The organism is Streptomyces sp. NPDC025638 (assembly GCF_055558775.1).
Genome location: NZ_JBVHLX010000018.1, coordinates 1 through 52,453, shown reverse-complemented (window position 1 = coordinate 52,453; position 52,453 = coordinate 1). Strand labels below are relative to the sequence as shown.

Below are 52,453 nucleotides of genomic sequence, written 5' to 3'. Positions count from 1 at the left end.
CCGGGCGTGCCCGGGTGCGCATGGGCGGCGTCCACGACCAGGGCGAGGCCGGCGCCCTCCCACAGGCCGATCAGCCGGGCGGGGTCCCCGTCGCAGGTGGCGAGCACGGTGCCGGGCGGCAGGGGTCGTTGCCCGGTGCGCTCGCGCAGCCGGGCGAGCACGGCCCAGCCCACGCCGTCGTCGCGCCGGAACTCGTTCCCGACGCCGATGACGGCGATCCGTGTGGGCGGGCTCATGTCTCTCACGGTGCACCGACGCCATCCACCCCACACAGGGGCCGAACGACCCCACCGGCGGGGCCGGTTCTCCCCACCGTGACTACGACGGCACGACGGCGACCGGGCACCGGCAGTGTTCCAGCAGCTCACGGACGGCGGAACCCGAGCCGGAACGCCGTCCGGCCACCACCACGCCGATTGCTCGTACGACCTGGCGACGATTTTGATCGCCATTGGCCACCTCGGCGGCGACACGCGTCCCTGGCTAACTGACCCGCATGCAGGCGTTCGGGTCTGCGCGGCCCTGGCGCCCGACCTTGCCGGCGACGACACAGCGGACCAGGTGCTGATGGAACTGGCGCGGTCGCCGCAAGCGTTCGGTAAGTCCTTTGGCGACATGGCTCCACCCCTGCAGCTCCAGTCTCAGGACCTGCTCAGAGGGCGAGGCGTGAACTGATGTCCAGTTCGCGATTGGGGGTTGAGTGAGGTTGGCCGGTCGGGTGTCCGCGACGGGGGCTACGGTCGCGGCAGGGTGAACAGCCCTTGCTCGGTCTCGGCCAGGATTCCCCGCTCGGCGAGCCGCTTGAGCTTCAGGCGGACGTTGTTGATGTTGCTGGGCGCGATCTCCACGTCCATCGCCTCACACACCGCCCGCGCCCGCCCCGGGGCATCGGTCGCGGCGAAGACCGCCATGATCTGCTGGTAGGCGGGATGGTCGGGCAATTTCGCGGCCGGCGACGCGGGTGGTGGTGGATCGGACAGCTCCAGTAGCGTCTTGCGGATGGTCCGGATCTCCTCGGCGGGGTTGGGTGGTGGAGCGCCTCCACTCGTGGATGAATGACTACGGCAAGCTCCGGCGTTGCACCGAGAGGAGCGGCGAGGTCGTGGACTTCTACCTCTACCTCGCCGCCACACTTGTCACGCCACGTATGCTGATCCGCCGAGCTGCAAGCCGCTATCGCTGGGACGGCCGTCCCGCCACACGCCGCCTCAAGTGATCCATCTGCCGGCCGGTCTTACTTCTCGGCTGTGCCGGGTTTCCCGCTGATGGACTCCTGATAGATGTCCGCGTAGGTGCGCGAGTCTTTGACCAGGTCGTCACAGAAGGCAGCGACGTCGTTGCCGATGAGTTCGAGGACTCCCTTGCCCTCCGCGACGCCCTCCTCGAAGAAGTCGACCATCTCTGAGAGCAGGGTCCCGTCAGGCAAGTCGACTGGTCCGATCTTGAAGAAGTACTTCTGAATCTCCTTGTAGACGATCCGGTAATCCGGCGGGAGCGCCTTGACCCGCGCCATGTGCGCTCGCCATTGCTTCTTGCCCTCGATGATGTCTTGGATGCCCACGTCAGCCCCCTAGCTGGCCCAGTTTCCTTGCGACGTTCCGGTTCAACTGCTCGCGCCACCGGTCGCGATAGCTCCGAGCCCTTTCCCCACCGGCCAGCGCTTCGCAGAAGCCCTCGACGTCGTCGCCCAGCACCTCGTGAACGCTCTGCCCATCCGTCGCCGTTTCTTCGAGCAGCCCCAGAGCGCCGTCGAGGATCGGCATCAGATTGCGGCCCGTCAAGCCCGAGTAGGGGGAGAGGTGAACCTTGATCTGCTCCCACGCCGCCCGGTAGTCGGCCGGCAATGCCTCGGCCCGGGCCTCGAACGCCTTCCATTCCCTGGTGAGGTCGCTTCCGGTGACGGTCTCCCAGAAATTCATTTCCCACCCTCCCTGAGCTTGTCGATTCGCGATGAGAGGTAGTCCCATTTCGCCCAGAACCGCCCGAGTTCTTCGCGACCCGCGTCATTGAGCGCATAGAACTTGCGCGGCGGACCCACCCCGGATGGTCGTTTCGTCACCTGAACGAGCCGATTCTTCTCCAGCCGCAGCAAGATGGTGTAGACGGTCCCCTCGATGACGTCGGCGAAGCCGAGTTCATTCAGCCGACGCGTGATGGCGTACCCGTAGGTCTCCTCACTGTCGATGATCTCCAGCACGCAGCCCTCAAGCGTGCCCTTCAACATCTCCGTCAGGTCGTCCATCACGGGCCCTCTTCGACTCCTGCCGGTACTACGTAGTACCGAGTACCACTATACGGTATCACTGAGTAGCACGGCGTGTGGCGTGCGCGGGGCCAACGAAGGGATTCAAGTCATCGGCGCCGCGTTTGGTGCGGGGCACGCGCGGGGAGTGGACGTCCCGTAGCCATCTCAGCGCAGTACGGATCACGCTCCGCATGCTCATCCGGCACGCGACCAGGCTTTACCGCTGGGACGCCCGGCCCGCCGCCCGCCCCCTCAAGTGATCCATTTGCCGGTTGGTCTTAGGCTGGAGCACCGAGCAGCTGCGCCACGTCATCACCGGCCGACCGCTGCAGAACCCGGTGCGCACCTCCATTGGTGCGATCACGCTGCCCGGCTCCGCGCCGCCCAGGCCTACCCGCCGCCTGCCGCCACCGCCCCCCACGACGCGGCCCCACGGGACGAGCCGTTTGCGGGGCCGACCACGCAGCGGTCATCGACAGCGCCCGCCACTCGCTCCGTGACCCAGGCCCTCACCTATCGGGCCCTCGTCGAGTGCGTCGGCTGCGGCGTTCCCGGAACCGTCCCCGGCGAAGACCTCTGCCCGACATGCCTCGGCTGGCCGCTGTGCCGCACCTGCCCCGGCCCGACTCGCAAGCGAGCCCACCCCGACGGCGACGGCCGCTGCACGACGTGCGCCAACCAACCGGAAGGAAGCAGCCCGTGACCGACCCCGGCCGCACCCCACCGCCACCCGGATTCGCGCAGCACCACCACCCCTTCACCTCCGACCCGGGCCGGTGGGAGGCGGAACACGCACGCGCCTTGCGAACCGGCCATGTCCGCGACCACACGTGCACAGCCGAGTGCGAACCCGTGCTCATCTACGAGCGCACCCGGTGGGGCTGGCTCGCCTGGACCGTCCCGGGCGACGGTTCCCGGCCGAACTCCCCCACCAGATCGGAGTTCTCACCCCGTCGGCCACGCGCACGCAGCGTCTTGTCCTGCGCTGGCTGACCAGGCGCCCCGCCCGACGCATCGGCCTGGCCCCAGGCATCCCCGGCTCGCTGCGCTTGTTCACCGTCGCGGTCGCGTTCTTGAGCCTGGCCGCCGGTCTGTTTGCCATGGCCGATGGCATCCCCGTCGGCGTCGCGCTGCCAGCGGTCGTGCTCGCGCCGCTGCTCGTGGAACACGTGCCGGGCACGTTGGACGACCAAGCCGCGAACACGTCCGCAGCGTCGAAGACGCCAGCGCCTGCCGCTACCTCCAGCGCTTCGCCGCCCTGCACATCTGCCTCGTCCAGGCCGGTCGACAGCGACCGCTACGAGCTGCGCCGGTCGGCCGAGATCGGTCAGCCACTGCTCTGGGACGCCGCCGGCCTGCTCCAGACGCACGACACCCGCTCGACCTCTTGTGAACTCATGGCCCGCGAACGGCTGATGCTCCAGCTCGCCGCCCAGGTCGTACAGATCCTCAAGCACGCATCCGCCCAGGCCAGACCGGCCGACGCGGACCAGGCACGCAAGCCGGGGCGGCCGCCTTACGCCAGGCCGACGACAAGGCCGGCACCTCAGCACACGTCCGGCACGTCACCACTGGAGGGAACACTCGTCATGCCCGAGCGCAACGCCGCTGCCCGCACCTCAGACGTCTACCTGCTCTTCGCGCACGAGCCCTACTACCCAGGCCCTGGAACCCGGGAGATCAACACCACCCTGGTGGCCGCCGACACTCTGCTGCACCCGCGGGTACGCCAGTCCGACGGCACCCGGATCCACGACCTCCTCACCCGTGGTCGGCACGCGGGCGAGATCATCCCCCTGGCCACCCTCACCCACGAACTGAACGGGGGCGCCGACTGGCCGACGCTCGGAGACTGGGAGCGCGTCACCGTCGACCTGGTTCACCTCGTGCAGACACAAAGGTGCGACGCCCTCAGCCTCGGACTTCCCGAAGTCGCCCGGGCCCTGATCTGCACCGGCCCCGAAAGCCAGGTACGTGCCTTCGACGCTGCAGCAGGAGAGTTCACTGTCTACGGACCGGACGACCGCACCAAGGCCCTGACCGAGGTCGGCATGTTCCTCACCGGCCTCGCGGCCGACAAACCCTTCTGGCCGGGCGACGGACTCCTGGCGCCGCTGCGCCAGAGTGCCTGACCGCGACGTGGGAGCACGACGCTGATCAAGCGGCCCCGACAGTTCAGACAAACACCTGGACCAGCGACAACGGGTCGATCTTGGTCCGGTTCGGCGACTCGGGGCCCGGCTGTCCCCGCTGCGGTTCGACCATGTCAACTTCCTTGGTCGGTGCGCCCTCTTCCGCCCGCAGGAAGCCGGACGCCGGCCGCTGCGCGAACCAGCGGCCAGCGAGAACGACGGAGGCGAACTGTAGCGGGCGCTTGCGACGCCGGGGCTGCGACGCTCCGCGAGGAGGATGTTGCGCCACCCCAGGTGGCGGCCGAGGCGTTCCGCGGATACGGACCACGCGGAAGCCGACCCAGCCGCAGCGGGGCCGGCCATCGGGGGTGAGGCAGAGGTCTACGGACCGTGTGCGGGCGGGTCAGTTGGCGAGGAAGGACAGACGGGGGTCGGTCAGGTTCGGATCGATCTCGATGATCTCCGCGGTGACGACGTCGTGCGCGACGAACGGGTCCTCGGCGACACGGGCCTGGAGCTCGTCGGGGGTGGGACCGGTCGAGAGGATGGCGCCGCCCTGCCCGGGACGGATGCTTCCGACCAGGAGGAAGGCGCCGTCGTCCATGCCGCGGCGGATCCAGTCCTGATGTCCGTCCATGTGCTTGGACGCCTGTGCCTTGTTGGTGGAGAAGCGAAGCAGGACGACGTACACGTCGATCTCCTTGTCCGATGCCGATGAAGTGAACGGTGCGGCGCGAAGGGGGCGCCTGATCAGGGGGCGGCGAACTGCCCGGTCAGCCAGGTGTTGAGCCGGTCGACCTCGCGGTGCACGAGGGCGCGGTCGTGGAAGGCGTTCGACAGTGTCGCGACACCCTGGCTGAAGGTGAGGACATGCAGGGCGAGGTCGTCGGCGTCCGCCGCTCGCCCGAGTTCTTCGAACTGCTCGCGCAGCCAGGTGCGGAACACCTCGAACACGCCGACCGCGTGCGCGCGGGAGGGATGACCGAGCTTGGCCAACTCGTTGGTGAGCGTCCCGACCGGGCACCCGTAGTTCTCGATGTCGCCCTGGTTGGTGATGACGATCTCGACGAACCGCCGCACCCGCTCCAGCGGGCCGGTCGCACCCTCGCCCCACTGGGCCAGCATCTGCCGCGTGCTGGCCAGACGGGCCTGGATCACCGCTTCGAGGATCTCGTCCTTGGTCTTGAAGTGGTAGTAGAAGTTCCCGCGGGAGATCCCGACCGCCTCGGCGATCGCGGCGAACGAGGTCCGCTCGAACCCCTGCTCGTAGAACAGCCGGTTCGCGGCGTCCACGATCTGCTCCCGCGTCCCCATCAGCACTCACCTCACGGCGCCCGCCCACGCCTAGGACGAGTGTCCTAGGCGGAATGCCAGAACTCTAGGACATCTGCCCTAGAGAGGCAAAGCCGACAGCGGTAGGGCGTCACGGCCAGCAGCACCGGATTGCACCCGCCTCCCCTGTGACGGACTCGCCTTCGACCTGCCGGAGGACCTCGAGGCCGTCTGCGCCGGCCTCGGCATCGACCTCCACCGCTCCAAGGCCGGCCACGCAAGCAGGCAGCCGGTGACCGGACCGAGCCGCCGCGCCTTCGCCCCGTGAGCCGCACTGCCCGGACCGCGGAGGGGCCTGGGCACCCAGTGCGCCTCGGCCGTGACCGATGGCCGGATCTGACAGAACCCGGTCATTGCAGACACGGCCCGGCTGGCGGAAGGATCGCGGCATGCCCGAACCGCGCACCGTCGTCATCGCCGCCTTCCCCGGGGTCGAGTTGCTAGAGGTTACCGGCCCGGCGGAGGTCTTCTCGGTCGCCTCCCGCCTGGTGGCCGGCGACGCACCCACCTACCGGGTCGAGATCGCCGCCGCGCAGGCCGGCCCGCTGCCCACCGCCGCTGGGATCAGCCTGGTTGCCGAGCGGTCGCTGGCCGAGGTGAGTCGGGGCGTCGATACCCTCCTCGTGGCCGGCGCCATGGAGAACGCCGACGGCCGGTACTCGGCCGTCATCGACTCTGACGTCGTCGCATGGCTGGCCACGGCGGCTCCGGCCGCACGGCGCGTCGGCGGCGTGTGCGCCGGCGTCCACCTGCTCGCCGAGGCCGGACTCCTCACCGGCCTGCCCGCCACCACCCACTGGCTCACCGCCGACCAACTGGCCGCACACCACCCGGACATCGTGGTCGATCCTGAGCCGATCTTCATCCGCGCCGGCCGGACGTGGACCTGCGCGGGCGTGACCGCAGCCCTGGACCTCGCCCTCGCCATGGTGGCCGAGGACCATGGCCCGTCGATCGCTCTCGACGCCGCCCGCGCCATGGTCATGTACGTCAAGCGCCCCGGCGGGCAGACGCAGTTCAGCGTGCCGCTCTCTCTCCAGGCGAGCGCCGACGACCGCATCGACGAACTCCGCCGCTGGATCGACGACCACCTCGCCGAGCGGATCTCGGTCGAGGCCATGGCCGCCCGTTTGAACCTGAGTGTGCGCCACTTCGCCCGGGTCTTCCGCGACTGCACCGGCCGCACCCCGGCCGACTATCTGGAGGCGGTCCGGGTGGAGGCGGCCCGCCGCCTCCTCGAGGAGTCCGCACACAGCCTGCCCGACGTAGCGGCCGCCAGCGGACTGGGATCGGTCGAGACCCTGCACCGGGCCTTCCGCCGCCGGCTGGGCGCCACCCCGGCCGAGTACCGCCGCCGGTTCCGGCCCCACGCAACCGCCCGCTGAACCGTTGACCGCAGCCGCGGTCGCCGTCCGTACACCCCAATCCGTAAAGGAGCACCTCCGTTGTCCCGTACCAAGGTCGTCCCGATCCCCGTCCTGGGCCGCCGAGCGGTCAACGCCTACCTGCTGCTCGGCCGCCACCCGGTCGTCGTCGACGCCGGAACCCCGGGCAGCGGCCGACGCATCACCGAACAGATCGCCGCACACAGCGTCGACCCGAAGGACGTCCGCCTCGTCGTCGTCACACACGGCCACATCGACCACTTCGGCTCCGCCGCCGAACTGCGCCACCTCACCGGCGCGCCGATCGCCGCGCACGCCGCCGACCTCGGCCCCTACCGCACCGGCCGGGTCCGCGAACCGTACCTGCCCACCGGCCCGATGGGACGGCTCATGGCCCGCAACGCGAAACTCCACGAACAGGCCGAACCCTTCGAACCCGACCTCGTCGTTCGGGGCGCGACCGGCCTCGCGGACTTCGGCGTCGACGCCCGCATCATCCCCACCCCTGGCCACACCGCAGGCTCCGTCTCCGTCCTTACCGACGACGGCGACCTGGTGGCCGGCGACCTCATCGCCAACGCCTTCATGGGCCTGATCAAGGGCCGTCCCGCCAACCCGCCCTTCCACGACGACCCGCTCGCCAACCTCGCCAGCCTCCGCGCGATGCTCGGCCTCAAGCCCACCCGGCTCCACGTCGGCCACGGCACACCCCTCGACCCGGCCCGAGTGGACCGCTGGGCGACGGCGGAACAGCGCAGACTCGCCCGCCGAGCAGCCCGGGGGAAGCTACGGGTCAGAGCCCAGGAGCCGCACGGGGAAACGGCCAGAGCCGACGAGCGAGCCTAGCCTCGAGCCCAAGGCCGTGCTGTACACGGCTGTCTCACCGTCGTGGGGGCGCTGTCCGCGGGTATCGGTGGGCAGTCGGACGGTTTGCCCGCCGATCGCCAGGGCGACGACAGGGGCAACGAGCCCGGCCCGGGTAGCGGGCCGACCTGCCCTGTACCCGCGCCCGCCGCCCTTCACGAACGAGGACTTCACCCTCATCGCCGAGACCGTCGGCGAGGAACACCTCCACGTCATCTTCTGGAACAACGCCGTCGCCTTCTACCGGCTGCATGCGGTCCCGGGGAAGCCGACACCGCCGCACAGGACAACTGACTGGGCCGGGCAGACCGGCCTGGAACGGGGAAGAACAGCGGCGAAACCGCCTGCGCCCAGCGTCCGGGGGCGAAAAGAGGCTCCGGGCCTGATGTGCCGGAACAAAGCTTGGACGGTCCATGGCAGGAAGTCGCACGTTGATGGTACTGATGGGCGTTCAGCGCGCGGCTTCGGTCCGCCACCGGGGCAGCTTCGAGGCGCGCTCCGGATGGGCGGCGCCGACGTAGCGCATGGCGGTCTGCTCGGTGATGCCGAAGAGGCGCATCAGTCTGAGCGGATCGGCGCTTTCGGACGCCTCGTTGAGGATCCCGGTCCTGTCGCAGACCGTCCAATGCCAGGCCCTTGGGGAGGGCCGCGTGTAGCGTGCCGATGCTGATGGCCGGATGGTCGGGGGCGACCGCGGGTTTCTGGCTGACCAGCAGGTGGGGATTGGCGGAGGCGGCCCACCGCTGGTGGCGGTAGGTCATCCAGTCGTCCAGGAGGGCGGGGTTTACCTGGGTGAGGCGGGTGTGGCCGGCGTGCTGGTGGTAGGTGGGGCGGGGTGGGCGCTCGTGGGTGCGGGCGAGCATGTAGCCGATCTGGTCGCCGGCGAATCGGCCGGTTGCGGTGAGGTCGTCGTGGACCGTGAGGCGGAGGAGGCCGGAGGCGAGCATCCATCCGCTGATGGTGGTGGTGATGGTGCCGCCGGCGCGTACCTGGTGGAGCCAGGCCGGGGGGATGTGGCGGACGGCGCAGGTGGCGATGACCGCGTCGTATTCGGCGCCGTCCTTGTGTCCGGCCAGGCCGTCTCCGGTGATCAGGGTGGGGTGGTGGCCGGCGGCGTGGATGTGGTTGGCTGCCGCGGCGGCCAAGCCCGGGTCGTACTCCACAGAGAAGATGCGTTCGTCTCCGAGACGGTCACAGAGGATGGCGGTGGAGTAGCCGGTGCCGGTGCCGATCTCCAGCGCTTTGTCACCGTCGCGGATGCCTGCGAGGTCGAGCATGCGGACGATCAGGGACGGCAGTGTGCTGGACGAGGTGGGGTGGCCGGTGATGGAGCCGGAGGCGTCGGCCGCGTTGACGCCGTCGATCTGTGTGACCCTGGTGGTGTCCTGGTAGACGAGGCGCAGCCACTCGCCGGGGTCGGTCTGGTCGCGGTGGACGGGTTCCCAGTGGGTGCCGGTGAGGCGGAACAGGGCCTTGCCGAGGAAGAGTTCGAGCGGCACGCCCAGGAGGGCTTGGTGCCAGGCGGGGTCATCCGCAGCAATGGTGTCGGCGAGTTGGCGGCGCAGGTCGGTGGGGTCGGTCTCTTGGGGGTGCTGGAGACGGTCGGCGAGGGCGTTGGTGATGGGGGCGGTGATGTGATCGGGGAACCAGGCCCATTGCCCGTTGGGGTTGCATTCGTACCGGTGCCAGTGGCCATCCGTGCCGAGTCCGAAGTCGAAGGCGCCGAAGACCAGGCCGAAGGCGTTGAGGTAGGCGTGGACCCCTTGGGTGATTTCGGGCGGACCGGGGATGGGGGTGTAGGTGAGTGCGCCAGCTGCCGCACCCGGCGCAGCATGTCACGCGGGAGCTGGTGCAGCAGCGCGGCCAGGAACGCCCGATCGCTCGGGGTGAACCGCGCCCTGTCCTGACCGAGTTGGATGTCCTTGCCGTGGCCGCTCATCGGCTAGCAGGCGCAGCAGGGCGAACACGTTCGCCATCCCCGGGTAGGCCAGTCGAAGCAGCACGACGGATCATCCTGCCGCGGCGATCACCAGCCGCCCAGAGCACCCATCCGAGCACCCGCGCTCGAGACCTCCGTACACCAGCCCCCACCAGGGCGGACGAGTTCTTCGGTAGGGGCAGTGCTGGTCAAACGATTTGACCAGCACCACCCGTGTGATGGCTCCTACGAAGGTTGGCTGGGGGTACGCCTCTTCTGGATCTTCCATCGCCTGTGCCACTCGGCATCGCGACGGGCTCGATCCTCGGCGCGTTCCTTCGCCCTGTGCGTTCCGTGTCTGTGCGGCTTATGGGCCACGAGCCCGAGTGCCATGGAACCGGCGAACAGTGGACCGAATGCTGCGTAGGTGCCCGCGTTGGACATCCAGGCCGCCAGGAGTGCGAGAGTTCCTGAGGTCAGGTACAGCAACACCGTCAGTGCCGTCAGTATCCAGTCACAGACCACCGCCTTGGCTTCTCTACGCAAGTCTTGTTGACGTGCCGGTGGCACAGGGTCCGAGGGCATATCGTCCGTCACGTGGTCTTTCTCCTTCACCAGGTGCAGGGAGATCACAGGGAAGGGGCTTCGTGCGAGCTTCCGTGGCAGGTGGAGCGCGCGAGGCCCTTTCGTACTGTCGGGAAGGTGAGACGGTTCCGGTTTGCCGCGCCCTCCTCTGCCCGAAGGCGAGGTTTGGCTGTGGTGTGCGGTCGGCTGGGCAGAGGTCGCCGTTGACGATGCCGTAGCCGAGTGAACCGTTAAACCATGGCGGATTTGAGGTGATTTGAGCACCTCGTGTCCGGTGGGAAAGACCGTACCTGCCGTGCTGAGCCACGAGGCGAGAGATTGGCTACGAACCGGATATCTCATCCACGATCTGCCATGAAATGCCATTGTCTGCGCAGGACTTCTGCGGCAGTCATTGACGAGCCGAGCGCGTCGGGCGGTGATGGCGGGCAGAGGACCAGCGCCAAAGGACCCCCGGATCGACGGCAGCGTCGTAACGCCGCAAAGGACCTGGCCGTCGTCGCCGAGGTGGCTGCGGACGTGCTGGAGGCCCCGTCGCCGCCGTCGGGGCTGCTGAAGGCGACGCGGGAGCGGTGGGAGGCCTACTGGTCGTCGCCGGTGGCGAAGCTGGCCGCCCCGGTGAGTGATCTGCCCGCGGTGGAGCGGCTGTTCCGGTTGTACTACCTGGAGCGAAGCGACCGCACCGTGCGCGAGTAGGGGCACATGGTGCGCGGCTCGATGGGCCAGATGGTGCTGCACCCGCTGCTGCGGCACACGCAGGCAACCCAGGCGGAGATCCGGCAGCTGGAGGACCGGTTCGGGCTCTTTCCGCGTGTCGACGGTCACGTAATTCCCCACCCTCGGGTGGTTTGAGAGTCATGTAATGGTCCATCCCGATTTCGCCGAATTCCCCATAGGGATGACGAAGTTGGGCTTGAGGGTCCTGGCCATCACGAACACGCACATGTCCCTCGACCTGCACCACGAGAGGTCGATGGACGCACCTGATGGCAAGGAGATCGTTCACCGTGGTCGACATCATCGAGATCTACGTCCACTGGTACGCGGGCCGCTCCGAGAGCGAGATGGCCACATCGCTCGGCGTGGACCGCAAGACGGTCAGGAAGTACCTGGCCCCGGCGGAACTGTCCGGGATCACCCCGGGCGGCCCGCCCATGAGCGAGGACGACTGGGCCAAGCTGATCAAGAGCTGGTTCCCGGAGCTCGCCGACCGGCGCCTGCGGCAGATCACCTGGGACCAGTTCGACGAACACCGCGATTACATCAGCAGCCTGCTCGGAACGGTCACCGTCACCACGATCCACCAGCGGCTCCGCGACGAACGCGGGGTGCGGGCATCCCGGTCCTCACTCCACCGCCGGATCGAGGCCACCCTGCCCGGCGAGACGAAAAGATCGCAGGTCACCGTCCTGCGGGACGAAGTCGATCCCGGCTCGGAAGCCCAGATCGACTACGGCTTCCTGGGCCCAGTGGACCAACCCGCGCACCGGCAAACGACAAGCCAGGACCTGGCCCATTACGTGAACACACGGCCGGGGAATAACGCGAACGTCCACACCCCGAGATGCGAGAAGGAGTGACGTCAACGTGCCAGGGACTGGCCGGGGTGGACCATCCAGCAACCCGATACCGCCCGCGCCCGCGATGACGACGACGCCGCGGCTATGCTCGCCCTGCACGACCGCGCCCGCCACACCGACGGCTGCGCCGTCTACCCCGTCCGCCGTGGGCGGGAGCCTTCCTCCGGGCCGTGGACTGCTTCGCCCGCCTCGTACCCGGCGAAGACCAGGAACTGCTCCCCGTGCTGGGCGACCTTGCGCGTGGCGGAGACGGCCAGGCTGCGCCCGCGGCCCGCCGCCACGGCCTGGCCGGCCGTGTGGCGTGGGACTGGCGCGAGCGGCAGGAGGCCAGGAGGTACGACACGATGCCAGCCCAATGCGCCAGGACCTTGCGGCGCTGAACGCCCTGGCGCGTCCGATCGGCCATGTGCCCGATCGAAAGCACCGGGACGGGGTGCTTGCTGTAGTTCAGGTGGTAGTGGTCGGCGGCGGCTTCGGCGAGCTCGTCCACCAGCGGGCTGCCCTCGGGTTCCGCCAGGAGTGCGAGCTGGAGGGACTCTCTGACCGACGGGAGCCCAGCATCGGTGGTCATCTGCCCGGCTCCTTCCTGCCGGCCGGATGCGGTGACGCCGGCGTCGTGGCGACCGTACCCGCACTATGCTCCGGCGAGTTGGAGGAGTTCCAAAACGCCCTGGGCGCGCGTGTAGGGCTGGAGGCGGGGGAGGAGGTCGTCGACGAGACCGACGCAGCGGGGTGCTCCGATGCGGCGGGCCAGGAGCAGGGACTGGGTGGCGGCGGCCGCGGCGGGCTCGGGTTCCTCCAGGTTGAGGTAGCTGGCTGCTCGGTAGGCGAGGAACACGCCGCGGGTTTTGTCGCGGGCCGTGGGCAGAAGGCGTTCGCCTTCGGTGATGAGCTGGTGGGCTCGAGCGGTGTCGTCGAGGTCGAGGAGGGCTTGGCCGGAGTCCACGGCGAGATCGGCTTCGGATACCCAGGTGCACCAGGCGGGTCGGTCGGCGCTGGCGTCGCCCAGGTGTTTTTCTGCTGCGGTGAGGGCGCGTAGCACGGCTCGTCGTTCGCTGTGGTCGCCGCGTGCGGCGAGGGTGCGGGCGAGGCGTAGTTGGAGCAGGCAGCGGGCGGCGAGGTTGTGTCCCGCCCAAGGCCACCAACGTGATCGACCTGATGGAGGCCCTGCAGCGCAGCGTCGAACAGGTCCGCAAGGGCGGCAAGCGGCCCTCCGGCCAGGCAAAGGCCAAGCGGCGCCCGGCCGCCGAGCGGAAGGACGGCAGGAAGAAGGACGGCAGGAAGAAGAAGGAGAAGGTCGGCAAGGGTGCGACGGCGGAGCTGGAGCATCTGAGCAAGGGCGAGCTGTATGAGCAGGCGACCAAGCTCGACATCTCCGGCCGGTCCAAGATGAACCGCGACCAGCTCATCCGGGCCCTCGCCAAGGCCGCCTCCTGACGTAGGACACAGATCAGCATCTGATGTGACGGAGCACGCCGGCTCGCCAGCGAGCGCGTCAGTTGGCCCCGCTCAACGAGACATTCAAGGACGAGCCCAGCACCATGTGCGCGTCACTCAGACATCGACCTCGAACTGGTAGCGTCCGTGCTCGGGTTCGGCCCTCGCTGGGTGAGTGCTTCTGGCCGTTCGGGCGGTTCCATGGCTTGGTTTCGTGCCTGATCGGCGGGCCGCACGTTGGTCGGGCAGGAGGTTGGGCGATGGGGCACTGGGTGTATGCGTTCTTGGGTGGTCCCGACACGGCGGACGATCAGGAGATCGCGGTGGAGGATGAGCCGGGTGAGGTGGTGTTGCGTGGACGGCCGGGAGATCCGGGCGTCGTGGACGGGTTCGTGTGCGAGAGCGTTGACGACGTGATGTTGGTGGTCCGCTTCCGGTGGGTGGCCAGCGGGGACCCGGCCTCGGTGGCGTCGGCGGTCATGGCGGCGGCTGGCTTTTCCCGGTCGCCCGACGGCGTGTGCGGTCAGTGATCGGGCTGCCCATGTGCCTGGTGGGTTGACGCTTTCGTGTCGGGCGGCAGGGCCGTGTCGTTGTGCTGGTGGCACGAGGCGTCCTGCGTGTCAGCGGCCTTGGCCCCTCACCCTGCCCGGCGGCGGGCCGGGGCCGCGCCTTGTCTCTGGTGAATCGGCCTGCAAGGGCGATCCCGGAACGTCATGGTCACGAGCCCGGGGCCGCCTGGCCCTCGCTCTGGTGCCGGGCTGTCGGCTGGCTTCGGCCATGGCGATCGGCGTGATCACAGTGGACTGGGCGTTCTGTCACGGCTTGAGCCGACCCCGGCGACCACCCGGCCAGATGGACGGTACGGTCACCGTCCCCGTCCTCGTGGACAGGCTGTTCTCGTTGCGGGGAATCGGAGGGCGTGGCTCCGGCGCGGAGAGCGGTGACGGCTGCGGCCACCTGCTGCTGGACTGCGTCGGGGAGCGGCTGTCCCTGGACCGTGGTCACCAGGTTCTCTGCGATGTGAACGAGTTTGGTGTTGGTGTTCTGGGAGACGGCGACCAGCACACTGAAGGCGTCCTGGGCGGTGAGGCTGAACGTGGCCATCAGGACGCCTGTGGCCTGGTCGATAAGAGGGCGTGTCTGCATTGCCCGGCGCAGTTGAACGACCTCGGTACGCAGGTCCTCGTGGTCCAGGGCATCCTCCCAGCATGCTGCGGCCGTTTCGGGGGTGCCGGCCGACGGGCGTGGGGAGCAGCGCTGCAGCGTGAACAGGGGCCATGTGCCGGACGCGCTGAGCAGACGCTGCATCGGGGCGCTGGCGGCGCGGATGGTCAGTGTCTTGCCGGCCTTGAGGGCGTGGCGCCGGGCGGTGAGGAAACAGTTCAGGCCCGAGCAGTCGCAGAAGGCTATGCCGCTCAGGTCGAGGTCCACACCGCGCGTGCTCTGCCCGAGGGCGTGCCGCAGCGCGGTTTGTACTTCCCTTTCCGCGCTGAGGTCAAGATCGCCGCGGATCGTCACGAGGACGCGCCCGCCATGGGCCGAGGCATGGATCAGGAGATCTGGTGGTGTTGCTCGTACTGCTGTGGGGTGGTCGACCGGTGCTGAGCTCACGATCTTGACCTCCCTGGCTCGTTGCCGGGGAAGCATCAGCTCCCGCGTGGTGTCGTTGGCGTTCGCTTCCGGATCCAGGCTGTGCCAGCCCGCCGTGACCTGTCAAGAGATACCGGAATCTTATTTCATCCTTTTGGACACGTGAATGGTTGGGCCTACCCTGGCTGTATGGGAGAAGTACCCGAGCCACACGCGGGGTGGACATTCCTGACCAACCACGCCCGGGTGCTCGCCATGATCGCGAGCAACCACCGGCCCCGTGTCCGCGACATCGCCGCGCACTGCCGGCTCACCGAACGCGCGGTCCAGAAGATCATTGCTGACCTGGAGGCGGACGGTTACCTCACGCACGAGCGTGAAGGCCGTTCCAACGCCTATCACATCCGGCCGGGAACCATTCTGCGCCACCCGGCCGAGGCGGACCTGACCGTGGCGGATCTGCTTTCCCTGCTGGTCCAGCACGACGCTGAACACGCAGACGAGGCCGGGAGAACCGGATGACCGCCTGATCCGGCGCGCCGCAGCCACCACGGGAACACAGCCCGGCACCGCCGGTTCGGCGTGCGGATCAGTTTTCCGCGACGACGCGGACGGTGTTCAGGCGCTGGTCGGCTGCGTCCGGCAGGAACATGCCGGCTCTGACGCCGGTGGTGGGAGGTATTCCAGTACGGGCCCGGTCAGGCGTTCGCTGGGCAGGACGACGGGGCTGCCGGGCGGATACGGGGTGATCATTTCGGCGGCGATCCTGCCCGCGGCCTCGGCAGCGGGGATGTTGTGTGGCGTGCGAAGTAGGCGTCGCGTGGCAGCCGGACCTGGTCCAGCCGAAGGTCGGCCGGACAGGGGACGGCGACCTGAGGGGCACCTTGCAGTTCGGCGGCGTGGTCGCCCATATCGTGCAGGACGGTGAGAAGACGTGTGGTGGTCTGCTTCATCGGCGTGGGTGAGCTGGGCGCCAATGCGCCGGTGGTCGGCCAGGTGGACGTTGATGTGATGGTGCTCGCGCAGCCAGTCGGCGGCCCGGTAGCCGGTGGTGCCCAGGTTGCTGATGTCCATGACGACCGGCAGGGGTCGAAGCCGGCGGCGAGGTCGGGGCCGCAGAAGTCTGCCGCGTCGTTGACGTGGAAGCCGTCGATCGACTCGATGGCGATGCGCGTGCGTGCGGCCAGTTCCAGGGCCCGGCCGATGAGGGCGTGGCCGTGCTGGACCATCTGCCGACGCCAGGCGTCGATGCCGGCGTAGAGCAGGACGTTCGGGCTGGTCGTGCTGAGCAGGTCGGCCCGCGAGGCGAGTTCGGCGGGATCGATGAGGTCACCCTGGAGGTGGAACACCGAGCCCTGCCCCAGGCCGCTGCCCATCTTGTGGATGCTCGTCACACAGATGTCGGCGCCTGCGTCCATGGCCCATGAGGGCAGGTCGTCGTGGAAGGGGAGGTGCGCTCCCCATGCCTCGTCCACGATGAGCGGCTTTCCCCGGCGGTGACAGACCTCCACGATGCCCGTGAGGTCGGCCGCGGATCCGTACGGGGTCGGGCTGGTGACGAGAGCCCCGTCGGCATTGAGATGCTGCGTGAACGCCTTCTCGTAGGTGGCTGCGGACGGGGGATGGGCGATGTGCCGCATGGCGTCCCATTGGGGCTCCACCCACACCGGGTCATCGCCGGACAGGATGAGCCCGGCGATGACCGATTCGTGGGCGTCGCGCCCGACGGGAGCCTGTTGCCGGGGCAGGTCACCGCCAGCATGGCGGCCTTGACCGACAGGGAACTGCCGCACGTCGCGAAGAATGTGTGATCGGCATGCACCCCATCGGCAATGAGGTGCTCGGCCCGCTCCAGTACGCGGCCCCGGGTCAGCCGGTCGTCCAGACCGCCGTTGGCCAGGACGTCGCCGAAGAAGACGGTATCCCCGAGCACGGGGGTCCGCGCGGCGTGCCTGCTTGTGCCCGGGTGGCCTGAATCCCAGCTCGTCGGCGTCGTGATAGCGGGCGAGTGCGTCCAGGACGGGTGCCTCATCGTGGTTCAGACCCATGGGTTTGCGGTTCCCGAAACCGTGGCGGGCATGCTGGATGGGCCGTCCGGACGGGTATACGGCGCCTCGCGTGCGTTGGGGGCTTCACCGGGGAACTCGTAGTCCCGGACGAACGCCGAGATGAGCGGGGTGCCTACCGATATCCAACCCCGATCTCCTTGTTCAGGAAAGGAAGCAACACCATGCCGGCCGGATCGAGCTCCAAGCGGGAGCGGCAGTACGAGCACATCAAGAAGAGCGCCGAGGACCGTGGCGAGTCGACCAAGCGGGCCAAGGAGATCGCCGCGCGCACGGTCAACAAGGAACGGGCCAGGTCGGGTGAGTCGAGGACCGCCAGCAAGACCTCCACGCGTGACCCGAAGTCGGCGTCCCAGCGCGGCGGGCAGCGCTCGCACAGTGGCGCGGAAGGGCCCACCAGGGACCAGCTGTACGAGGAGGCCAAGAAGCGCAACATCCACGGCCGCTCCAACATGACCAAGCGACAGTTGCAGAACGCGCTCGGCCGCTGACAACCCGGCCGCCGGATTGAGCCCCACGGCCCCGAGGCCGGGCGGCGGTTTCCCTCAGCAGGGCCAGGACGTGCGGCCTGACCCTGCCGCTGCGGCAGCCGGGCTGTGCCGGACGCGGATGCAGATCATGTCGACGCCCAAGGGGATGGGTCTGATCGGGTGAGGTGCCAGGGCGCGGCTGCGCGTGGTGCGTGCGGGGTGGAATCAGTCTCTGCTGGGCGGGAGCGGCCCGCCCTGACACGACGGGAAAGAGGCGGATGCACGATGGGACATGGCGGGAACGTGCTCGAGGAGTTGATGACCGACCATCGAGAGGTCGAGGAGATCTTCGCCCGGATCGAAGAGATGACCGGTGGAGGGCAGGAACTGCGTGATCTCGTGGACGAGGTCACCATCGAGCTGGTGCGTCACTCGGTTGCCGAGGAGCAGTACCTGTACCCGGCGGTGCGCGAGTACGTCGAGGGCGGTGACCGGCTGGCGGACAAGGAGCTCGCGGATCACCGCCGGGTCGAGGAGATCCTCAAACAGCTGGAGCGGACCGACGCCGGCGACCCCCAGATGAGCCCGCTGCTGCAGCAGCTCATGGAGGAGGTGTCCGCCCACGTCCAGGACGAGGAGAACAACCTCTTCCCGATGCTGCGCCAGGCCTGCTCGTCCGGGATGCTGGGCGATCTCGGGGACAAGGTCCGCCGGGCCAAGGCCATGGCCCCGACCCGCCCGCACCCCTCCGCTCCCGACACCCCGCCCGCGAACAAGCTCCTTGCACCGGGCGTCGGCCTGGTGGACCGGGCCCGCGACTTCGTCACCGGCCGCGGCAAGTCCTGAGCCCACGAACCGCCGGCGGATGCAAGCGGGCCAGACATGCGAGTGGGCGGCGGGGGCAGTTGTGCTCGTACTGAAGCACCGCGACTCGTTCCTGGCCGTGTCCGCTGGGCAGGCCTGAGGGCTCGTCGCTGCTTCCGCCGGCGCGGTTCATCCCGTCAATGGTGTGGGCGGTGTGACCCAAGGCGCTCTGCCACGATTTGGGCGCCGGCGTCGTACCGGGGTGGGTGTCTGCGCATGCGGTGGCCCGGGTCGGGGCTGAGGCTGGGAGCGTGACGGAACGGTTGGTGATCGTGTCCGCGCCCGATGAACGGGGCGGCCGGGAGATCTGCGCGGACGGGAAGCGCCTGGGAACGGCCTATGGTCTGCGCGATCTGGCGGTGTTCCTTCAGGGTGCCGGGTGGCCTGGGGTCGATGAGCTGGATGTGGCCGAGTCGCCCTTTATCGAATGGCATGGCGGTGGCCCCGAAGTGTGGAGGCCCGAGTAGGCCCTGGGTAGGCCTATCCGCTGGAGTGCGGCCCGGGAGGCCGCTCTTCGTGCAGGTCGTCTACGGGCCCCTGACCTTGCGCGGTTGTCCCCGCCGGGAAAGGGTCCGGGCTGCCTGGTTCCCTCCACCTGGAGCCGGCCCGTCAACGTGCCGCCTTCTTGGGCGATTTGGAGGGCGGCGCTGGACGGGGGGAAAGCCTGGGGGCGTCCCTCTACCGCTGGAGTCGGCGGCCACCGCCGTCCCCTGATGCTCGCGCTTGCACCTTTGTCCCAAAGTCCGTTGACATCCTCACCCTCGAGGAATATGACAAAGCTAATAAAGCGCATAAATCTGCGCGCTTCTGGGTCGGTGGAACTCAGTGACCGACACCAGGAACTCCTTAACTGCACGCCGCAGGAGGAGGTGAAGACATGAACGACACCGAACAGACACCCCAGGAACCCGAGGCAACTCAACCTGAAGGCGAGGAGTCTGCGGCTGAGGCGGCGGAGGCCGCGGAGGGTGCGGAGGCGGAAGCCCCTGCGACCGGGGAGAGCGCGGAATCCGAGGCGACTGAATCTGAGGGCGAGGAGTCTGCGGCCGAAGCGAGTTCCGGGGAAACGGAGGCTTCGACGGACGAGGGCGAGGAGTCGTCCGACGGCGAGTGAGGGTGGCCGCATCTTGGTGAGGCGATCATCGTCATGGACATCGGCGAACGGTGTCCTGTTCAGCTGCCGGAGGAGCATGCTCGAGCGGCGGCATTCTCCTCTGGCCGCGTTTTCGTCCGCCTTCACGCGGAGGGTAGGCGTCGGCTGTCGGGTGCGGCGAAGCGGGCGCTGGAGCCCTGGGTGGCTACCGGCAATGGCTGGGGCCTGGTCGGTGCCCCTGTGCGAGTGTGGTTGAGGGTGGGGGAGGGCGTGCCAAGCCTCACGTCCGCGCATGATCTGCCGGAGGCGTCGGCGGCCGGAGTAAAGTGAAGGTGTGGTTCCACTCGCGTGTGGAGTTGCCCGCGGGTCAGGGGCTGCGAGGAGCGAGGCATGATCCACTCAGCCGACGTCCGCGAGTGGCGCAACCGCGATGTGATCGATCCCAGGGGCCGGAAGATCGGCGCTCTGGAAGCGGTCTATGTGGACACCGTCACCGACGCACCTGCCATGGCCACCGTCCGTACCGGGCTGCCGACCAGGCACAGGCTCGTCTTCGTCCCTCTTGACGAGGCGACTCTGGGACCTGGCTATGTGAAAGTCGCCCACGCGAGGGGGCAGGTGAAGAAGGCACCGTCCATCGGTATGGACGACGTCTTGCCGGTCGAGCGGGAACACGAGATCTTCGAACACTACGAGCAGCCGTACGAGTCCGGTGCCGAACACGGGCGCCGTCTGGCGCGTGGCTGACCGGCCCTGTCGGAGGATGTGGTCACCTGTGGCGCTCTTCCTCTTCCTGGTCCTCGTGGCGGTCATCCTGGGACTCATCGGCGTGGCGGTGAACGGGCTGTTCTACCTCCTGATTATCGGCGCGGTGGTGCTGGTGGCCGATGTGGTGCTGTTCGGCAGGCGCTGGTCGCGGCGCTCGCACCGGCATCACTTCGTGCGCTGACCTGCCGCCGGCGGGCGCCTCCCGTCATCCGGACAGGAGTTGCGGGACCGGGGTCAGACCGTGGCCGCGGTGGACACGCACATGACACCCAATGTGGTGATCACCCATCCGGCCTGCCGCACGCCGCGCTGTGGTTGAGCGGTCAGCCGGCCGCCCCAGCCGCGACCTCCGTTGCGGGTCGGCGCAGGCGGATGCCGGTGACGGCAGTGTGCCGGACGCTGCTGGGTGTACATCCTTTGAGGAAACGCAGCACTGGGTGGGTTGAACTTCATTCTGGCGGTGTGCCCGGAATCTGTGTCGGTCCATGCCGGTCGAGGGTAATCCTCCAGTTCGGCGCGGATCTGCGGGGGCATGTCGCCGGTGCGTCCCCAGATGAGGATGAGGTCCGCGACGTTGCGCAGCTTGATGTTGGTGTGCTGGGAGACCTCCTTCAGCACCTGCCACCCCTGGTCCGGGGTCACTCGGCCCAGAGCGACCACCATCCCGATCGCTTGGTCCACGACGGCGTGGGAGGCGACTGCCGCCTTCAGCTGGTGGACTTCTTCCTGCAGCTCGAAGATGCGATCGGCCTCGCCCTCGTCGCTCTCGCCCATGCACATCGTGTCACTGACGGACCCCTCGTGACGGGGCATCCGTCAGGACGGCGACGGCGCCACGGCGGCGGCCGCTGCTGACGATGCTGCGGGGCGCCCTGAGCGCTGTTCAGCGGTGCGGGGAACCGTGCTGTGCCATGGCTTCGGCCAGCTGCCGGCGGGCTACATACAGGGCTGTGTCCAGCTGGCGGGTGCCGGTGAGTACACACAGTGTGTAGGTCGCGTCCTCGAGCTGACGCGCGGTCTGTGGGCCGCCGCCGGATGTCGCCTGCCGCCTGAGTGTCTCGCACCGTTCGACCAGTTCCCGCAGGAGCGGAAGATACGCCGTCAGCATGGTGCTTGCCTCCGTCGTCGTCCGTCCGGACCATCCTTGCTCACTCATACGGTCGCAGCCGTCGGTGCCTGGCGCACCTCGGGACGGGGAAGCCTTGGGGGCCGCGCGGGTGGGGCCGGGGGCGCGCCCGCGGCCTGGTGGTGGCTACTGCGCTGAGGGTGTGCTGCGGGCGTTCGCCCTGGTGAGGTCCTGCGAGGAGTGGCGCCTTGGCCGACGGAGGCGAGGCGGTCCAGCCACTCCCTCAGCAGGCACTACCCCCGCCCGGCGGGGCACCCTGCCAGCGGACATGACCAGGTCCGCCGGCAAGCCTGTGCGTGGGGGATGCGAGTTGTCAGTGGCGCAGCTTCACCTTGCTGAGCGCGGCCACGCCGAGAGCGGCCAGGGCGATCTGGAAGAGCCATTCGATCCAGTCGACGCCCTTGGTGTCGGCGACACCGATACTCGATGCGATGGCCGTACCGATGAAGGCCGCGACGATGCCGATCACGATCGTCCACAGGATGCCGATGCGCTGGCGGCCGGGGACGACAAGCCGGCCGAGGACGCCGATCACGATACCGATGACGATCGCGCTGATGATGCCTGAGATCTCCATACGGTTTGGCACCCCCTCATGAGTTGGTGACCCACGAGTGCCCGCAGGAGCCGTCAACATTCCGCCTCTTTACCTGCTCGGCCGCGGCTGGGTCCGGTTTTGCCTTCCGGGCTTGACGCGGTGTGCCGGGCCGTGGTCAGCGGTCCGACCGGGATGGTGAGCATGGCGCGGCATGGGGCCGACAGGGTTTGTGCGTCGTGGCGGTGGCGCTTAGAGGCGTCCATGCAGACGGCCATATTGATCATCCGTCTCCGGCCGCCGCCGACGCCTTCCCCTGGCGGCGGCCGGATCCCCTGGAATGCCGAAGCGGCCGCCGGGGCCGGCACGGTGCACCTCGCAGATGGTGTCGACGACCTCACCCGATTCGCCGGTCAGCTCGCCACCGGGCAGGTACCCGACCACCCTTCACCCTCCTGGGACAGATGACGACATCGGATCCCGGTCGCTCAGCGGAGGGAACCGAGTCCGCCTGGGCGTACACGCACGTACCCCAGACCATCACCGCCGACGCCGGCGAGGACGACATCCACGGCACGTGGGACGAGCGCGAACAGGAAGCCATGGCCGACCGCATGGAACGGCATGTGGAGCCCTACGCCCCCGGCTTCCGCTCGCTGATCAGGGCACGCAGAATCCTGGCACCCCCGACGCTCCAGGCCCTCGATGCCAATCTGCACGGCGGCGCGATCAACGGAGGCACTGCCAGCCTGCACCAGCAGCTGATCTTCCGCCCGGTGCCGGGTACGGGACGCCCCGAAACTCCCGTCCGGGGCCTGTATCTGGCGTCAGCTTCCGCACATCCGGGCGGAGGAGTCCATGGCGCGTGCGGAGCCAACGCGGCTCGCGCGGCGCTCCACGCCACCGCAGGCACGGCCCGCGTACTCTCCGCAGCCCAGCGGCTGCTCGTCGGCCGACGCCGGATTCAGCAGACCTGAGCTTTGTGCCGACCGTCACCGTGGGCCGACGCCTCGTTGGCTTGCGCCTGGTGCGGGGTTGGATCGCGCCTACGCTCCCACCGCGCAGCGCGACACCCTGTAGCTCATCCCCTACCTGGGATCAGGAGCGGGCGGTATTCCTCGATCAAGCCGTCCGTGCACTAGAGCGCCCCGCTTCCGGGTTGTGCTCCGTGCGCCCAGTGGTCGACGAGACGACTCGGGACTGGCGAGTCCTTCCTCGGATCAACAAAGTCGGCGTGCCGGTCCGCTGATGCAGGCCCTGAGGAAGTGGGTTCCACGGCCTCGTGGATCTGGCTACGTTCTGGGCATCGCCGGACCTTTTCGGAGATCAGCCTCGAGCCCAGGGACAACGGCCGGCGTCGCCGCGCCGGCCGCTATCGAAGCCGCCGACTCGGGGTGTGTCTCGCCGGTCAGGTTCGTCAGCCCCTGGCCTCTACTGCCGTGACGATGACGGCGACGGTCACCGGGCCGGGGGCGTCGGCTGTCACCGCCGTGGTCACGACTGCGCGGACGGCGCGGGCGACGTCGAGGCAGCGATGGGTCGCGTCGGTCGCCAGCTCGATCTGGACGTGTCTCCCCGGGGGGTCGCTGCTGTCCCTGATGCGGACGGGGTGAGCGGGGCTTTCCCTGGTGTGGGGCATGAGCGGTGATGAAACGGCGGCCAGGCGGGTCACGCCGGGTACGGCCGCTGCCGCATCGGCCAGCAGTACGGCCAGTGCTCGTACCGGACTCTCGCCCGGTGACGGCTGCAGGGGGCCTGGAGCCGCGACGTGGGATGCCCCGGTTCGGGCATCTGTGATGGGGGAGGGGTGCTGTGGCGTGGTCCCGGCTGCCGGGGCTGAGTCGTCCAGGAGGTCTGTCACGTGCAGGTCGATCGCGGCGGTCACCAGTCCTAGGCGTTCGTGCGACGCGGTGAACAGCGCCTGCCGCAGCTGCTCCGCGGAGTCTGGCAGGGGCTGCCCGGCCGGTGCCGAGAATTCGGTTTCGATGCGCAGTGGTCCCGGCGGCAGTGCGGTCCAGGGCGCCGGAACGGAAGGCTCCGCCGCTGTTTCCGGGTCGTCCAGACGCACGCGCACCGTGCCCAGCTGGGCTCCGGATACTTCGTAGGCCGCGCGGCTCAGCGCCTCGCCGACCGCGCTCTCGGTGATCCAGGCGCCGTCCTCGGGTCCGCCGAGCGGGAGGAGGCGGCCGCGGCCGATCTGCTGTCGTACGGTCGGCGCCCACCTGTCCGACGCCATCGCCTCTCACCCCTTCCGTATCCCGGTGTCCAGACACGACCGGAGCCGCCTCTCATGTGGCCGCTCACGCCATCCGCCGAGCAAGAGGGGACTACGCGTCCTGGACTTTCCTGATTGCCGACTAATCGAGCTTAACGTGGGGACTCGGATAAAGGGTTCTGAAAGGTAGAAGAGGTGACGATTATGGCTGAGATGGGACAGCAGAACCAGCGCGCGCCCCTCGGCATGAAGGTGGCGGCGGAGACCGCCAAGAAGAACGTCGCGGCGGGGCGGGGCGAGCCCGGCGGGCGGGGCCGGACCACCATCGCCGACGGCGTCGTCGAGAAGATTGCCGGGATAGCGGCCCGCGATGTGGTCGGCGTGCACGCGATGGGCAGCGGCATCTCCAGGGCCTTCGGTGCCGCGCGGGAGCGCGTGCCCGGTACCAGCAAGTCCGTCTCCCGCGGCGTCAAAGTCGAAGTCGGCGAGACGCAGACGGCGATCGATCTGGAAATCGTCATCGACTACGGCGTCTCGGTCGCGGACGTGGCGGCCGCCGTGCGGGAGAGCGTGATCTCCGCCGTCGAGTGGATGACAGGCCTGGAAGTCGTCGAAGTCAACATCGCGGTCAGCGACGTGAAGCTCCCCGACGAAGAGGACGAAGAGGAAGAGCAGCCACGGCTGCGGTAGCCGGTCTGGTGAATCACGAAGGAGCGCACGATGAGCATGGCCGTGGTGGGGTTGCTTGCCGGTATGGGGCTCGGCTTCGCCGGCTATTTCGGCGGCTTCGGAGCTTTTCTCCTGGTGGCGGCGCTCGGCGCCGTGGGGTTCGTCGCCGGAGGACTTGCGGACGGTGACTTTGAGCTCGGACACTTCGTCCGCAGCCGCGATCGCGTCGACCGGCGGCGGTGAACGGTGTCGCAGCCGCAGACCGCCCCTCCGGCGGCGGTACCCAGAGGCGCGCGCGGTGCGACCCGGGTCGCCGATCGAGTCGTCGCGAAGATCGCCTCCCAGGCGGCGCGTGAGGCACTCAGCAGGTATGGCGAGTCCGCGCCGTCCGTCTATTCCGGCCGCTCGAAGCCGCACGCGACCGTGTCGGTGCGCCCTGCGCCCGAGCGGGAGCATGTGTTTGGCCAGGCGCGGGTGCACGTCGTGCTGGAGCTGGGATATCCGTCCGATATCGGTGCCCAGTGCGGCGCGGTCCGTCGCGCAGTCAGCGAGCAGGTCAGCCGACTGGCAGGCGTGAAGGTTCAAGAAGTCGTGGTGACGGTCGAGCAGCTGCACTCGCCACACACGCGGGGCGTGATGACCGGGAGGACCAGATGAGTGAATTGGAGCCGGAGGCTGCCACCCAGCGAGTGGTGGCCGGCGACATGGAGCGGCCTCGTCCCACCCTGGCCGACAAGCTCGAACCAGGCGCACCGGCCACCGTGCAGCGTGTGCGCCGGTTCTGGTCCACGCGACGCGTGCCCGCCGCGATCGTGGCCCTGCTCGCAGCCGCGGTCACCGGGCTCCTCCTGTACGACGTGGTGGCCGTCCGGGCCGGCCGGCCGGCGATGAGCTGGCGGCGCAGTCTCGCCGACGAACTGGCGTCCCGCCCCCTCGACGACGGCTGGATGATCGGCGGCGCAGCGCTGGCGATGGCCGTTGGCCTGTGGCTGCTGGTCCTTGCGGTGACCCCGGGACTAAGGCGGCTGCTGCCGATGCAGCCGCCCGCTGATATGCGGGCTGCCGACATTCGAGCCGGGCTCAGTCGCTCCGCCGTCGCACTCGTGCTGCGCGACCGGGCCATGGAGGTGCCGGGCGTCCAGTCGGCCCGGATCGATGTGGGCCGCCACAAGATCAGAGCGAGGATCCGGTCCCACTTCCGTGATCTCGAGGAGGTCCGGGCAGACCTGGAATCGGCACTGTCAAACGGCGTACGGCAACTCGGGCTCGCCCGGCCGCCGGCCCTGTCCCTTGACGTCCGACGACCGAAGAAGAGGTGACAACACATGATCAGGACGGTCAACCGGGTGCTGCTGGCGCTGATCGGGGCCGGCCTGTTCGTGCTGGGCGCTACGGTGTTGCTCGGCGGGCTCGACCTCCAGCGACGGTGGAACTTCCAAGTGCCCACCTGGTGGCCCTTCCGGGGGCCCCACGACGTGGTGCTCGGAGTGGAGGGGCGGACCCGGTTCCGGGACCACCTGTGGTGGTGGCCCGTCGTCATCGCCGTGCTGGCCCTGCTGCTGATCCTCCTGCTGTGGTGGCTGCTGACCCAAATGCGCAGGCACCGCCTAGCGATGACCCTCGTCGACAGTGGCGACGGAGAAAGCGCCCGACTGCGGGGAGGAGCGCTGGAGTCCGTCCTGTCCGCCGAGGCTGAAGCCATGGACGGCATCGCGCAGGCCCACGTACGGCTGACGGGCAGACCCGATGCGCCTGTCGCGCGAGTAGATATACAGCTCGAAGCGCACGCCGAACCGACGAAGGCCCTGGATCAACTGAGCCGGGAGACGCTGCGCCACGCCCGAGAATCCGCGAGCCTGAGCAGCCTCCCGGCCGAGGTCCGGCTCGGCGCGGTCCGCCACCGGGCCCGACGCGTGACATGACGACGACCCTCTTTCCGGCTTGTCCTCCAGTCGTCCTCCACCTGGTCCACCCGCACCTGCCTCCACGTGCCGCTTTGCCGCGTTCGATCCCCGCGAATCGCATCGCGTTACCACAGGACTGCGGAGGGTGACGCTTCCATGGGCCATTAACACCCGATTCGTCTGCGGTTGAAGGGTGCGTGGTTGCGGACAGGCACCCGAGGGAGGCCAGCTCATGATGGCGAAGCAGCGCAAGCCATCCGATCCTTCGCGTGATGTGAGCCGACACAAGGGCGGGCTGGGCTTCGGATGTGGACGAGACCGGCCAAGAGGAGAACCCGAGCGCCCACCGGTCCTTCCGTCCCGATGAGTACGCTCCCAAGCCGGGTCCGGGCAAGAAGGCCTCCAAGCAGGAGAAGAAGGGAGTCGCGGCGGACCCGGGCGAGAGCATCGGTGTCCGGGGCAAGGAAAGGGCCAAGAAGTCGCGCAACGATGGCATGCACGACACCGGCCCCAGAGGGCGATCCCAGCGCCCGAGCGGGACCATGGACGCATCAGCAGTCACCGGCGTGGACCCACAGGACCCCCAAGAGTAGGTCCGACTGGGTGACGACCCGGGCCCGGGTGATGGCGACCGGGCCGGACGGATTGTGATGGCCCGGGCCATGAGCTGTGTGACGCGCCCGTTGTGTGGCCCAGGCTCGGGGAAAGAAGCGGTTGCTCACGTGCTGAGCAGCCGGTTGAAGAAGGAGCGGTAGCGACGCAGAGCCCTGCGCAGCTCCTCCGTGTCCACCTGCTCGCCCTCCCCCCACTGCTCCTCCAGGTCCTTCTTGTGCTGAGCAAACGTGGTGGCCAGGGTCTGCATGACGTCTGCGACGAGGGCGTCGGCGTCGTGCACGGCCTCGCGGGGGTCGTCCACGAACCTGGTCTGTATCTTCTGCCAGCGGTCGCGGAAGTCCCGCTCTTCGTCCTCCATCAGGAGCTGCGGAGCCTCATCGTCCGAGGTGCCCGAGGTGCCCGAGGTGTCCGGGGTGCCGGCGACGCCGGTTGTGGCGGCTTCGGTACCGGAGCCGTCTGCGGCGGACCGGCCCCCGCCGGCCTCGTCGGCCGGGCTCGGCGCCTCAGTCGTTGCGGTGCCCTCACCGGGGTAGATCGGGGCTCTCGAAGAGGTCCCCTCCGTTTGTCCCGGCGTCGCGGTGGTGGCGCCGGAGGGCTGCGCGAGGTCCTCGGTGGTCAGACCGCCGCTGGTGCGGCCCGTGTCGTCGTTGCTGTGCATGGCGTTCCTTCGTGCCAAGTCGGGGTCGGTCAGGACCGGGCGTGCTGGGCCCGGCCGCCGTCGGAGAGCAACTCGTCGAACAGCGCGCGGTAGTGCATCATGGCACCGCGCAGCTGCTCGGTCGTCGCCTGGTGGTTGCTGCTGAGAGACTCCACCTCATGCGCGGCCCGGTAGTGCTCGAGGGTGCGCCCGTGCTCCACCGAGAGGTCCTTCATCTGCTGATCGAACCCTTCGGTCGGGTAACCGCGGTCGTGCATCAGGGAGGTCACCAGCCGGTCCGCGTCGTGCACCGCGTCCTCCGGCCGGTCCACGAACTCCTGCTGGACGCTGCTCCAGTCCTGTGTGTAGCGGTCACGCGAGACCGGGGGCAGCGGCTTGATGTCCAGCGCATCGTGCCGCCTCTCGCGCTCTCTGAGTTCGCGCTCGGCAGCACGGCGGCTGTCGGATCCCTCGACGGTGCGTTCGTACTCCGGGCCGAAGCGGTCACGGAGGTGACGGCGTCGCCTCATGAGTGAGACCGCCACAGCGGCCAGGGCGAGCACCACCACGATCGCGATGATGATCGCCAGAAGTGTTCCTGTGGACATGGGTGGCACGCTCCTCTGGGAGTAGTGATTCGCACCTTGCGAGTCCCCATTTGCCCGCTCTTCACCCTTTCCGTGGTGACGGCCTCGATCCCGCGCGCGGGGAACTCGTACCGGCTGCGGCACAGGTGGAGCGGCTACTGTCCTAGGTGGCGCCCGGGCGGGCAGCCGCCGGAGACCTCGAGCTCGCGCAGGAGTTGGTGCACCGGGCGCGGCGCTCCGGCATGAGGCCGCTCGTCAGCGCGGCATATCTGCGCGGTGGGCGTCTGACTGACGTGGCGAGCCCATCTGACACCGCCGTTCTGGGCGCTGGTCAGGGACCGGCCCCGAGCACGTACTGCGCGTGCGCAGACGGTGAGGCGGGCAGGGGCGGGCACCCGGCGGCCGAGTGCGGTGACCGGCACCGCACGAGTGGAAGGGGCCCGTCATGGCCCAGCGTGTGCGCGACATCATGGACGACGTTCCTGTGACCGTGGAGTTGCAGGCCACGGTGACATCGGTGGCCCGACTGATGCGCGACAAGCGCGTCGGGACTGTTCTGGTGAGGATGGCGACCAGCTGAAAGGACTCGTGACCGACCGCGACCTGGTGGTCCGTGTTCTCGCGGACGGGGCAAGCTCTGAGCAGACGACCATAGCCCAGGCGCTGAGCGAGGATCTGGTCACCGTCGGTGCGGACCACGAGGTCGATCAGGTCGCCAGGGTGATGCGAGAACACGCGGCTCGGTTCCTCCCGGTCGTCGACGTCGACGGCAAGCCCGTCGGCGTTGTGTGCCTCGGCGGCCTGGCCACCGAAGGGGACTCGGAATCGTGGGCACGCGCGCACCGCGCCGACGCCGTATCTCCACGGTGGCTCCGGCCCCGGCTGAAGGGGAATCCGAGGACATCGGCCTCGGTGCGGTGGCTCTGGTCACGAGCTGCCGCAGCCGGTCAGCCACTGACTTGACCGCCTCCAGGCTGGCGTGGAAGGGATTCTTGGCCAAGATCTCCAGCGTGCAGTAACGCAGCACCTCCGGATGCGTGGCGCGGCGGCGCAGCTCGGCCCGCAGCGAACTGGCGTGCTGCGCGGCCTCATCCAGGGTGGCCGCCGCCGGCCCCCGGGCAAGCTTCCCCTCGGCGTTCACCCGCAACCCGACATGGACGAGGACCTCATTGAGATCGTCCTGTCGGCGCGAGAACGTCTGCGGCTGCTGCGCGTAACGTACCGGGGCCATCGCCGCGTTGATGAACGCGATCACGCAGTTCGACGCCTGCTGACGGGCCTGCTGCGCCAGCAGCCCCCCGGCCGGCCGGTCCCGCTTGTTGCCGCCTTCCACGTCCGGCACACGCACGGCTGCCAGCAGCTGACCGATCTCCCGCCCGGTCAGCCCCTGCGCGGTGTCGCCGAGCACGCCGGCCACCGCTGTGACGACTGCTCCAGGCCAGGGCTCGCGCATGTGCTGCCACTTTTTCTCCACCCCTCGCCCGATGACCAACCGGCCAGGTTGACATAGGCGCCGGGAAGGGCACTGCCGGTTTTCCTTGTTCCTGCAAGACGGCGACGCCCCAACCCCGCGTCGTGCTCTTCGTCTCATCGCCTGTGTGGTCAGCCATGGGTCCGGTTGCGGGCTGAGAGGTTCAGTCCGGGCCGTTTCGGGAGGCGGATGGGGTCGCGGGCGGTGGGGGCGCTGGGGCGGGCCGGGTCGTGGGCGTGCCGCCCGCCTGCTGAGTGTCAGTGGCGGCTGACAGCATAGTGATCATGAGCCGGATCATCTCATACAGCACTGCCGACAAAGCTGACGTCCTGGGGTTTCTCGGGGCTGCCGGAGGCCTTACGTCCGACCAGGAGCGCATCATCGGCATGATGCGTGAGAGGGCGCAGCGGAGCCGGCTTGAGCTCGACCGCCAGGGCATCGACTGGGGCTTGTCCATTCCCGACGCGCTCGACCACCTCCTGGCCGGTCACGCGAGTTCAGACGCCGAGTACGCGTCCAGTGCCTACCACCGGGCCCTTCAACACATCATCGACTGCAATGCGTTGGATCCCAGTGATCTCGGTGTGTACTCCAAGCCCTCCACCTTCTTCGGCCTGGTGGACGACGAACTGCGCCGCCTGAACGTGAGCGCCGATCTACTGCTGCACGACCACCTGTTCTCCGGGCCGCCTAAGGAGATCCCCTTTTACATCCCCTACCCCGTGGACGGCCCGCACATAGGCATGTTTCCCCTGGCCAAAGCCAAGCCCGCTGCCGCCGCCTACCGCGCTGTGCTGGACCAGATGGACGAAGGTTTCCGTTACGACATCCAGGAGGTGATCGACAAGCTCGAGTTCGAGCACGACGAATGGGAGTACGCCACGAAGAACATCGACTGGTACGAGACGGGCGGAGTGCGGTGCCCGCCTTCCGCCGAGGCCGGAGCGGACCTGCATGGTCGTGCGCCTGGGGACCTGTACGTCACCGTGCTGTCGCTGACTGATCCGGCCATGCCCAGCAAAAGCACGGCTCTGCTGTGGAGGGCGCAGGGTTGAGGGGGCGGGCGAGAACGTCGTTGGTGCGGGAGGCGTCGGCGGCCTCGGGGCGGCTGCTTCTCCGAAGCCCCGGCATCGTCCCCTGGTCTCGACCGGCACGGTGTCCCCGATATCGTGGAGGGTCCCTGATGACCGTCCCATCTCATGATCTGGCAGGAGACCCGCGTGCCCGAGGTCCCGATCGCACAGGGCGAGATCGCCGCTCTCACCCGCCGCTTTGAAGACGTGGCGGAGCGGACGGACCGGGAGTTCGGGATCGTCAAGAGCGATCTCACCGCGCTGCGCCTGTAGGTCGGCAACCTTGGTCAGAAGGTGGGCAACCTGGACGCGAAAGTGAGCGACCTCGCCGGTGACGTCCGTGGCCTCGGCGAGCGGATTGATCGCAATCAGGCGCAGATCGTTGAGCTGCTGACCCGGCTGATCGGCCGGGACCCCAACGCCAGCTGAGCTCGGTCGGCCGGAAGGTGGGGATGGCGAAAGGGACAGCGGCGATCCGTAAGCAGCAGCGCACGGCATTTGGGAACATCGATTCCCTCGCCACCGCCATCGGCACGTCGGGGAACCGGTCGATCACCCAGCGTCTGGACACGATCGAGCGAGTCCTGTTCGCCCTTGCCCGTGTGCAGGGCATCGACCCCGACACCGCCTCCTGACGCAGCTGCTTCCGGTGCCACCTGCGGCTAGAACACCTCCGGCGGTTCAGCCGTTCAGCGACGCAGGAGAAGTCGCAGCAGCCGCCAGGCTCGGCGGCGCCGGTCCGGGTCGGCGGACCAGAGGTACACCCCAGCAAGGAGGGCGACCGGTGTTCCAGCAAGCAACACGGGCGCGGTGAGGTCAGGCATCATCGGTTGAGAACCCCTTTCAGCGGAGAGGGAATCGCGCGGACGCCGGGCCGGCATAACTGTGACAACTCTGGCCTGGGAGTCCGGTCGCGGGAGCCGCGAACGGGCGGCTGACTCAAGGCTGGTGCATGGGCGAGGCGTTCTGACACGTACGACCAAGAGTCACCGCTTCTGTACAAAGTCCTTCTGGCATCGGGCCCTGGGCCAAGCCGTCGCCGCGAGCCTGCCTGGACTTCTTTACAGAATTTGACACTCTTGGCACACTGTTGGCTACCATGAGTGACTTATCCGTAGCTCCGTCGGGCGGTTCAAGCGTCGGTGACGGGCTGGACGTCCTGCGCAGCCGATTGCAACGGCTGCGATTGCACAGTGGTCAGCCGAGCTTTCGTGAGCTATCTCGACGCACCCACAGGGCCATCAGTCACACCACAGTGAGCTCAGTGGTGCGCTGCGAGAAGATCCCGAGATGGGGCCAACTCGAACTGATCGTCGAAGTCCTCGGGGGTGATCTCGCAGAGTTCCGATCACTGTGGGTGGCTGCCGCCGAGGGATCACCAACGCCTTTGACGCCCCAGCGGTCCGAATACGCGCTAGAGACTCAACCGGACTTGGCGGCAGCGAGCACCGAATCCGACACGGTACTCACCCTGCAACACGAGCTTGAGATCGAGCGTCAGCGACGAAGAGGGGAAACCTCCGCGCTGACGTACATCTGGCGCCAGTTGATGACGCCCACCCCAGGCTGGGAGCTCGGCATCGCCCACCTAGAGGAAGTACCAGCGGGTCCCGTTCTCATCGGCTTCGACCAGACGTACGAGCTTGAACTACGACTGACGATCCAGGCCCCGGGCTACTATATTCAGTCGACTACGATCACTGAACCGACCCTGGGGAGCAAGTGGCCAGCAGTCGGCGACGTGCTGCCGATCGAGATCACCGCAGCTCGAGGGTACGTCCCGGCACGCCCGCAGGGAGCCAAGATCAGGGTCCTGTGGGATCTGGTTCCAGAAAGTGTGATCAGCGATACGTGAGGCTCCCCAAGAGCATCACCCACGACTACCGGTGAGAAGCTGTGTGGGGTCCTGACATGACAAGTTGAAACCCGCCCCCTCCTTCCGCGGCGGAGTGCGGCTCGGATGGGCCGTGTCCTGCGTCTGGGTCGGCGGTCGGCGCGGGACGCGGGGCACAGATGCCGCGTCAGCCGATGCAGCCGGTGGGGATGACGGGGCTGAGGAGGCAGTTGGTGGGGGTGTTGCCGGTGATGGTGGAGCTGGTGGTGGGGCTGGTCCACTTTTCGGCCGTCGCCGACACCACTGGTCCACAAGGCCGAACGGGGCCGGAGCCGTCGGACGGTGGGGCGCGCGAAGGAAGTCATGCCAGAATGCCGGGGCCCATAAACAGGGCCCCGGCATTCTGGTCATACTAGGTGTACGGGTAGATCGTGGGTTCAGCCACAGACCGAGGCAATGCAGACATTGATGTTTTTGATCGTGACGCTGGGGTTGAAGGACTTGTAGGTGTTCACCGTCACGTTCTTCAGAGCTGTCACGTTGACGGCGGCGTTGTTGAGGTTGTTCTCCAGCACGCTGAGCTCGTTGCCGGTCAGCGTCCGGTTCCCCGTGATCTTCACGATGACCGGGCCGACGTCCGTGGCGTTGCAGGTGACCACGTTGGCGAGGCCGTTGCTGCAGCTGTAGTGGCCTGTGGCGGACGCAGTGGAGGCACCGCCCAGCAGAAGGGCCGGGACCAGGCCCATGACCGCGGCGGTGGGGACAAGCAGCTTCTTCACGACGGGTGACTTCCTCTCGTATTACCGCTCTCCCCTGGAGCTCCCCATTCCTTGCCTGCACTCTCTCAGGCGGGACGTAAGAGGACCTCAGGGGCTTCCAGTGCCTTGGTCTTGCCAACGGCACGCCACTCACACGCCGGCCGGGAAGGTGCCACCCAGATAGGCGACTTCAATTCGCCCGTTCGAAAAAGGGTTGCTGGTGTTTCGTGATCCTGTTCGTAGAACCCGAGGCCGCTCCCGGCTGAGCCTGGTTCCCGGGCTCCGCACGGCACCACCGGCCCGGGGCCCGTCCGCCTGTCCGCTGCGCAGCCTTCGGCCAACACCCGGGGTGCAGACGAGGCATTGTGCGCGGTGATGTGCTCCCGCACGCCCTGCGGCACTGCTCCGGGCTGGTGTGACCCGGGGTGAACCGGCGCAGAATCCGTGATGGGCGGCCCGGGAAGGTCCGGCAGGCCCCAGCGGGGCGCGCGGCTTGGGGGCTCGCGCGCAACGTAGGTCAGGCCGCGCCGTCTGGGGATGGCGCGGCCCACCCTCCCGCTTCCCCGGACAGCGGCACGTCGTGGCCGGGCGAGGCAACACCATGTCGGCGCGCAGCGAACCGCGGGCCGGGGGCCAGGAACGTCCCGCCAGTACGCGTCCGTCCCGTCTGATGGCCCCTCTGTCCTGCCTGATCATGCACGACAGAGGAGTGTCGAGGCGGAGGACACATTGGAGCATGACGGACACGGATGCCCGGACGGACGCACGCGGAAAGTGGTTCTGCATACTCGCTGGTCGATCACAGGCGTGGTCCGTAGCGAACGCTTGTGGGCGGCCCCGCTGCCTCTGAGAGCGGGGCCGCCCGGCATCGCACGCACAGAAACTGTGGAGACGGAATATGCGTGCTGCACCAAGTCCAACGAGGCCCGGGTGTACGGGCTACGGACAGATCAGGCCGCTTTTCACACGGTAGGGTCGTCCCACTTGCCGCGCCTCCGATGCGGCCTGAAGCCTCCCGATCCCTACGGGTGAACACGTCCCGGCCTGCGCCGACCGGCGCTCGGTCCCAGCCGCCCGGGTCCAGCTCCGCGGCACCTTCGGTTTGTTTCCCGATCAGCGATCCGACTTGATCTCGCCCCCCGGTGGGCACGCAGCCAATCGGATCGATCGGCTTTCGCAGGTCAGCATCGGCACCGCCGCTCGGCCTCACTCTCACGAACACGCTCCCGACCGGGAGGCGTTACCCAGATGGGCCGACTTCAATTCACCTGTTCGAAAAGGGTCTGCGAGGGTGGACGTCGTGCCCCTGGACGGTACGCCTGTGGGGCGTACCTATGTCATCCGCTCCCGGAGTGTGTGTATGAAGCGGCGACAAGGTGTTCCGATCGCGGCGGCCGAGGGGTGGGGAGAGGGATGGGCATCATCGAGCGTGTGCGGCAGGCTGTCCCGGAGCTGGCACACTGCACTTTCTACGAACTCCTCTGGCGGGGCGAGGCGCTGTGCGTCGCGGTCGACTTCAGCCTTCGGGGGGTGTGGACCTTCCGTGCCGACTTGCAGGGGGTCCGGCCTGAGCACGATCCCGAACTGGCCTGGTACTCCCGAAGGTGCTGCCCGGGGACATGTCCCCGGGCAGCACCTTCGGGAGTACCAGGCCGATGACGTACGACGACGAGTACCAGGAGCAGACCGAGCATCAGCACGACGAGAGCGAACAGGAGGACGACGAGCCACTTCGCCTCGCATCCAGCTCCCGGTTCCCCCACACAGTGAGAGCACACGCAGTCATCTGGATGCAGGCCGTCCCACTCGCAGTCGTCCACGACGCCAGCCCACCACAGGAATCCTTCAGCCTCTTGGCCTCGGGACGAGTGGACAAAGGTCCGACACCTCCAAGATGACGTACGCCGCCGAGCTACTCCCGAGACAACCCGATCAAAAGCCGCACCGGGGTGTCCGGTTCCGCTGGGTGTCGTTGGACCGACGACACTCGAGGTCGCTGAGCTTGATCCTGATGATCGCCCAACTCGCCGGCGAACACCAGGATGAACATGCTCCCGCGTAGGGAGCGAATCCACCGGCGGGTCTTCCCCCGGCCGGCGTTCCACCCCGCTATCTGGCCCGCCCGGCTGCACGCCGCGATCGAGGACGACAACGTGCCCGTCATGTTCCACGAGATCCGCAAGGCCACCCTGCCCGCCTTCGTAGAGCTGGGGCCGTAGCACGCCACCCTGGTCGCGGACGTAGCCGCTCTGTACCGGGCCGAAGCCACCACCGTGCACGAGGCACTGTCCGCCCCGTGGGACCGCCGCTACGGCCCCGAACCCGACGCGGATTAGGCCATCCGTGCGGTGACCCACCTACCGGCCCGGTACATCACCGACAACGGGGCGAAGTGGCAAGTTATTGAGAATCGAGACAGGGCTGTGTCCTTTCGTTCGGTGGGGTGAGGTCGGTCCGACGGCCGTCGACTGCGTGCCTGTCCGGGCATTCCGGGCGGGTGTCAGTGGGTTCTGCGATCGTGTGCGTCGTGGATGAACTCGTGGAACGCGTTGATGCGCAGGATCGTGTGCTGGGGGTAGTCAGTCGGCGGGACGCTGTTCGGGAGGGCTGGCTGCACCGGGTTGGCGTGGTGGTGTGCCGCGATAGGCAAGGTCGCTTTCTCGTTCATCGGCGTGCCGAGCAGCTGTCCCGTTTCCCGGGGCACTACGAACTCGGCGTCGGGGGCGCTGCGGGAGTCGGCGAGTCCTATGAGCAGGCGGCTGCCCGCGAGCTCAGTGAGGAGCTGGGGGCGCGGGCGGCAGTGTGCCTTCGGTTCAAGTTCCTCAACCGGGGTGGGCTCAGCCCTCACTGGCTTGGGGTGTGCGATGCCGTGCTTCCGGAGATCGGCGCCCCCGATCCGGGAGAAGTGGCCTGGCACGGGTGGCTGACCGAGTCCGAGCTGCGGCCGTTCCTGCAGCAGTGGACCTTCACTCCTGATAGTCAGGAGATTTTCGGTCGGTATCTGGCCTGTCGTGCTGACCCGGCGCTTTCGCAGAAGCGGTGCTCATGAGCTGGGTCAGAGGGACGAAGGCGCTGGTCGTTCCGAGGTCCTTGGGGGTTGGGCCAGCGGGGGTGGGGGTGTCCACGAGGCGTTCGGCAAGGGCGGTGACGGCTTCGCGGTCTCCTTCGAGGGCTTCGCGTTCGTCGTCGGTGAGGTTGAGTTGTTCGAGCATCTGGTCGATGCCGTCCTTGACGGTCAGGAGTTGGCCGCGGCTTGAGGTCTTGGGGACGTAGAAGGGGCAGCGTGCGCAGGCCGGCCGGTGTGGGCACTTGGCGAAGAAGTCGTAGGAGCAGTAGCCCTCGCCCAAGTCGTAGTACTTCCAGGGCTGCTCGCCGTCGGCGGCAGCGCCCGCGAGGATGGATTCACGGTCGATGAGGACCTGGATGGTGCGCACGTTCCGGGCGAAGTAGTCGGCGCGCTTGTAGGCCGCGGACAGGGTCCGCTGAAGGATCTTGGCGTAGTGGCGGGTGCTGGATGGGTGCTTGTGTCCTAGCCATTGCTGCAGGTCAGTGAGGGACAGGGGGTCCTTGGCGTTGAGGAGTTGGGTGGCAATCGTGGCGCGAGCCCGGTGGCTGGTGAGTGCGCCGCGGGAATCAGACTCGGGAATGCCGGCCTTTGCGCAGAGAATCGGGATGAGCTTGTCGTTGAGGTAGGCGGAGCCGATGAGCTGGGCCCGATAGCAGAACAGGTGCTGGCGTCGCTGTGCGGTCTTGCGGTCGGTGATGTCCGGCAGGGCAGGGCGAACGTCCGCCCAGGCATCGATGAGCTCACCGACGAGGGGGTCGACCGGCTTGGAGAACGCCGCCGTCGTCTTGTTCGCCGGGATGTGCAGCAGGCAGACGCGGTAGGTCTCGCCGCTGTCTCGGTCGGTGGCCTGGTCCCAGCGGACGCATTCGAGTTCGAGACGGCGGATCTCGTCCATCCGCAGCCCGCCGAACAACCACACCCCGACCAGGGCGCGGATCATGTCGATCGGGTAGTAGTTCGCGTGCCATCCGGCGGCCTTCGCCCGTGGTGTCCCGTAGGCGCGCAGGTCGTCAGTGGTCAGCGTCAGTCCGGCGGGCAGGAGGTTGGCCCAGGCGGCATCGTCGATGATCCGGGGGTCTGGGGCGCGGCCGGCCCGCACCGACAGCGGCAGAGCCAGGACGCGGCGGGGATCGAACCTGGGGGTGATCCATTCCCATTCGATCAGGTCGCAGAAGAAGCTGCGTATGGAGTCGACCCGTCCAGCCTTCCCGCCGACGTTCAGGGGCTCGCCCCAGCCGGTGCGGTTGCGGTTGTGGCCGGCCCATTGGCCGCGAACCGCGATCATGGTGTCCGCGATGTACTCGGCGGCGATGTCACGCGTCCAGGCTTGCCGGCTCGTTGCCTCCGGGTGCCGTTCGACCGCCCAGCGCCCGGCCACCAGTAGCAAGGGGAACTTGGTGCGGACGGTGCTGGGCTCGTTGGTGCTGAACTTCCGCCAGCGCAGGACCATCTCCAACCACTCCGGCGGCACCGAGGCCACGGTCTCCGGACGCGTTCCGCGTTGTTGATGGCTGCCGGTGAGCGGCTCGGGGATGAAGCCGTTGGCCGCCAGGACCCGTGACATCTTGAAGAACCCGCGGCGCCGTGCGCTGGAGGCCGGATGGTCGGCGACCAGGTCCTGCAGCAGTTCCAGGGTCACGTCCTTCAAGCGCGGGCTGCCGGCGCCGAGTAGGGCGTCGAGTACCGAGGAACGGACCAGTTCCGGCTGCGATTTCGGTGAGGTCTCCCAGCGTTCCAGCAGCGTGCAGACCTGTTCCAGAGCAGGGTCGACGGCTCCGTGGCCGAAGACGAAGTCGGCCAGCGGGCGCAGCTTGGGCATCTGGACCCGGTGGTGCAGTCGTCGGTGTCCGCCGAAGAGGTAGCCCCAGGACACCAGGTGGGCCCGGCGCCGGTGACGGATCTCGCCCGTGACGGAGGCGACGAACACCGTCCAGGTCTGCTCGTCCCAGGCCCAGTAAGCCAGGGAGCGTCGGCCGACCTCCATCAGGAGCATGTTGCGGGCCGAGTCGGTCAGCGCGTTGCCCCACCGAGCCGAGACCGCCTCCAGGGGATCGATCAGCCGGGCCAGGGCGATGCGGTTTCGCTCGTGGATCACCTGATGATCCAGCCCGGCCAGGCGGCCGAGGGCCGCCCGTTCTTCCGCGGTCAGGACCGGGCTCTGAGCTGCGGTTTTGGCGCAGTACTGCGCAAGCGAGGCAGGTGCTGGCCGTTCGGTCGCGCTCACCGGACTGCCGCCAGTGCCGCCAGCAGGTTCTCCCTGTCCTGCTGGATCGATGTGGACGCGCGGTGCAGCCGAGCGGCGAGCTCCCGGCCGCACAGATGGATGTAATGCATGGTGGTCGCCAAGTCTCGGTGGCCGGCGTACTGGGCGATCTGGTCGATGGTCCAGTCGGCGTGGGCCAGATCGGTCAGCCGCAGGTGCCGGAAGGTGTGAGTGGACAGTCGTGGGCACCGGCCCTGTGGGCGATGCCTTCGACGGTCTTCGACCAGGAGGCAGGCCGCCCCGGCGGCTTGCCGTAGTTGCGGCTGGGTGCGGACCGGAAGACCGGTCCGTCGATACGGCCGAACATGCCGCGGCGTTCGTTGAGGTAGGCCACGAACAGCCGAGACTAGGTGACGCCGAAGGCGACTTCCCTGGACCGCTGGAACTTGGTCGTCTCTGCCCGCAGATGGATCAGGCGGTGTGCGTGCTCGAAGTCGCCGACATCGATTTGGACTAGCTCCTCTCGGCGCAGGGCACCGTCGTAGGCGAGCGTGACCATGAGCCGGTTGCGTAACGACTCCTCGGCGCACGCGGCGAGAATTCGCTGCCAGACGTCCTCGTTGGGGATCCAAGGCGCCTGCTCGAGGCGCCGTACGAGCCCCTTCCGCGGACGACGGCCACGGCGGCTCGACTGCCCCCGACGTACCGGATTCCGTTCGCGCAGCCCGTCTTCCACCAGGTACTCGTAGAAGGACCGCACGGCCACCAGACGTTGCTGGACAGTCGCGTTCGCCAGACCCGTCTCCGGATGCAGCGGGGCCTTCGCTGTCCGCGGCGGGGCCGGTCGAGCATGTCCCCGATCCAGCCGCAACCGTGTCCGCACCGGCCAGTACGGGATCTGTGCCTTCAACTGCGCAGAATCGCAGGTGGTCCTCAACCGCCCGCCCGTACGCGTCGATCGTGTTGGAAGCCCGACCGATGTTCGCAATGAACTGCAGCCACCGTCGGGCCAGTTGATGTTCAGCGAGAGTGGGGAACTTGCCCCACGGGATGGGGGCCATGACAGCAGGCTAGCCCTGCTCGATTCCACATAAGGCGGGCCCTGCCTGCGGATTTTCCGCCCTGGCGCACGGTCTGGGGGTTCATGGCATGCTGGGCGGCGGCCGGGATCGTCGGCCAGATCCGCGACCATCTCTCCCGTCGGATCCGCCGCGGCATGGGCAAAGGGCCCCGGGCGGTCGCAACCGTGATCGACTCCCAGAGCGTGAAGGCCGCCGAGACCGTCCAAGGCCAACCGCGGGTATGACGCGGGCAAGAAAATCAACGGCCGCAAGCGTCACCTCGCTGTCGACACCCGCGGACTGCCCCTCCTGGTCATGGTCACCCCCGCCGACCTGCACGATTCTGCAGCCGCCAAGGAAGTGCTCTTCCGCCTGCGCCTGATGCACCCCGAGATCACGATCGTGTGGGCCGACTCCGCATACGCCGGAAAACTCGTCGACTGGGCGAAACAGCACCTCAACCTCACGATCAAGCCCGTCAGCCGCCCCAAGGACGCCTCCGGCTTCGTCGTACTGCCCCGCCGCTGGGTCGCCTGGCCTGGATGATGCGTGCCCGCCGCCATGCCCGGGACTACGAGCGTCTCGTCCAGCACTCCGAGGCACTGATCACCTGGGCAGCCATCACCCTCATGACCAGGCGACTCGCCCAGAAAGGCGCCACCCCCAGCTGGCCGAGGAAACCGGCGATCGTGTTGGCTGACTGCCTTCTCAGTCCTGAAGAGAGCTCGCAACACGATCATGCATCTCGATCCTGGTGGCCGTATCGTGGTCGGCGTTTGAGGGGCGGGAACGATGACTTCTGGGGGATCCGGTGGGCGTGATGTGGGCGGCGACATCGCCGGAATCAGGATATTTTTCCGTAGTTGAGAGGTGTTCGGAGGCCGGAGACCTATCGGCCTCCTTCAGCCAACTGCGTTCCCGCGGTCATGGGTACCTCCAGGTTCGATTGCCGGAGAGTGACTATCCTCTGCTGACCCTCGGCTTCCGCGGTGATCACGCAGTCGTCCATCTGTTCAGCGACGCTGAGGCCGTCTCCCTTCTCGTGGGAGACGGCACCACCCCCTCGGACACCGTGGTCGACGTCCCGATCATGGAGGACCCAGCAGAGTTCACAGGCGACTTCGTCCTGAACGCCGACCGCGCGTGGACCTGTGTGTGCACGTTCATCCAGACAGGGGAGTCCAGCGATCTGGGCCAGTGGTGTGCGTTGTAGCCACATTCTCCGAATGACGAGGTAGAGAACACCGCGCGTAACCGCAGGCGAGGCGACCGCACCAACTCCGCACGCGGATTACTGACGTTCCAGGCGTGATGTCGTCAGGGGCAACCGATCATCACGTCGCCGCACCGATCACCCTTGCCAGGTACTTGTCAAAGAGATCTGCCTTGTAGAGGAGCCCGCTGTACTCGACGGGGATCCGGTACCCGTTGACTTCGGCGGTAGGCGTTCCCGGCCCGGCGTGCCCGTTGTAATGCCCAGCGGCATCGAACACCTTCTCGGAGGAATCCACGAAATCCCGGTACTTCATGGACTTCACCGCGGTGTCGAAGGACGGGCTTCGTAGGCCCTTCACCTTGCTCGCCAATTGCAGCAGGCGCGCATCGGTGAACCCGTCGACCTCCTCGGAAGGCTGGTTCTGGTAGAGGACGGCGTGGTACTCGGCGAACTTCCCCTTCTCCACCGCCGCGCGCAGCGCGTTGACGGCCTTCTTCGACCCGGTTCCTCCCAGCCGTCCGTCCAGGAAGGACGCCATCGTGTACTCGACCTTGACCTTGCGCCGCAGGATCCACTTGGTCAGGACCGGGCCGCCGCCCGAGGTCTCGAATTGCTTGCAGTACGGGCAGCGCGGGTCTTCGTAGAGGTGCACGGTAATCCGCGCCTGGGGATCGCCCACCAAGACGCTCGTGCCGTCCGGTTCCACCTGCTCGGGCACGTCAGCCGACCTGGCGTAATCGGCCTTGCCCGAGGTTTGTTGTCCGTCGTCGGCGGCCGCGACCGGATGCCGAGACCCGCAGCTCACCACGGCCGCACCGAGCACGCCTGTCAACACGGCCACCGTCAGCCGTCTACCCCCACGCTTCAGCTGCATCATGCCCCCCTGAATGTCATGGAAGGGGAGAGTAAGGCATCCGCTCCAGGACCAGGGCGGTGGGGGTTCTTCCGTGGTGCTCAGCTGCTGCCACAGGTTCCCTACGTGTTCCGTTGGGAACCCTTCGCCGTCCAGAGGCTGTTTGCGTGCGACATCACGCCTGGAATCTCAGTAGAAGCACGCACTGACAGCTTGTGAGCATTTCGCCTCGGGGTGACTTGTGGCGCTGTCAGAGTGAGCCTGGTCTCGGCGATGAACCATCGGGTCGGTACTGCATCCGCTTCAGCCGGGTCCGGTCAACTCGGCGAGGGCGTCAACGGCGCAGGCGGCAAGGTCGCCCTTTCAGTTCGAGATGCGTTTCGCCAGGCGTTGACGTGCCCACTGCACGAAGCGAGGGTAGCCGCCTGCCGCCTCCTCCTGGTCGATCAGTGCGCCGACCTCCTCAGCCGGATCGCTGTCCACCCGCAGGACGATCTCACCCACTAGCGGATCCACATCCATCCACATCCCCAGCGACACGTCCGTGCTCCGCACGACCTCCAGCAGGTTGGACCGGTCGAGAAGGTGCCGCATACGCGGAAGCGTCTCCTCCCGCAGGGTCCTCTCCAGCGCCAGGCCGCAAATCTCGTCACTGCCCTCGTACGGGAACGCCCACCGCTCGCGGAAGAACGGGAACCCGTCGCGGGGGTGGTGCGCGGCCTCCCGCGGGGGAATGACGCGGCCTGTCACCAGGGCCCCTGAGCTGTCCGGCTTCCTGGCACCCGCAGGCTCGCCAGTGATCCATTCCCAGTACGGGAGCGGCACGACGTGCCAATTGACTTCGAAGACGACCATGTCAGGATCCACAGCATGCCTTGAGAAGACGAACATGGCTTGGTCACCATTGTCTGCAATCAGGCGAAACGTCCGACCCGATTTGGAACAGCCGTCCGTCTTGGCGAGCGGCACGACGTATCGCCGGATCAGTGCGTCAAGGGGATGCATACGGACAACCGTTTCTCGTTGTGGGAACATCAAGATCAACGGATCGCTGCTGTTGGAAGGCGGCTGCACGGGCTGAGCATAAGCGGACGCTCCAGCCACGAGCCTGGCCCCCACCTGATGTGGTCAGAGCATTAGAAACACGCACTGAAAGAGCGTTTTGTCCCGGTGAGGTTGTTTGGGGTCGATTCACAGTGCGAGCCGGAATGGGGCTCTCGGGGCAGACGTGTCTGATGAGAAGCAAAGGATTCGTGTCGTCGATCGGCGACCCGTTTCGTTGCGTTCACTCCTGTCTGATCCCAACGCGCCCCCGGTTGACCTCGTTTGCGCCCTGGGGAGGCGGCCCGCTCGACGGTACTACCGAAACATGACGCGACACCGCCCGTATCCCAGCGACCTCTCCGATGCAGGCTGGGAACTGATCGGGTCCACGCTCACCACCTGGCGGGCCGAGCGCCGAGGCAAGGGTCTCGACATCGGCCGCCCGCCTGAGCATGACCTGCGCCGTATCATGGACGCCATCCTCTACGTCGACCGCACCGGCATTGCCTGGCGTTACCTGCCCCACGACTTCCCGCCGTGGGAGACGGTCTACGGCTACTTCGCCGCCTGGCGAAAAGAAGGCGTCTTCGACCAACTCAACGGTCTCCTGCGGCGCCTGGTCCGGGAGGCCGAAGGCCGCGACGGCGAGCCAACCGCCTGCGTGCTGGACGCGCAGAGCGTGAAGACCTCCGCGAACGTGCCGGCGACCAGCCAGGGCATCGATGCCGGCAAGAAAGTCGCAGGTCGCAAGCGCCACATCGGCGTGGACACCCTCGGCCTGCTCCTGGCTGTCTGGGTCACCGTGGCGAGCGTTTCCGACAAAGTCGGCGGCATGCACCTGATGTCCCACATCGCCGTCACCCGCCCTCGCGTGACCAAAGCATGGGCCGACACCGGCTACCGCACCAAAGTCATCGACCACGGCGCCTGCCTCGGCATCGACGTGGAAGTCGTCCAACGCGCCCCGGGCGTCAAAGGCTTCAAGGTGATCCCGCGACGCCGGGTTGTCGAGCGGACCTTCGGCTGGCTGATGCATCACCGCCGACTGGCCCGCGACTACGAAACCCACCCGCACCGTTCCGAAGCCATAATCCACGTCGCGATGATCGACCTCATAAGCCGCAGACTTACCCGTGAATCCACCCCGAACTGGCGCGACACCTGAACCTCGAACCAAACAACCTCACCGGAACAAAACGCTCTTTGAGGCCGCCGAAAGGCTGCACCTGGGCCGCCGCGGCCACACCCCGGTGGTTCGGGTCACCGCCACAGGCACCAAACGTGTCTCGATGGCCGCGCTGATCTGCACCAAAGCCGGCCGCCGGCCACGGCTGATCTACCGCATCCACCTCGACCGCGGCCCCGCCAAGGGGCGACGCAAGGGCTTCACCGAAACCGACTGCGCCCGCCTGCTGGATGCCGCACACCAGCAGCTCGGCGGCCCCGTCGTCCTGGTGTGGGACTTGAACACGCACGTCAGCCGCACCACGCGGGAGCTGATCGCGGCCCGGTTATGGCTGACCGTCTACCAGCTGCCGCAGTACGCTCCCGAGCTCAACCCGGTCGAGGGCGTGTGGTCGCACCTGAAGAGGTCACTGGCCAACCTCACCAAACACAACCTCGACCAGCTCGCCGCACTGGTGAAGACCCGGCTCAAACGGATGCAGTTCCGAACCGGCCTCATCGAGGGCCTCATGGCCAAGACCGGGCTCGACCTCCAACCGCCGTAACCCCAGCCATTAACGATCCCTAGCTGGTCGGCGGGCGCACCCGCTGCCTTTTCCGTTCCACCAAGTAACCGACCGCGGTTGCGCCCAGTAGCACCAGCCCCATGGAGACCCCACTGAAGAGCCAACTGGCCGGAGTGCCTTTGGCTCTTTCCACACTCCAGAAGACCACCGACAGCACGCCCCAGCGCGTACACAGGCGTGCAAGGGCCCGTCCGAACCCGCCGGGACGCGGACGGTGCGCGGCCAGACGGGCGGCGGGGCCGTAGCCGACGCGCTCGTAGTGCAATTGAGTCAGGCGCTCCAATCGCAGGCACAGTGCGAAGAACAGCATCAGCCCAGCGCCCAACATGACCGCCTGCAAGAAGCGCGTCCCATCGGTGAATGCCCCGAAGGTCATGCCGCCCAGCGCCGCGAGCGGCACTGCCAGGACAGCCGCGGAGCGCAGCGGGCGGCTGGCGACGCGAACCGCGATGGGCGCCGGAGGCCGGTACCTCCCGCCCATGCCGAGAGACCGATCGGCTTTCAGGACCGCCGTCAGCAGCAATATCTCCGCCTTCCGCAGCACCTGCAGCATCTGCTTCATAGGTCCCTCGCACGTCGACGATGCCAAATACACACAATGGACCATCGACAGGGCGCAAGGTTGCCGTCGCTGCGCGATTCAGCTGGCAGCGGCCTCCGCGGCCGCCCAGCATCCGCACGCCACCACGTACGCATGAGGCCGCCCCCCGTTGCCGGTGCAGCGGCGGGCTCGGCATGCAGTATCGCCCAGGCTTCAGCGAGGGACTCGTGGCCAAGACCGGACTCGACTTCCGACCGCCGTAACCCCAGCCCTTAAAGATCCCTAGTGCATCCACCCGAACGTGAACCCCAAGCTGTAATCGACCAGGTATACGGGATCCCGTTCTTGGGCGTTTGTCAGGCTTCGCCTGGGCGCCTTACCGTCTTCTCTCTGCACGGTATGGCGCATCCCGAGCGGAGCTCCCGGCACGGCCGACCGGGACGGGAAGTGATCAGCCCGCCCACCCGATGTCCCGGACCTCGATCGCTCCGGCGTGCGGCGTGTAGTGGATCCAGCACCGCCGGCCGAACGCCTCCCGGATCTCCTCCACCGACCCCGGGTCGCGGACATCGGGCCAGGCCCGCGATTCATCCGCGCGACCTCCACGAGCGCCATCACCTCTTGGCGGGCCCGGTCGTCCGGCAGCTGCGCCATGACCTCGACCGCGAGTTCCTCCACCACCACGCCGTACCGCATCCCGCACACCTCCGTGTGATCGACTCGGGCAGCAGCGTACGGAGGAACCGCCGATCACGTTCCGGCCTGTGGATAACCCGGATCGGGCATGGCCAGAGGCCGGACGACGGCGAGGGGTAGATTTACATGTACCGCATGGCGCGTGAGCGGGTGCGGTGGCCGGCCGTAGTGGACCGGGCGAGACAGATCGTGCAGGAGTACGCCCCACTCAAGGTCACGCTGCGGCAGGTCATGTACCGGCTGGCCTCCGAGGGCGCCCTGCCGCACACGCCGCCGATGTACCGCGAAGCAGCCCACAATCACCGGCGGGCCCCACGCCATGGCCCGTTGCGAGGACCGGAAGGACCGGTCGGCTTGATCGGTGGCGATCCGGTGGTATCCGTCGATCTGGGGCTGGTTGAGTTCCAGGAGCGTGGCCAGGGGCGTGACGGTCTTGAGGTCCGCGAGCTTCTGCGCGTCGATCTCCACTCGCCGGCGGGTGGTCATCGGGAAGTGGTCCAGGTCCTCATCGCGAAGGATCACCATGCTGCTGTCCGGCGCGTGGGTGGCGACGGCCGCGGTCAGGGCCGGGCTCTGTTCGCGGCGCAGTGGATCCACCGCCCACCGAGTGCGCCCGCCCCCGCGTCGGATCTCGTCTGGGACGCGGCGGGCGTCCCGGACACCCTGCTCGCCTGGGCGCTCGCCCTGGGACAAGAACCGGGCTTCTGTCCGGCGGGGTGAAAACGGCGTAATCCGCGGATTCATCCGATGGTGTAGATCATCCGCTGTTTGGCCGTCGCGCTGTTCTTGTCCCGCTGATGCTCAAGGAGCGTCCGTTGTCCAGGGTGCGTTGTCCGTGACCTTGGCATGCCCGGCCGCACGCACTATCCGGCCAACAGAATTGAGTCATAGTGCATTTGACTCCGCATGAGCAGGAGCGCTTGCTGATCCACGTCGCGGCCGACGTAGCAGGGAAGCGCCGCGACCGGGGGCTGCTTCTCAACTACCCCGAGACCGTGGCCCTGCTGACCGTTCACGTCTTCGAGGCGGCGCGCGATGGTAAGACGGTCAGCGACGTGATGGACTCGGGCCGACAAGTACTCACGCGTGACGACGTGATGGACGGCGTCCCGGAGATGATTAAGAACGTCCAGGTGGAGGCGACCTTCCCGGACGGCACCAAGCTGGTCACGATCCATGACCCCATCCCGGAGGCCACGGAGAGGCCCAGGGTCTACCCGGGCAAGGTCGAGCACCCCCAGCCGGCGCGCAGGCCGGAGTGCCCGGTCGACTGTGACGACACCGACTCTCCTGCTTGTTGCGATGAGTGCCAGGACGCCGCGTCCTGGCACGAGGCGATCGCGTTCAACGAGAACCTGCAGCGCGACAAGAAGACGATCAAGGTCAGCAACACGTCCGACCGTCCCATCCAGGTCGGCTCCCACTACCACTTTGCCGAGGTCAACCCCGGCCTCGAGGTGGTCGAGAACCCCGTCGGCACGTCCGTGACCAACGAACCGCTCAAGGACTGCGCTGAGGCGAAGGGGCGACGGCTCAACATCGCCGCAGGCACGTCCGTGAGGTTCGAACCAGGAGATGTGTGCTGCGTTGAGCTGGTGAAGATCGAGGGCGATGCCAAGAGCGACACCAGCAAAATCCAGGGACTGCGCAAGGGGATCGTCCGATGAGCAGCCAGCCGGGGCAGACGGGCCAGCAGAGGCAGAGCAACGTGCTGAAGCGGGCAGACTACGCCGCCTTGTACGGGCCCACCACCAAGGACCGGGTCCGCCTCGCCGACACCGATCTCACCGTCGAGATCGAAGCTGACTGGAGCGGCGGACCGAAATACAGCGGCAACGAGATGATCTTCGGTGGCGGGAAGGTGATCCGAGAGTCGATGGGCATGTCCCACATCCCGAGGGACGGGGGCGGCAAAGAAGGTCGCCCTCCCGTGGACACGGTCATCACGGGGGCGCTGATCCTCGACTGGTGGGGCGTGGTCAAGGCCGACGTCGGCATCAGAGACGGCAAGGTTCATGCCATCGGCAAGGCGTACAACCCCGAGACGATGGACCCGATCCCGGCGTTCGAGAAGTCCGCTCGCGAACAGTCGGGCGAGCAGCTGCCGGTGACGGCGACGAACTTTGTGGTCGGCCCGAGCACCGAGGTCATCTCCGGCAACGGCCGGATCCTCACCGCGGGGGGTGTGGACACCCACGTGCACTTCATCTGCCCCGAGGAGATCCACGAGGCCCTGGCCTCGGGAGTGACCACTCTCATCGGCGGAGGCACCGGACCCGCGGAGGGCAGCACTGCCACCACCGTGACCCCGGGCGAGTGGCACATCACCCGAGTCTTCGAGGCCTTGGACGAGTACCCGGTCAACATCGGTCTGCTCGGCAAGGGCAGCACGATGAACGTCAAGGCTCTGAACGAGCAGGTGGACGCCGGTGTCATCGGCTTCAAGGTTCACGAAGACTGGGGTGCCACGCCCGCGGTAATCGACAAGGCGCTGGCAGTCTGTGAGGAGCGCAAGGTCCAGCTCGCCCTGCACGCCGACTCGCTCAACGAGTCCGGCTTCCTGGAGAGCACCAAGGCTGCCTTCAAGAAGCGTTCCGTCCACATCTTCCATGTCGAGGGCGCCGGAGGGGGCCACGCCCCGGACATGATCGAGCTGGTCAAGGAGCCGAACGTCCTACCCGCCTCGACCAACCCCACCCGGCCCTTGACGCTGAACACCGTCAAGGAGCACGTCGACATGATGGTCGTGTGCCACCACCTCAACCCGGACATTCCGGCGGACATGGCTTTCGCGGATTCCCGCATCCGGCCGTCCACCATGGCGGCGGAGGACCTCCTCCACGACATGGGCGCCATCTCGATGATGTCCTCGGATGCCCAGGCGATGGGGCGCATCGGCGAGATGATCATGCGCACCTGGCAGACCGCGCACGTCATGAAGGCCCGCTATGGCGCACTGCCCGAAGACCTCCAGAGCGCGAAAGTACGAACGACCGGCAAAGACAAGGACCACTCCTTCAACGAGGACAGCCTGAAGCCGAACGACAACTACCGCGCGCGCCGGTACGTCGCCAAGTACACGGTCAACCCGTCGATCACGCACGGCATCGCAGGCTACGTCGGTTCCGTGGAGCCGGGGAGGCTGGCAGACCTGGTGCTGTGGGAGCCGAAGTTCTTCGGAGTCAAGACGCACATGGTCCTCAAGGGCGGCCAGCTCGCCTACGCGCAGGTCGGCGACGCCAATGCGTCGATCACGACGCCGCAGCCCTACCTGCCGCGGCCGGTCTGGGGGTCAACCGGTCGTGCCCCGGGGAGCAACTCGGTCAACTTCGCCGCCCCAGGCGTGGCTGACCGGCTGAACACCCGATTCGTCATCACCCAGGACAGCAGCAACAAGGTCACGGAGGCGAAGACAGAGGGGCTCGGACTCAGCAAGAAGTTCGTCGAGATCTCGGACACCCGGCACATCAAGAAGAGCGACATGAAGCTGAACGACACGGTGCCGGACAGCCTCGAAGTCGACCACAACAGCTTCGAGGTCACCATCGGCGGTGCGACGACGAGCGACGCCCGCACCGAACTCAACGGTGCGACCGTACCGCGCTCCTACGTCACCGAAGTCCCTCTGGCACAGCGGTACTTCCTCTTCTGATCCGACACCAGGCCCGGCCGTCGGCGCCGCCGCAACGGCCGGGCCCGGTGTACCCGTCCGGGCCACCGCATCCACCCTGTGAAAGGCAGCCGCTCGCCCATGAGCCGCGCAGCCCTGCTCCTCCTGGCCGACGGCCGCTTCCCCGCCGGTGGGCACGCCCACTCCGGCGGCGTCGAGGCCGCGGTCGCCCACGGATCCGTACACGACACCGACAGCCTGGAGGCGTTCTGCCGCGGGCGTCTGCACACCACCGGTCTGACGACGGCCGGGCTGGCCGCGGCAACCGCCGCCGGACATGACCCACTGCTGCTTGACGCCGCCGCCGACGCGCGCACCCCCGCCCCCGCACTACGTGCCGCCGCCCGCAGGCTCGGCCGGCAGATGATGCGCGCAGCTCGTGCCACCTTCCCCTCGGCCGAACTCGAGCACCTGGCCGCCGCGCGTCCACAGGGCGCCCACCAGCCCATCGTTCTGGGCCTCGCCGCCCGCGCCGCCGGGCTCGCCCCGGTGGACATCGCCTATGCCGCCGCGTACGAGAGCATCGGCGGCCCGGCCACCGCAGCGGTGCGCCTGCTGAGCCTCGACCCCCTCGACGCCTCGGGGCTGCTGGCCCGCCTCGGCCCCGAGACCGACGACGTCGCCGCAGCCGCGGCCGACGCCGCGACCCGCGCCATGACCGAGGGCCTCGACGCCCTGCCGTCGGCCTCCTCACCCCTGCTGGACATCACCGCGGAGCAGCACGCCGACTGGACCGTCCGGCTCTTCGCCTCCTGACCACCACCCGAACACCCGCACGTCCCAACGGAGTCGCCATGCACCTCGACCACTCCCTGCCCCACCAGCACATCCCCAGCGCTTCGGCGACCCGGCCCGACAGCAGCCGCCGTGCCCTCCGCGTCGGCCTGGGCGGCCCCGTCGGCTCCGGCAAGACCGCGACCGTCGCCGCGCTCTGCCGCATCCTGCGCGACCGCTGGTGCATCGCCGCTGTCACCAACGACATCTACACCCGCGAGGACGCCGAGTACCTGCTGCGCGAAGCCGTCCTGCCTCCCGAGCGCATCACCGCCGTCGAGACCGCCGTCGAGACCGGCGCCTGCCCGCACACCGCGATCCGCGACGACATCTCCGCCAACCTGGAAGCCGTCGAGCACCTGGAAGAGACCTTGCACCCCCTCGACCTGGTGCTCGTCGAGTCCGGTGATGACAACCTGACCGCCACCTTCTCCAAGGGCCTCGTCGACCTGCAGATCTTCATCATCGACGTGGCCAGCGGCGACGACATCCCCCGCAAGGGCGGCCCCGGCATCACCACCGCCGACCTCCTCATCGTCAACAAGACCGACCTCGCCCCGCACGTCGGCGCCGACCTGGACACCATGGCCAGCGACGCGCAACGACAGCGCGGCGACCTTCCCGTCATCTTCACCAGCCTCACCTCCGACGACGGCATCCGCGAAGTCGCCGACTGGGTCACCGGCCACCTCGCCCAGTGGCGCGCCGGGGCAGCTGTATGAGGCCCTCCTCCCCCCTCGCCTCCGCCCGAGCCACCTCCGGCCTCGACGTTCCCCCAGCCGGCGCCCGGGAGCCCGCCGGCCACCCCGACGGCGTACGTGCCACGGCCCGGATCCGCGCCGCGCACAACGGACGCGTCACCACCCTCCCGCAGTTGCGCAGCGACGGCCCCTTCCACCTGCGGCGCATGCGTACCGCCGGCAACGTCGCCACGGTGGGGATCATCGGCGCGATGAGCGCCCCGCTCGGCGGCGACCGGCTCACCCTCGACATCACCGCCGAAGACCGGGCCGAGCTGGAGGTCACCACGGCTGCCGCCACCCTCGCCCTGCGCGGCCCCACCACCGAAGCGGCCACCTACGACGTGCGGCTCACCGCCGGAGAACACGCCCACCTGCGCTGGCTACCGCAGCCCCTGATCAGCGCCGCCGGCAGCAATCTGAGGCAGACGTACACTGTCGAACTCGCCGTCACCTCACGGTTCGTGCTGCGAGAAGAACAGCTCCTGGGCCGGGCCGACGAGGAACCAGGCCACCTCGTCAGCCGGATCCTGGTCCACCGTGCCGGGCACCCACTACTTGACCAGCACACGGCGTATGGGGCGCCAGAACCCGGCTGGGACGGCCCGGCCGTCCTGAACGGGCACCGCGCCGTCGGCCAGCTCCTGGTCGTGGACCCGCGCTTCGACGTCCGACGAGACCCCGTACTCCTCGGCGAAGGCACCAAGGACGGGTGTGCCGTCCTCGCACCGCTGGCAGGCGGCCCGGCACTGCTCGCCACCGCCATCGCACCAACCACCTCGACGCTGCGGGAACTGCTCGACGAGGCACACGCACGCGCCCTCACCCGCTAGCGCGGACGGGCCGACGCCCCCGGCGGGCGACGGCCCACCACGTCGGACCAGTCCCACACTGAGGTCTGTTCATCCTGAAGTTGCTGGTCATGGGTTTGATGTGACTAGGGGTGTATTGATCACGAGCGTTGTTGACACGCGCAGGGCTTGATCATGGCGAAGACCTCCGGTGTGGTGGAGCTGTCTAGGACTGCACCGCACGGAGGTCTTCGTGTCCCACCGTAATGCCCGGCTGACCGTTCACGGCAGGC

The 52,453-nt window shown here is 68.0% G+C and carries 63 protein-coding genes and 9 pseudogenes (1 of these 72 cut by a window edge); 44 read left to right on the top strand and 28 right to left on the bottom strand.

From position 1 onward, the window contains the following. A protein-coding gene (locus ACZ4EG_RS36845) for a hydrogenase maturation protease (protein WP_453560885.1) crosses the window boundary here: on the bottom strand, positions 1-236 show its beginning. Its footprint begins 271 nt before the window's first position; 236 of the gene's 507 nt are visible here — the first part of the coding sequence; its start codon is at positions 234-236; its stop codon lies off the left edge, out of view. Positions 237-351: 115 nt separating this feature from the next. Here ACZ4EG_RS36845 and ACZ4EG_RS36840 point away from each other — a divergent pair, with 115 nt between their 5' ends. Continuing rightward, positions 352-675 (top strand): hypothetical protein, encoded by a 324-nt coding sequence (locus ACZ4EG_RS36840; protein ID WP_467793689.1) that lies wholly within the window; start codon positions 352-354, stop codon positions 673-675. Positions 676-734: 59 nt separating this feature from the next. Here ACZ4EG_RS36840 and ACZ4EG_RS36835 read toward each other — a convergent pair whose 3' ends face one another. Then, positions 735-941 (bottom strand): hypothetical protein, encoded by a 207-nt coding sequence (locus ACZ4EG_RS36835; protein WP_467793688.1) that lies wholly within the window; start codon positions 939-941, stop codon positions 735-737. Positions 942-1,024: 83 nt separating this feature from the next. Between ACZ4EG_RS36835 and ACZ4EG_RS36830 the strand changes: the two are divergent. Next, positions 1,025-1,216 (top strand): annotated as a pseudogene (locus ACZ4EG_RS36830) (IS5/IS1182 family transposase); the annotation flags it as partial. Positions 1,217-1,234: 18 nt separating this feature from the next. On the opposite strand, the gene ACZ4EG_RS36825 reads toward ACZ4EG_RS36830, so the two are convergent. From ACZ4EG_RS36825 to ACZ4EG_RS36815, 3 genes are read right to left on the bottom strand one after another with little or no spacing between them, the layout of a single operon-like run. Beyond that, positions 1,235-1,561 (bottom strand): DUF1048 domain-containing protein, encoded by a 327-nt coding sequence (locus ACZ4EG_RS36825; RefSeq protein ID WP_467793687.1) that lies wholly within the window; start codon positions 1,559-1,561, stop codon positions 1,235-1,237. A gap of 1 nt (position 1,562) precedes the next feature. Beyond that, entirely contained in the window at positions 1,563-1,919 is a 357-nt protein-coding gene (locus ACZ4EG_RS36820; RefSeq protein WP_467793686.1) for a DUF1048 domain-containing protein, read from the bottom strand. Next, a complete protein-coding gene (locus ACZ4EG_RS36815) occupies positions 1,916-2,242 on the bottom strand; it encodes a PadR family transcriptional regulator (RefSeq protein WP_453561816.1) in 327 nt (108 codons plus the stop codon). Before ACZ4EG_RS36815 ends, ACZ4EG_RS36820 begins: the two co-directional genes overlap by 4 nt. A gap of 878 nt (positions 2,243-3,120) precedes the next feature. Between ACZ4EG_RS36815 and ACZ4EG_RS36810 the strand changes: the two genes are divergently transcribed. Continuing rightward, complete coding sequence (locus tag ACZ4EG_RS36810; RefSeq protein WP_467793685.1) at positions 3,121-4,377, top strand: hypothetical protein; 1,257 nt, start codon at positions 3,121-3,123, stop codon at positions 4,375-4,377. 403 nt (positions 4,378-4,780) lie between these two features. Here the strand turns inward: ACZ4EG_RS36810 and ACZ4EG_RS36805 are convergent, their stop codons facing one another. Next, positions 4,781-5,068, bottom strand: coding sequence for a YciI family protein (locus ACZ4EG_RS36805; RefSeq protein ID WP_453561761.1), 288 nt, complete (start codon positions 5,066-5,068; stop codon positions 4,781-4,783). A 59-nt stretch (positions 5,069-5,127) separates the two neighbouring features. Further along, a complete protein-coding gene (locus tag ACZ4EG_RS36800) occupies positions 5,128-5,691 on the bottom strand; it encodes a TetR/AcrR family transcriptional regulator (RefSeq protein WP_453561763.1) in 564 nt (187 codons plus the stop codon). Between the two features lie 407 nt (positions 5,692-6,098). Here ACZ4EG_RS36800 and ACZ4EG_RS36795 point away from each other — a divergent pair, with 407 nt between their 5' ends. Next, on the top strand, positions 6,099-7,094 hold the full coding sequence (locus tag ACZ4EG_RS36795; protein WP_453561765.1) for a GlxA family transcriptional regulator: 996 nt from the start codon (positions 6,099-6,101) through the stop codon (positions 7,092-7,094). Between the two features lie 60 nt (positions 7,095-7,154). After that, positions 7,155-7,940, top strand: coding sequence for an MBL fold metallo-hydrolase (locus ACZ4EG_RS36790; protein ID WP_467793684.1), 786 nt, complete (start codon positions 7,155-7,157; stop codon positions 7,938-7,940). 230 nt (positions 7,941-8,170) lie between these two features. On the opposite strand, the gene ACZ4EG_RS36785 is transcribed toward ACZ4EG_RS36790, so the two are convergent. Then, a complete protein-coding gene (locus tag ACZ4EG_RS36785; protein ID WP_467793683.1) occupies positions 8,171-9,457 on the bottom strand; it encodes a methyltransferase domain-containing protein in 1,287 nt (428 codons plus the stop codon). A 1,511-nt stretch (positions 9,458-10,968) separates the two neighbouring features. Between ACZ4EG_RS36785 and ACZ4EG_RS36780 the strand changes: the two genes are divergently transcribed. After that, complete coding sequence (locus tag ACZ4EG_RS36780) at positions 10,969-11,157, top strand: hypothetical protein (protein ID WP_467793682.1); 189 nt, start codon at positions 10,969-10,971, stop codon at positions 11,155-11,157. A 290-nt stretch (positions 11,158-11,447) separates the two neighbouring features. After that, the gene (locus ACZ4EG_RS36775) at positions 11,448-12,041 is read left to right on the top strand and encodes a hypothetical protein (RefSeq protein ID WP_467793681.1); all 594 of its coding nucleotides are present in this window, start codon (positions 11,448-11,450) and stop codon (positions 12,039-12,041) included. Positions 12,042-12,172: 131 nt separating this feature from the next. Here the strand turns inward: ACZ4EG_RS36775 and ACZ4EG_RS36770 are convergent, their stop codons facing one another. Next, positions 12,173-12,397 carry a hypothetical protein gene (locus tag ACZ4EG_RS36770; protein WP_467793680.1) on the bottom strand — a complete coding sequence of 75 codons (225 nt, stop codon included), beginning with the start codon at positions 12,395-12,397 and terminating at the stop codon, positions 12,173-12,175. A gap of 278 nt (positions 12,398-12,675) precedes the next feature. Next, positions 12,676-12,987, bottom strand: a complete 312-nt coding sequence (locus ACZ4EG_RS36765; RefSeq protein WP_467793679.1) for a hypothetical protein — start codon at positions 12,985-12,987, stop codon at positions 12,676-12,678. 200 nt (positions 12,988-13,187) lie between these two features. Between ACZ4EG_RS36765 and ACZ4EG_RS36760 the strand changes: the two genes are divergently transcribed. Together ACZ4EG_RS36760 and ACZ4EG_RS36755 are read left to right on the top strand one after the other, a co-directional pair. Beyond that, positions 13,188-13,478, top strand: coding sequence for a Rho termination factor N-terminal domain-containing protein (locus ACZ4EG_RS36760; protein ID WP_467793678.1), 291 nt, complete (start codon positions 13,188-13,190; stop codon positions 13,476-13,478). Positions 13,479-13,738: 260 nt separating this feature from the next. Then, entirely contained in the window at positions 13,739-14,008 is a 270-nt protein-coding gene (locus ACZ4EG_RS36755; protein ID WP_467793677.1) for a hypothetical protein, read from the top strand. 187 nt (positions 14,009-14,195) lie between these two features. On the opposite strand, the gene ACZ4EG_RS36750 is transcribed toward ACZ4EG_RS36755, so the two are convergent. Next, entirely contained in the window at positions 14,196-15,089 is an 894-nt protein-coding gene (locus ACZ4EG_RS36750) for an ANTAR domain-containing protein (protein ID WP_467793676.1), read from the bottom strand. Positions 15,090-15,257: 168 nt separating this feature from the next. Here ACZ4EG_RS36750 and ACZ4EG_RS36745 point away from each other — a divergent pair, with 168 nt between their 5' ends. Then, positions 15,258-15,590, top strand: a complete 333-nt coding sequence (locus tag ACZ4EG_RS36745) for a helix-turn-helix transcriptional regulator (protein ID WP_453561781.1) — start codon at positions 15,258-15,260, stop codon at positions 15,588-15,590. A gap of 67 nt (positions 15,591-15,657) precedes the next feature. On the opposite strand, the pseudogene ACZ4EG_RS36740 reads toward ACZ4EG_RS36745, so the two are convergent. Next, positions 15,658-17,116 (bottom strand): annotated as a pseudogene (locus ACZ4EG_RS36740) (aminotransferase class I/II-fold pyridoxal phosphate-dependent enzyme). A 182-nt stretch (positions 17,117-17,298) separates the two neighbouring features. Between ACZ4EG_RS36740 and ACZ4EG_RS36735 the strand changes: the two are divergent. From ACZ4EG_RS36735 to ACZ4EG_RS36710, 6 genes are all read left to right on the top strand, one after another. Continuing rightward, positions 17,299-17,625: a plasmid stabilization protein gene (locus ACZ4EG_RS36735; protein WP_467793675.1), complete on the top strand. Its 327-nt coding sequence runs from the start codon at positions 17,299-17,301 to the stop codon at positions 17,623-17,625. A 264-nt stretch (positions 17,626-17,889) separates the two neighbouring features. After that, the gene (locus ACZ4EG_RS36730; RefSeq protein WP_467793674.1) at positions 17,890-18,450 is read left to right on the top strand and encodes a hemerythrin domain-containing protein; all 561 of its coding nucleotides are present in this window, start codon (positions 17,890-17,892) and stop codon (positions 18,448-18,450) included. Positions 18,451-18,719: 269 nt separating this feature from the next. Next, on the top strand, positions 18,720-18,935 hold the full coding sequence (locus ACZ4EG_RS36725; protein ID WP_467793673.1) for a hypothetical protein: 216 nt from the start codon (positions 18,720-18,722) through the stop codon (positions 18,933-18,935). A 410-nt stretch (positions 18,936-19,345) separates the two neighbouring features. After that, positions 19,346-19,582: a hypothetical protein gene (locus ACZ4EG_RS36720; RefSeq protein WP_467793672.1), complete on the top strand. Its 237-nt coding sequence runs from the start codon at positions 19,346-19,348 to the stop codon at positions 19,580-19,582. Between the two features lie 369 nt (positions 19,583-19,951). Further along, entirely contained in the window at positions 19,952-20,308 is a 357-nt protein-coding gene (locus ACZ4EG_RS36715) for a PRC-barrel domain-containing protein (protein WP_467793671.1), read from the top strand. A gap of 28 nt (positions 20,309-20,336) precedes the next feature. After that, the gene (locus ACZ4EG_RS36710; protein WP_453561791.1) at positions 20,337-20,510 is read left to right on the top strand and encodes a hypothetical protein; all 174 of its coding nucleotides are present in this window, start codon (positions 20,337-20,339) and stop codon (positions 20,508-20,510) included. A 268-nt stretch (positions 20,511-20,778) separates the two neighbouring features. Here the strand turns inward: ACZ4EG_RS36710 and ACZ4EG_RS36705 are convergent. The 3 genes and pseudogenes from ACZ4EG_RS36705 to ACZ4EG_RS36695 all read right to left on the bottom strand — a co-directional run bounded on the left by ACZ4EG_RS36705 (position 20,779) and on the right by ACZ4EG_RS36695 (position 22,032). Continuing rightward, positions 20,779-21,103, bottom strand: a pseudogene (locus ACZ4EG_RS36705) (ANTAR domain-containing protein). Positions 21,104-21,212: 109 nt separating this feature from the next. Continuing rightward, positions 21,213-21,437 carry a DUF5133 domain-containing protein gene (locus ACZ4EG_RS36700; RefSeq protein WP_467793670.1) on the bottom strand — a complete coding sequence of 75 codons (225 nt, stop codon included), beginning with the start codon at positions 21,435-21,437 and terminating at the stop codon, positions 21,213-21,215. 331 nt (positions 21,438-21,768) lie between these two features. Then, a complete protein-coding gene (locus ACZ4EG_RS36695) occupies positions 21,769-22,032 on the bottom strand; it encodes a GlsB/YeaQ/YmgE family stress response membrane protein (protein WP_450823734.1) in 264 nt (87 codons plus the stop codon). A 282-nt stretch (positions 22,033-22,314) separates the two neighbouring features. Here ACZ4EG_RS36695 and ACZ4EG_RS36690 point away from each other — a divergent pair. Continuing rightward, positions 22,315-22,967: pseudogene (locus ACZ4EG_RS36690) on the top strand (phytoene desaturase family protein); the annotation flags it as partial. 440 nt (positions 22,968-23,407) lie between these two features. On the opposite strand, the gene ACZ4EG_RS36685 reads toward ACZ4EG_RS36690, so the two are convergent. Then, the gene (locus tag ACZ4EG_RS36685) at positions 23,408-24,226 is read right to left on the bottom strand and encodes a hypothetical protein (protein ID WP_467793669.1); all 819 of its coding nucleotides are present in this window, start codon (positions 24,224-24,226) and stop codon (positions 23,408-23,410) included. 225 nt (positions 24,227-24,451) lie between these two features. Here ACZ4EG_RS36685 and ACZ4EG_RS36680 point away from each other — a divergent pair, with 225 nt between their 5' ends. From ACZ4EG_RS36680 to ACZ4EG_RS36655, 6 genes are all read left to right on the top strand, one after another. Next, a complete protein-coding gene (locus ACZ4EG_RS36680) occupies positions 24,452-24,895 on the top strand; it encodes an Asp23/Gls24 family envelope stress response protein (RefSeq protein ID WP_453561819.1) in 444 nt (147 codons plus the stop codon). A 30-nt stretch (positions 24,896-24,925) separates the two neighbouring features. After that, entirely contained in the window at positions 24,926-25,117 is a 192-nt protein-coding gene (locus ACZ4EG_RS36675) for a hypothetical protein (RefSeq protein WP_453561798.1), read from the top strand. A 3-nt stretch (positions 25,118-25,120) separates the two neighbouring features. After that, positions 25,121-25,531, top strand: a complete 411-nt coding sequence (locus ACZ4EG_RS36670) for an Asp23/Gls24 family envelope stress response protein (protein WP_467793668.1) — start codon at positions 25,121-25,123, stop codon at positions 25,529-25,531. Further along, a complete protein-coding gene (locus ACZ4EG_RS36665; RefSeq protein ID WP_467793667.1) occupies positions 25,528-26,193 on the top strand; it encodes a DUF6286 domain-containing protein in 666 nt (221 codons plus the stop codon). Before ACZ4EG_RS36670 ends, ACZ4EG_RS36665 begins: the two co-directional genes overlap by 4 nt. A 6-nt stretch (positions 26,194-26,199) precedes the next feature. Then, entirely contained in the window at positions 26,200-26,796 is a 597-nt protein-coding gene (amaP, locus tag ACZ4EG_RS36660; RefSeq protein ID WP_467793666.1) for an alkaline shock response membrane anchor protein AmaP, read from the top strand. A gap of 290 nt (positions 26,797-27,086) precedes the next feature. Continuing rightward, entirely contained in the window at positions 27,087-27,371 is a 285-nt protein-coding gene (locus ACZ4EG_RS36655; RefSeq protein WP_467793665.1) for a hypothetical protein, read from the top strand. Positions 27,372-27,496: 125 nt separating this feature from the next. On the opposite strand, the gene ACZ4EG_RS36650 is transcribed toward ACZ4EG_RS36655, so the two are convergent. Further along, positions 27,497-28,051: a hypothetical protein gene (locus tag ACZ4EG_RS36650; protein WP_467793664.1), complete on the bottom strand. Its 555-nt coding sequence runs from the start codon at positions 28,049-28,051 to the stop codon at positions 27,497-27,499. Between the two features lie 29 nt (positions 28,052-28,080). Continuing rightward, entirely contained in the window at positions 28,081-28,638 is a 558-nt protein-coding gene (locus ACZ4EG_RS36645; protein WP_467793663.1) for a hypothetical protein, read from the bottom strand. 424 nt (positions 28,639-29,062) lie between these two features. Between ACZ4EG_RS36645 and ACZ4EG_RS36640 the strand changes: the two genes are divergently transcribed. Together ACZ4EG_RS36640 and ACZ4EG_RS36635 are read left to right on the top strand one after the other, a co-directional pair. Further along, a complete protein-coding gene (locus ACZ4EG_RS36640; RefSeq protein ID WP_453561808.1) occupies positions 29,063-29,197 on the top strand; it encodes a DUF294 nucleotidyltransferase-like/CBS domain-containing protein in 135 nt (44 codons plus the stop codon). A gap of 143 nt (positions 29,198-29,340) precedes the next feature. Continuing rightward, positions 29,341-29,580, top strand: coding sequence for a hypothetical protein (locus tag ACZ4EG_RS36635; protein WP_467793769.1), 240 nt, complete (start codon positions 29,341-29,343; stop codon positions 29,578-29,580). On the opposite strand, the pseudogene ACZ4EG_RS36630 reads toward ACZ4EG_RS36635, so the two are convergent. Then, positions 29,549-29,848: pseudogene (locus ACZ4EG_RS36630) on the bottom strand (TIGR02391 family protein); the annotation flags it as partial. The gene ACZ4EG_RS36635 and the pseudogene ACZ4EG_RS36630 sit on opposite strands and share 32 nt — an antisense overlap. 524 nt (positions 29,849-30,372) lie before the next feature. Between ACZ4EG_RS36630 and ACZ4EG_RS36625 the strand changes: the two are divergent. From ACZ4EG_RS36625 to ACZ4EG_RS36605, 5 genes are all read left to right on the top strand, one after another. Continuing rightward, complete coding sequence (locus ACZ4EG_RS36625) at positions 30,373-31,143, top strand: DUF7691 family protein (protein ID WP_467793662.1); 771 nt, start codon at positions 30,373-30,375, stop codon at positions 31,141-31,143. Positions 31,144-31,287: 144 nt separating this feature from the next. Then, complete coding sequence (locus tag ACZ4EG_RS36620; protein WP_467793661.1) at positions 31,288-31,434, top strand: hypothetical protein; 147 nt, start codon at positions 31,288-31,290, stop codon at positions 31,432-31,434. A 21-nt stretch (positions 31,435-31,455) separates the two neighbouring features. Continuing rightward, the gene (locus tag ACZ4EG_RS36615) at positions 31,456-31,590 is read left to right on the top strand and encodes a hypothetical protein (protein WP_467793660.1); all 135 of its coding nucleotides are present in this window, start codon (positions 31,456-31,458) and stop codon (positions 31,588-31,590) included. Between the two features lie 23 nt (positions 31,591-31,613). Then, a complete protein-coding gene (locus ACZ4EG_RS36610; RefSeq protein ID WP_467793659.1) occupies positions 31,614-31,796 on the top strand; it encodes a hypothetical protein in 183 nt (60 codons plus the stop codon). A 629-nt stretch (positions 31,797-32,425) separates the two neighbouring features. Beyond that, positions 32,426-33,016, top strand: a complete 591-nt coding sequence (locus tag ACZ4EG_RS36605) for a hypothetical protein (protein ID WP_467793658.1) — start codon at positions 32,426-32,428, stop codon at positions 33,014-33,016. Positions 33,017-33,432: 416 nt separating this feature from the next. Here the strand turns inward: ACZ4EG_RS36605 and ACZ4EG_RS36600 are convergent, their stop codons facing one another. Further along, positions 33,433-33,774, bottom strand: coding sequence for a hypothetical protein (locus tag ACZ4EG_RS36600; RefSeq protein WP_467793657.1), 342 nt, complete (start codon positions 33,772-33,774; stop codon positions 33,433-33,435). 1,634 nt (positions 33,775-35,408) lie between these two features. On the opposite strand from ACZ4EG_RS36600, the gene ACZ4EG_RS36595 reads away from it, so the two are divergent. From ACZ4EG_RS36595 to ACZ4EG_RS36585, 3 genes are all read left to right on the top strand, one after another. After that, a complete protein-coding gene (locus ACZ4EG_RS36595) occupies positions 35,409-35,651 on the top strand; it encodes a hypothetical protein (RefSeq protein ID WP_467793656.1) in 243 nt (80 codons plus the stop codon). Between the two features lie 150 nt (positions 35,652-35,801). Beyond that, on the top strand, positions 35,802-35,972 hold the full coding sequence (locus ACZ4EG_RS36590) for a hypothetical protein (protein WP_467793655.1): 171 nt from the start codon (positions 35,802-35,804) through the stop codon (positions 35,970-35,972). Positions 35,973-36,292: 320 nt separating this feature from the next. Further along, positions 36,293-36,802 (top strand): NUDIX domain-containing protein, encoded by a 510-nt coding sequence (locus ACZ4EG_RS36585; RefSeq protein WP_467793768.1) that lies wholly within the window; start codon positions 36,293-36,295, stop codon positions 36,800-36,802. Here the strand turns inward: ACZ4EG_RS36585 and ACZ4EG_RS36580 are convergent. From ACZ4EG_RS36580 to ACZ4EG_RS36565, 4 genes are all read right to left on the bottom strand, one after another. Continuing rightward, a complete protein-coding gene (locus ACZ4EG_RS36580; protein WP_467793654.1) occupies positions 36,720-38,915 on the bottom strand; it encodes a tyrosine-type recombinase/integrase in 2,196 nt (731 codons plus the stop codon). The two genes, ACZ4EG_RS36585 and ACZ4EG_RS36580, sit on opposite strands and share 83 nt — an antisense overlap. A gap of 125 nt (positions 38,916-39,040) precedes the next feature. After that, the gene (locus tag ACZ4EG_RS36575; protein WP_467793767.1) at positions 39,041-39,232 is read right to left on the bottom strand and encodes a hypothetical protein; all 192 of its coding nucleotides are present in this window, start codon (positions 39,230-39,232) and stop codon (positions 39,041-39,043) included. After that, complete coding sequence (locus tag ACZ4EG_RS36570) at positions 39,229-39,417, bottom strand: hypothetical protein (RefSeq protein ID WP_467793776.1); 189 nt, start codon at positions 39,415-39,417, stop codon at positions 39,229-39,231. The genes ACZ4EG_RS36575 and ACZ4EG_RS36570 overlap by 4 nt, the downstream gene beginning before the upstream one ends. A 12-nt stretch (positions 39,418-39,429) precedes the next feature. Beyond that, positions 39,430-39,789, bottom strand: coding sequence for a tyrosine-type recombinase/integrase (locus ACZ4EG_RS36565; protein ID WP_467793653.1), 360 nt, complete (start codon positions 39,787-39,789; stop codon positions 39,430-39,432). Positions 39,790-40,119: 330 nt separating this feature from the next. Here ACZ4EG_RS36565 and ACZ4EG_RS36560 point away from each other — a divergent pair. Together ACZ4EG_RS36560 and ACZ4EG_RS36555 are read left to right on the top strand one after the other, a co-directional pair. Continuing rightward, positions 40,120-40,767: pseudogene (locus ACZ4EG_RS36560) on the top strand (IS5 family transposase); the annotation flags it as partial. A gap of 263 nt (positions 40,768-41,030) precedes the next feature. Continuing rightward, entirely contained in the window at positions 41,031-41,297 is a 267-nt protein-coding gene (locus tag ACZ4EG_RS36555; protein ID WP_467793652.1) for a hypothetical protein, read from the top strand. A 121-nt stretch (positions 41,298-41,418) separates the two neighbouring features. On the opposite strand, the gene ACZ4EG_RS36550 is transcribed toward ACZ4EG_RS36555, so the two are convergent. Together ACZ4EG_RS36550 and ACZ4EG_RS36545 are read right to left on the bottom strand one after the other, a co-directional pair. Further along, positions 41,419-42,177: a DsbA family protein gene (locus tag ACZ4EG_RS36550; RefSeq protein ID WP_467793651.1), complete on the bottom strand. Its 759-nt coding sequence runs from the start codon at positions 42,175-42,177 to the stop codon at positions 41,419-41,421. 339 nt (positions 42,178-42,516) lie between these two features. Beyond that, on the bottom strand, positions 42,517-43,227 hold the full coding sequence (locus tag ACZ4EG_RS36545) for a hypothetical protein (RefSeq protein ID WP_467793650.1): 711 nt from the start codon (positions 43,225-43,227) through the stop codon (positions 42,517-42,519). A 295-nt stretch (positions 43,228-43,522) separates the two neighbouring features. Between ACZ4EG_RS36545 and ACZ4EG_RS36540 the strand changes: the two genes are divergently transcribed. Next, the gene (locus ACZ4EG_RS36540) at positions 43,523-44,362 is read left to right on the top strand and encodes an IS5 family transposase (protein ID WP_467793649.1); all 840 of its coding nucleotides are present in this window, start codon (positions 43,523-43,525) and stop codon (positions 44,360-44,362) included. 32 nt (positions 44,363-44,394) lie between these two features. Continuing rightward, a pseudogene (locus ACZ4EG_RS36535) lies at positions 44,395-44,927 on the top strand (transposase); the annotation flags it as partial. Positions 44,928-44,946: 19 nt separating this feature from the next. On the opposite strand, the gene ACZ4EG_RS36530 reads toward ACZ4EG_RS36535, so the two are convergent. Together ACZ4EG_RS36530 and ACZ4EG_RS36525 are read right to left on the bottom strand one after the other, a co-directional pair. Next, positions 44,947-45,510 carry a hypothetical protein gene (locus tag ACZ4EG_RS36530; RefSeq protein WP_467793648.1) on the bottom strand — a complete coding sequence of 188 codons (564 nt, stop codon included), beginning with the start codon at positions 45,508-45,510 and terminating at the stop codon, positions 44,947-44,949. 430 nt (positions 45,511-45,940) lie between these two features. Further along, positions 45,941-46,185: pseudogene (locus ACZ4EG_RS36525) on the bottom strand (hypothetical protein). A gap of 126 nt (positions 46,186-46,311) precedes the next feature. Here ACZ4EG_RS36525 and ACZ4EG_RS36520 point away from each other — a divergent pair. From ACZ4EG_RS36520 to ACZ4EG_RS36490, 7 genes and pseudogenes are all read left to right on the top strand, one after another. Then, positions 46,312-46,905, top strand: coding sequence for a hypothetical protein (locus ACZ4EG_RS36520; RefSeq protein ID WP_467793647.1), 594 nt, complete (start codon positions 46,312-46,314; stop codon positions 46,903-46,905). Positions 46,906-47,075: 170 nt separating this feature from the next. Continuing rightward, positions 47,076-47,372: pseudogene (locus tag ACZ4EG_RS36515) on the top strand (urease subunit gamma); the annotation flags it as partial. Further along, positions 47,349-47,852 carry an urease subunit beta gene (locus ACZ4EG_RS36510; RefSeq protein ID WP_467793766.1) on the top strand — a complete coding sequence of 168 codons (504 nt, stop codon included), beginning with the start codon at positions 47,349-47,351 and terminating at the stop codon, positions 47,850-47,852. The pseudogene ACZ4EG_RS36515 and the gene ACZ4EG_RS36510, both read left to right, overlap by 24 nt. After that, entirely contained in the window at positions 47,849-49,837 is a 1,989-nt protein-coding gene (gene ureC / locus ACZ4EG_RS36505) for an urease subunit alpha (protein WP_467793646.1), read from the top strand. The genes ACZ4EG_RS36510 and ureC overlap by 4 nt, the downstream gene beginning before the upstream one ends. 99 nt (positions 49,838-49,936) lie before the next feature. Further along, positions 49,937-50,611: an urease accessory protein UreF gene (locus tag ACZ4EG_RS36500; protein ID WP_467793645.1), complete on the top strand. Its 675-nt coding sequence runs from the start codon at positions 49,937-49,939 to the stop codon at positions 50,609-50,611. 38 nt (positions 50,612-50,649) lie between these two features. After that, a complete protein-coding gene (gene ureG / locus ACZ4EG_RS36495) occupies positions 50,650-51,351 on the top strand; it encodes an urease accessory protein UreG (protein ID WP_467793644.1) in 702 nt (233 codons plus the stop codon). After that, complete coding sequence (locus ACZ4EG_RS36490; RefSeq protein WP_467793643.1) at positions 51,348-52,202, top strand: urease accessory protein UreD; 855 nt, start codon at positions 51,348-51,350, stop codon at positions 52,200-52,202. The genes ureG and ACZ4EG_RS36490 overlap by 4 nt, the downstream gene beginning before the upstream one ends. Positions 52,203-52,453 lie beyond the last annotated feature (251 nt).

Excerpts from the sequence above, each read along its gene's own strand:
- ACZ4EG_RS36620 (WP_467793661.1), top strand. The coding sequence starts at position 31,288 with ATGATCTGGCAGGAGACCCGCGTGCCCGAGGTCCCGATCGCACAGGGC.
- ACZ4EG_RS36635 (WP_467793769.1), top strand. The coding sequence starts at position 29,341 with ATGCGAGAACACGCGGCTCGGTTCCTCCCGGTCGTCGACGTCGACGGC.
- ACZ4EG_RS36650 (WP_467793664.1), bottom strand. The coding sequence starts at position 28,051 with ATGCACAGCAACGACGACACGGGCCGCACCAGCGGCGGTCTGACCACC.
- ACZ4EG_RS36685 (WP_467793669.1), bottom strand. The coding sequence starts at position 24,226 with ATGGCGTCGGACAGGTGGGCGCCGACCGTACGACAGCAGATCGGCCGC.
- ACZ4EG_RS36595 (WP_467793656.1), top strand. The coding sequence starts at position 35,409 with ATGACGTACGACGACGAGTACCAGGAGCAGACCGAGCATCAGCACGAC.
- ACZ4EG_RS36540 (WP_467793649.1), top strand. The coding sequence starts at position 43,523 with ATGACGCGACACCGCCCGTATCCCAGCGACCTCTCCGATGCAGGCTGG.
- ACZ4EG_RS36820 (WP_467793686.1), bottom strand. The coding sequence starts at position 1,919 with ATGAATTTCTGGGAGACCGTCACCGGAAGCGACCTCACCAGGGAATGG.
- ACZ4EG_RS36530 (WP_467793648.1), bottom strand. The coding sequence starts at position 45,510 with ATGAAGCAGATGCTGCAGGTGCTGCGGAAGGCGGAGATATTGCTGCTG.
- ACZ4EG_RS36625 (WP_467793662.1), top strand. The coding sequence starts at position 30,373 with ATGAGCCGGATCATCTCATACAGCACTGCCGACAAAGCTGACGTCCTG.
- ureG (WP_467793644.1), top strand. The coding sequence starts at position 50,650 with ATGCACCTCGACCACTCCCTGCCCCACCAGCACATCCCCAGCGCTTCG.
- ACZ4EG_RS36715 (WP_467793671.1), top strand. The coding sequence starts at position 19,952 with ATGATCCACTCAGCCGACGTCCGCGAGTGGCGCAACCGCGATGTGATC.
- ACZ4EG_RS36645 (WP_467793663.1), bottom strand. The coding sequence starts at position 28,638 with ATGTCCACAGGAACACTTCTGGCGATCATCATCGCGATCGTGGTGGTG.
- ACZ4EG_RS36490 (WP_467793643.1), top strand. The coding sequence starts at position 51,348 with ATGAGGCCCTCCTCCCCCCTCGCCTCCGCCCGAGCCACCTCCGGCCTC.
- ACZ4EG_RS36745 (WP_453561781.1), top strand. The coding sequence starts at position 15,258 with ATGGGAGAAGTACCCGAGCCACACGCGGGGTGGACATTCCTGACCAAC.
- ACZ4EG_RS36735 (WP_467793675.1), top strand. The coding sequence starts at position 17,299 with ATGCCGGCCGGATCGAGCTCCAAGCGGGAGCGGCAGTACGAGCACATC.
- ACZ4EG_RS36640 (WP_453561808.1), top strand. The coding sequence starts at position 29,063 with ATGGCCCAGCGTGTGCGCGACATCATGGACGACGTTCCTGTGACCGTG.
- ACZ4EG_RS36500 (WP_467793645.1), top strand. The coding sequence starts at position 49,937 with ATGAGCCGCGCAGCCCTGCTCCTCCTGGCCGACGGCCGCTTCCCCGCC.
- ACZ4EG_RS36675 (WP_453561798.1), top strand. The coding sequence starts at position 24,926 with ATGAGCATGGCCGTGGTGGGGTTGCTTGCCGGTATGGGGCTCGGCTTC.
- ACZ4EG_RS36795 (WP_453561765.1), top strand. The coding sequence starts at position 6,099 with ATGCCCGAACCGCGCACCGTCGTCATCGCCGCCTTCCCCGGGGTCGAG.
- ACZ4EG_RS36720 (WP_467793672.1), top strand. The coding sequence starts at position 19,346 with ATGAACGACACCGAACAGACACCCCAGGAACCCGAGGCAACTCAACCT.
- ACZ4EG_RS36695 (WP_450823734.1), bottom strand. The coding sequence starts at position 22,032 with ATGGAGATCTCAGGCATCATCAGCGCGATCGTCATCGGTATCGTGATC.
- ureC (WP_467793646.1), top strand. The coding sequence starts at position 47,849 with ATGAGCAGCCAGCCGGGGCAGACGGGCCAGCAGAGGCAGAGCAACGTG.
- ACZ4EG_RS36520 (WP_467793647.1), top strand. The coding sequence starts at position 46,312 with ATGTACCGCATGGCGCGTGAGCGGGTGCGGTGGCCGGCCGTAGTGGAC.
- ACZ4EG_RS36775 (WP_467793681.1), top strand. The coding sequence starts at position 11,448 with ATGGCAAGGAGATCGTTCACCGTGGTCGACATCATCGAGATCTACGTC.
- ACZ4EG_RS36700 (WP_467793670.1), bottom strand. The coding sequence starts at position 21,437 with ATGCTGACGGCGTATCTTCCGCTCCTGCGGGAACTGGTCGAACGGTGC.
- ACZ4EG_RS36680 (WP_453561819.1), top strand. The coding sequence starts at position 24,452 with ATGAAGGTGGCGGCGGAGACCGCCAAGAAGAACGTCGCGGCGGGGCGG.
- ACZ4EG_RS36610 (WP_467793659.1), top strand. The coding sequence starts at position 31,614 with ATGGCGAAAGGGACAGCGGCGATCCGTAAGCAGCAGCGCACGGCATTT.
- ACZ4EG_RS36800 (WP_453561763.1), bottom strand. The coding sequence starts at position 5,691 with ATGGGGACGCGGGAGCAGATCGTGGACGCCGCGAACCGGCTGTTCTAC.
- ACZ4EG_RS36755 (WP_467793677.1), top strand. The coding sequence starts at position 13,739 with ATGGGGCACTGGGTGTATGCGTTCTTGGGTGGTCCCGACACGGCGGAC.
- ACZ4EG_RS36730 (WP_467793674.1), top strand. The coding sequence starts at position 17,890 with ATGGGACATGGCGGGAACGTGCTCGAGGAGTTGATGACCGACCATCGA.
- ACZ4EG_RS36815 (WP_453561816.1), bottom strand. The coding sequence starts at position 2,242 with ATGGACGACCTGACGGAGATGTTGAAGGGCACGCTTGAGGGCTGCGTG.
- ACZ4EG_RS36590 (WP_467793655.1), top strand. The coding sequence starts at position 35,802 with ATGCTCCCGCGTAGGGAGCGAATCCACCGGCGGGTCTTCCCCCGGCCG.
- ACZ4EG_RS36665 (WP_467793667.1), top strand. The coding sequence starts at position 25,528 with ATGAGTGAATTGGAGCCGGAGGCTGCCACCCAGCGAGTGGTGGCCGGC.
- ACZ4EG_RS36550 (WP_467793651.1), bottom strand. The coding sequence starts at position 42,177 with ATGATGCAGCTGAAGCGTGGGGGTAGACGGCTGACGGTGGCCGTGTTG.
- amaP (WP_467793666.1), top strand. The coding sequence starts at position 26,200 with ATGATCAGGACGGTCAACCGGGTGCTGCTGGCGCTGATCGGGGCCGGC.